The sequence below is a fragment of the Sphingomonas sp. M1A8_2b genome (assembly GCF_053345535.1).
Map to the genome: position 1 here is coordinate 276456 of NZ_JBKFAH010000001.1, position 56052 is coordinate 332507.

The 56052-nt window shown below is 66.9% G+C and carries 57 protein-coding genes (1 of these 57 cut by a window edge); 25 read left to right on the top strand and 32 right to left on the bottom strand.

Translation table 11 applies throughout. The features are described 5' to 3' along the window. Together ACLBWL_RS01450 and hemC are read right to left on the bottom strand one after the other, a co-directional pair. A protein-coding gene (locus tag ACLBWL_RS01450) for a uroporphyrinogen-III synthase (protein WP_447789585.1) crosses the window boundary here: on the bottom strand, window positions 1–1226 show its 5' portion. Its footprint begins 445 nt before the window's first position; only the first 1226 of its 1671 coding nucleotides appear in the window; its start codon is at window positions 1224–1226; its stop codon lies beyond the left edge, outside the window. After that, the gene (gene hemC / locus ACLBWL_RS01455) at window positions 1223–2128 is read right to left on the bottom strand and encodes a hydroxymethylbilane synthase (protein WP_447789587.1); all 906 of its coding nucleotides are present in this window, start codon (window positions 2126–2128) and stop codon (window positions 1223–1225) included. The genes ACLBWL_RS01450 and hemC overlap by 4 nt, the downstream gene beginning before the upstream one ends. A 61-nt stretch (window positions 2129–2189) precedes the next feature. Here hemC and tsaD point away from each other — a divergent pair, with 61 nt between their 5' ends. Then, complete coding sequence (gene tsaD, locus ACLBWL_RS01460; protein ID WP_447789589.1) at window positions 2190–3218, top strand: tRNA (adenosine(37)-N6)-threonylcarbamoyltransferase complex transferase subunit TsaD; 1029 nt, start codon at window positions 2190–2192, stop codon at window positions 3216–3218. Continuing rightward, window positions 3215–4192, top strand: a complete 978-nt coding sequence (locus ACLBWL_RS01465) for an NAD(P)H-dependent glycerol-3-phosphate dehydrogenase (RefSeq protein ID WP_447789591.1) — start codon at window positions 3215–3217, stop codon at window positions 4190–4192. Before tsaD ends, ACLBWL_RS01465 begins: the two co-directional genes overlap by 4 nt. A gap of 218 nt (window positions 4193–4410) precedes the next feature. On the opposite strand, the gene ACLBWL_RS01470 is transcribed toward ACLBWL_RS01465, so the two are convergent. Further along, complete coding sequence (locus ACLBWL_RS01470; RefSeq protein WP_447789593.1) at window positions 4411–6267, bottom strand: AsmA family protein; 1857 nt, start codon at window positions 6265–6267, stop codon at window positions 4411–4413. Between the two features lie 225 nt (window positions 6268–6492). Continuing rightward, the gene (locus ACLBWL_RS01475) at window positions 6493–6651 is read right to left on the bottom strand and encodes a DUF1674 domain-containing protein (protein ID WP_107963485.1); all 159 of its coding nucleotides are present in this window, start codon (window positions 6649–6651) and stop codon (window positions 6493–6495) included. A gap of 106 nt (window positions 6652–6757) precedes the next feature. On the opposite strand from ACLBWL_RS01475, the gene ACLBWL_RS01480 reads away from it, so the two are divergent. From ACLBWL_RS01480 to ACLBWL_RS01505, 6 genes are all read left to right on the top strand, one after another. Further along, window positions 6758–8035, top strand: coding sequence for an RsmB/NOP family class I SAM-dependent RNA methyltransferase (locus tag ACLBWL_RS01480; protein WP_447789595.1), 1278 nt, complete (start codon window positions 6758–6760; stop codon window positions 8033–8035). 172 nt (window positions 8036–8207) lie between these two features. Next, window positions 8208–8864: a ribulose-phosphate 3-epimerase gene (rpe, locus tag ACLBWL_RS01485; protein WP_447789597.1), complete on the top strand. Its 657-nt coding sequence runs from the start codon at window positions 8208–8210 to the stop codon at window positions 8862–8864. Next, window positions 8861–10597 (top strand): heparinase II/III family protein, encoded by a 1737-nt coding sequence (locus tag ACLBWL_RS01490; RefSeq protein ID WP_447789598.1) that lies wholly within the window; start codon window positions 8861–8863, stop codon window positions 10595–10597. The genes rpe and ACLBWL_RS01490 overlap by 4 nt, the downstream gene beginning before the upstream one ends. Before the next feature lie 231 nt (window positions 10598–10828). Further along, a complete protein-coding gene (gene purH, locus ACLBWL_RS01495; protein ID WP_447789600.1) occupies window positions 10829–12403 on the top strand; it encodes a bifunctional phosphoribosylaminoimidazolecarboxamide formyltransferase/IMP cyclohydrolase in 1575 nt (524 codons plus the stop codon). Between the two features lie 267 nt (window positions 12404–12670). Beyond that, window positions 12671–13009: a P-II family nitrogen regulator gene (locus tag ACLBWL_RS01500; RefSeq protein WP_056053652.1), complete on the top strand. Its 339-nt coding sequence runs from the start codon at window positions 12671–12673 to the stop codon at window positions 13007–13009. An 11-nt stretch (window positions 13010–13020) separates the two neighbouring features. Further along, a complete protein-coding gene (locus tag ACLBWL_RS01505; RefSeq protein ID WP_447789603.1) occupies window positions 13021–14370 on the top strand; it encodes an ammonium transporter in 1350 nt (449 codons plus the stop codon). Window positions 14371–15083: 713 nt separating this feature from the next. Here the strand turns inward: ACLBWL_RS01505 and ACLBWL_RS01510 are convergent. The 3 genes from ACLBWL_RS01510 to recQ are packed head-to-tail and all read right to left on the bottom strand — an operon-like array spanning window position 15084 to window position 17706. Then, on the bottom strand, window positions 15084–15515 hold the full coding sequence (locus ACLBWL_RS01510; RefSeq protein WP_447789605.1) for a hypothetical protein: 432 nt from the start codon (window positions 15513–15515) through the stop codon (window positions 15084–15086). After that, entirely contained in the window at window positions 15512–15940 is a 429-nt protein-coding gene (locus ACLBWL_RS01515; protein WP_447789607.1) for a TIGR01244 family sulfur transferase, read from the bottom strand. The genes ACLBWL_RS01510 and ACLBWL_RS01515 overlap by 4 nt, the downstream gene beginning before the upstream one ends. Beyond that, window positions 15937–17706 (bottom strand): DNA helicase RecQ, encoded by a 1770-nt coding sequence (gene recQ / locus ACLBWL_RS01520; protein WP_447789609.1) that lies wholly within the window; start codon window positions 17704–17706, stop codon window positions 15937–15939. Before recQ ends, ACLBWL_RS01515 begins: the two co-directional genes overlap by 4 nt. 257 nt (window positions 17707–17963) lie before the next feature. On the opposite strand from recQ, the gene ACLBWL_RS01525 reads away from it, so the two are divergent. The 3 genes from ACLBWL_RS01525 (at window position 17964) to ACLBWL_RS01535 (ending at window position 20070) form a co-directional block, all read left to right on the top strand. Next, window positions 17964–18266 carry a metalloregulator ArsR/SmtB family transcription factor gene (locus ACLBWL_RS01525; RefSeq protein ID WP_447789611.1) on the top strand — a complete coding sequence of 101 codons (303 nt, stop codon included), beginning with the start codon at window positions 17964–17966 and terminating at the stop codon, window positions 18264–18266. Then, window positions 18248–18907, top strand: a complete 660-nt coding sequence (locus tag ACLBWL_RS01530) for an SdpI family protein (protein ID WP_447789613.1) — start codon at window positions 18248–18250, stop codon at window positions 18905–18907. Before ACLBWL_RS01525 ends, ACLBWL_RS01530 begins: the two co-directional genes overlap by 19 nt. Window positions 18908–18996: 89 nt before the next feature. Beyond that, on the top strand, window positions 18997–20070 hold the full coding sequence (locus ACLBWL_RS01535) for a type I restriction endonuclease (RefSeq protein ID WP_447789615.1): 1074 nt from the start codon (window positions 18997–18999) through the stop codon (window positions 20068–20070). Window positions 20071–20573: 503 nt separating this feature from the next. Here ACLBWL_RS01535 and ACLBWL_RS01540 read toward each other — a convergent pair. Further along, window positions 20574–22403 carry an ABCB family ABC transporter ATP-binding protein/permease gene (locus ACLBWL_RS01540; protein ID WP_447789617.1) on the bottom strand — a complete coding sequence of 610 codons (1830 nt, stop codon included), beginning with the start codon at window positions 22401–22403 and terminating at the stop codon, window positions 20574–20576. A 122-nt stretch (window positions 22404–22525) separates the two neighbouring features. Here ACLBWL_RS01540 and ACLBWL_RS01545 point away from each other — a divergent pair, with 122 nt between their 5' ends. Continuing rightward, the gene (locus ACLBWL_RS01545; protein WP_447789618.1) at window positions 22526–22756 is read left to right on the top strand and encodes a hypothetical protein; all 231 of its coding nucleotides are present in this window, start codon (window positions 22526–22528) and stop codon (window positions 22754–22756) included. A gap of 73 nt (window positions 22757–22829) precedes the next feature. On the opposite strand, the gene ACLBWL_RS01550 is transcribed toward ACLBWL_RS01545, so the two are convergent. The 4 genes from ACLBWL_RS01550 to crtY all read right to left on the bottom strand — a co-directional run bounded on the left by ACLBWL_RS01550 (window position 22830) and on the right by crtY (window position 27394). Further along, a complete protein-coding gene (locus ACLBWL_RS01550; RefSeq protein ID WP_447789620.1) occupies window positions 22830–23777 on the bottom strand; it encodes a phytoene/squalene synthase family protein in 948 nt (315 codons plus the stop codon). 184 nt (window positions 23778–23961) lie between these two features. Next, window positions 23962–24543: an LOG family protein gene (locus ACLBWL_RS01555; protein WP_447789621.1), complete on the bottom strand. Its 582-nt coding sequence runs from the start codon at window positions 24541–24543 to the stop codon at window positions 23962–23964. A 197-nt stretch (window positions 24544–24740) separates the two neighbouring features. Further along, window positions 24741–26231, bottom strand: coding sequence for a phytoene desaturase (locus ACLBWL_RS01560; RefSeq protein WP_447789623.1), 1491 nt, complete (start codon window positions 26229–26231; stop codon window positions 24741–24743). Next, the gene (crtY, locus tag ACLBWL_RS01565) at window positions 26228–27394 is read right to left on the bottom strand and encodes a lycopene beta-cyclase CrtY (RefSeq protein ID WP_447789625.1); all 1167 of its coding nucleotides are present in this window, start codon (window positions 27392–27394) and stop codon (window positions 26228–26230) included. Before crtY ends, ACLBWL_RS01560 begins: the two co-directional genes overlap by 4 nt. A gap of 564 nt (window positions 27395–27958) precedes the next feature. On the opposite strand from crtY, the gene ACLBWL_RS01570 reads away from it, so the two are divergent. Continuing rightward, window positions 27959–28543: a GNAT family N-acetyltransferase gene (locus tag ACLBWL_RS01570; RefSeq protein ID WP_447789627.1), complete on the top strand. Its 585-nt coding sequence runs from the start codon at window positions 27959–27961 to the stop codon at window positions 28541–28543. Here the strand turns inward: ACLBWL_RS01570 and ACLBWL_RS01575 are convergent. Next, window positions 28527–28703, bottom strand: coding sequence for a hypothetical protein (locus ACLBWL_RS01575; RefSeq protein WP_447789629.1), 177 nt, complete (start codon window positions 28701–28703; stop codon window positions 28527–28529). The genes ACLBWL_RS01570 and ACLBWL_RS01575 overlap by 17 nt on opposite strands. Window positions 28704–29128: 425 nt before the next feature. Between ACLBWL_RS01575 and ACLBWL_RS01580 the strand changes: the two genes are divergently transcribed. The 5 genes from ACLBWL_RS01580 (at window position 29129) to thiC (ending at window position 35145) form a co-directional block, all read left to right on the top strand. Further along, window positions 29129–29674, top strand: coding sequence for a DUF2141 domain-containing protein (locus ACLBWL_RS01580; RefSeq protein WP_447789631.1), 546 nt, complete (start codon window positions 29129–29131; stop codon window positions 29672–29674). A 69-nt stretch (window positions 29675–29743) separates the two neighbouring features. Beyond that, window positions 29744–30607 (top strand): MipA/OmpV family protein, encoded by an 864-nt coding sequence (locus tag ACLBWL_RS01585; protein WP_447789633.1) that lies wholly within the window; start codon window positions 29744–29746, stop codon window positions 30605–30607. Window positions 30608–30815: 208 nt separating this feature from the next. After that, complete coding sequence (locus ACLBWL_RS01590; RefSeq protein WP_447789635.1) at window positions 30816–31835, top strand: ferritin-like domain-containing protein; 1020 nt, start codon at window positions 30816–30818, stop codon at window positions 31833–31835. A gap of 51 nt (window positions 31836–31886) precedes the next feature. Continuing rightward, the gene (locus ACLBWL_RS01595; protein WP_447789637.1) at window positions 31887–32960 is read left to right on the top strand and encodes a ferritin-like domain-containing protein; all 1074 of its coding nucleotides are present in this window, start codon (window positions 31887–31889) and stop codon (window positions 32958–32960) included. A gap of 271 nt (window positions 32961–33231) precedes the next feature. Then, a complete protein-coding gene (gene thiC, locus ACLBWL_RS01600) occupies window positions 33232–35145 on the top strand; it encodes a phosphomethylpyrimidine synthase ThiC (protein ID WP_447789639.1) in 1914 nt (637 codons plus the stop codon). A gap of 34 nt (window positions 35146–35179) precedes the next feature. Here the strand turns inward: thiC and ACLBWL_RS01605 are convergent, their stop codons facing one another. The 4 genes from ACLBWL_RS01605 to ung all read right to left on the bottom strand — a co-directional run bounded on the left by ACLBWL_RS01605 (window position 35180) and on the right by ung (window position 37828). Next, window positions 35180–35506 (bottom strand): hypothetical protein, encoded by a 327-nt coding sequence (locus ACLBWL_RS01605; RefSeq protein ID WP_447789641.1) that lies wholly within the window; start codon window positions 35504–35506, stop codon window positions 35180–35182. Window positions 35507–35522: 16 nt separating this feature from the next. Next, entirely contained in the window at window positions 35523–36410 is an 888-nt protein-coding gene (locus ACLBWL_RS01610; RefSeq protein WP_447789643.1) for a hypothetical protein, read from the bottom strand. 426 nt (window positions 36411–36836) lie between these two features. After that, on the bottom strand, window positions 36837–37136 hold the full coding sequence (locus tag ACLBWL_RS01615; RefSeq protein ID WP_447789645.1) for an alkylphosphonate utilization protein: 300 nt from the start codon (window positions 37134–37136) through the stop codon (window positions 36837–36839). After that, on the bottom strand, window positions 37133–37828 hold the full coding sequence (ung, locus tag ACLBWL_RS01620; RefSeq protein WP_447789647.1) for a uracil-DNA glycosylase: 696 nt from the start codon (window positions 37826–37828) through the stop codon (window positions 37133–37135). Before ung ends, ACLBWL_RS01615 begins: the two co-directional genes overlap by 4 nt. A 175-nt stretch (window positions 37829–38003) precedes the next feature. Between ung and aguB the strand changes: the two genes are divergently transcribed. The 5 genes from aguB (at window position 38004) to ACLBWL_RS01645 (ending at window position 41641) form a co-directional block, all read left to right on the top strand. Next, the gene (aguB, locus tag ACLBWL_RS01625; RefSeq protein ID WP_447789649.1) at window positions 38004–38864 is read left to right on the top strand and encodes an N-carbamoylputrescine amidase; all 861 of its coding nucleotides are present in this window, start codon (window positions 38004–38006) and stop codon (window positions 38862–38864) included. A 93-nt stretch (window positions 38865–38957) separates the two neighbouring features. Beyond that, window positions 38958–40097, top strand: coding sequence for a homoserine O-acetyltransferase MetX (gene metX, locus ACLBWL_RS01630; RefSeq protein ID WP_447789651.1), 1140 nt, complete (start codon window positions 38958–38960; stop codon window positions 40095–40097). Further along, entirely contained in the window at window positions 40094–40528 is a 435-nt protein-coding gene (locus tag ACLBWL_RS01635; protein ID WP_447789653.1) for a GNAT family N-acetyltransferase, read from the top strand. The genes metX and ACLBWL_RS01635 overlap by 4 nt, the downstream gene beginning before the upstream one ends. After that, window positions 40525–41124, top strand: a complete 600-nt coding sequence (metW, locus tag ACLBWL_RS01640) for a methionine biosynthesis protein MetW (RefSeq protein ID WP_447789655.1) — start codon at window positions 40525–40527, stop codon at window positions 41122–41124. The genes ACLBWL_RS01635 and metW overlap by 4 nt, the downstream gene beginning before the upstream one ends. A gap of 112 nt (window positions 41125–41236) precedes the next feature. Then, window positions 41237–41641 (top strand): response regulator, encoded by a 405-nt coding sequence (locus ACLBWL_RS01645; protein ID WP_447789657.1) that lies wholly within the window; start codon window positions 41237–41239, stop codon window positions 41639–41641. On the opposite strand, the gene ACLBWL_RS01650 is transcribed toward ACLBWL_RS01645, so the two are convergent. The 6 genes from ACLBWL_RS01650 to ACLBWL_RS01675 form a co-directional block, all read right to left on the bottom strand. Further along, window positions 41628–43160 carry a sensor histidine kinase gene (locus tag ACLBWL_RS01650; protein ID WP_447789659.1) on the bottom strand — a complete coding sequence of 511 codons (1533 nt, stop codon included), beginning with the start codon at window positions 43158–43160 and terminating at the stop codon, window positions 41628–41630. The genes ACLBWL_RS01645 and ACLBWL_RS01650 overlap by 14 nt on opposite strands. Window positions 43161–43164: 4 nt before the next feature. Next, window positions 43165–43758: a single-stranded DNA-binding protein gene (gene ssb / locus ACLBWL_RS01655; RefSeq protein WP_120300786.1), complete on the bottom strand. Its 594-nt coding sequence runs from the start codon at window positions 43756–43758 to the stop codon at window positions 43165–43167. 8 nt (window positions 43759–43766) lie between these two features. Beyond that, window positions 43767–45641: a ferrous iron transporter B gene (gene feoB / locus ACLBWL_RS01660; RefSeq protein WP_447789661.1), complete on the bottom strand. Its 1875-nt coding sequence runs from the start codon at window positions 45639–45641 to the stop codon at window positions 43767–43769. A gap of 9 nt (window positions 45642–45650) precedes the next feature. Next, the gene (locus tag ACLBWL_RS01665) at window positions 45651–45926 is read right to left on the bottom strand and encodes a FeoA family protein (RefSeq protein WP_055874807.1); all 276 of its coding nucleotides are present in this window, start codon (window positions 45924–45926) and stop codon (window positions 45651–45653) included. A gap of 187 nt (window positions 45927–46113) precedes the next feature. Next, the gene (locus ACLBWL_RS01670; protein WP_447789663.1) at window positions 46114–46767 is read right to left on the bottom strand and encodes a COQ9 family protein; all 654 of its coding nucleotides are present in this window, start codon (window positions 46765–46767) and stop codon (window positions 46114–46116) included. Next, window positions 46764–47765 carry a DMT family transporter gene (locus tag ACLBWL_RS01675; RefSeq protein WP_447789665.1) on the bottom strand — a complete coding sequence of 334 codons (1002 nt, stop codon included), beginning with the start codon at window positions 47763–47765 and terminating at the stop codon, window positions 46764–46766. Before ACLBWL_RS01675 ends, ACLBWL_RS01670 begins: the two co-directional genes overlap by 4 nt. A gap of 50 nt (window positions 47766–47815) precedes the next feature. On the opposite strand from ACLBWL_RS01675, the gene ACLBWL_RS01680 reads away from it, so the two are divergent. Beyond that, the gene (locus ACLBWL_RS01680; protein WP_447789667.1) at window positions 47816–48904 is read left to right on the top strand and encodes an alkene reductase; all 1089 of its coding nucleotides are present in this window, start codon (window positions 47816–47818) and stop codon (window positions 48902–48904) included. A gap of 229 nt (window positions 48905–49133) precedes the next feature. Beyond that, window positions 49134–49628: a hypothetical protein gene (locus tag ACLBWL_RS01685; protein ID WP_447789669.1), complete on the top strand. Its 495-nt coding sequence runs from the start codon at window positions 49134–49136 to the stop codon at window positions 49626–49628. A gap of 6 nt (window positions 49629–49634) precedes the next feature. Here the strand turns inward: ACLBWL_RS01685 and ACLBWL_RS01690 are convergent, their stop codons facing one another. The 9 genes from ACLBWL_RS01690 to ACLBWL_RS01730 form a co-directional block, all read right to left on the bottom strand. Then, window positions 49635–50030 (bottom strand): hypothetical protein, encoded by a 396-nt coding sequence (locus ACLBWL_RS01690; protein WP_447789671.1) that lies wholly within the window; start codon window positions 50028–50030, stop codon window positions 49635–49637. A gap of 15 nt (window positions 50031–50045) precedes the next feature. After that, the gene (locus ACLBWL_RS01695; RefSeq protein WP_447789673.1) at window positions 50046–50861 is read right to left on the bottom strand and encodes a DUF1206 domain-containing protein; all 816 of its coding nucleotides are present in this window, start codon (window positions 50859–50861) and stop codon (window positions 50046–50048) included. Window positions 50862–51364: 503 nt separating this feature from the next. Then, on the bottom strand, window positions 51365–51565 hold the full coding sequence (locus ACLBWL_RS01700; RefSeq protein ID WP_447789675.1) for a DUF4169 family protein: 201 nt from the start codon (window positions 51563–51565) through the stop codon (window positions 51365–51367). Between the two features lie 9 nt (window positions 51566–51574). Then, a complete protein-coding gene (gene ribH, locus ACLBWL_RS01705; RefSeq protein WP_447789677.1) occupies window positions 51575–51997 on the bottom strand; it encodes a 6,7-dimethyl-8-ribityllumazine synthase in 423 nt (140 codons plus the stop codon). After that, on the bottom strand, window positions 51997–53157 hold the full coding sequence (ribB, locus tag ACLBWL_RS01710; RefSeq protein ID WP_447791941.1) for a 3,4-dihydroxy-2-butanone-4-phosphate synthase: 1161 nt from the start codon (window positions 53155–53157) through the stop codon (window positions 51997–51999). The genes ribH and ribB overlap by 1 nt, the downstream gene beginning before the upstream one ends. Continuing rightward, a complete protein-coding gene (locus ACLBWL_RS01715) occupies window positions 53147–53758 on the bottom strand; it encodes a riboflavin synthase (RefSeq protein ID WP_447789679.1) in 612 nt (203 codons plus the stop codon). The genes ribB and ACLBWL_RS01715 overlap by 11 nt, the downstream gene beginning before the upstream one ends. Continuing rightward, window positions 53758–54717, bottom strand: a complete 960-nt coding sequence (ribD, locus tag ACLBWL_RS01720; RefSeq protein ID WP_447791943.1) for a bifunctional diaminohydroxyphosphoribosylaminopyrimidine deaminase/5-amino-6-(5-phosphoribosylamino)uracil reductase RibD — start codon at window positions 54715–54717, stop codon at window positions 53758–53760. The genes ACLBWL_RS01715 and ribD overlap by 1 nt, the downstream gene beginning before the upstream one ends. Window positions 54718–54770: 53 nt before the next feature. Then, complete coding sequence (locus ACLBWL_RS01725; RefSeq protein ID WP_447789681.1) at window positions 54771–55118, bottom strand: hypothetical protein; 348 nt, start codon at window positions 55116–55118, stop codon at window positions 54771–54773. A 69-nt stretch (window positions 55119–55187) separates the two neighbouring features. Next, window positions 55188–55853: a TonB family protein gene (locus ACLBWL_RS01730; protein ID WP_447789683.1), complete on the bottom strand. Its 666-nt coding sequence runs from the start codon at window positions 55851–55853 to the stop codon at window positions 55188–55190. Window positions 55854–56052 lie beyond the last annotated feature (199 nt).

Sequence of the window (56052 nt, forward strand, 5' to 3'; positions counted from 1 at the left end):
GGCTGGCGCGCCGCCTGGATCAGCAGGGTCGTCGCGCGGGGCTGCGCCTGACCGAACCGCAACCGCAGCTGCTCCTCCAGATAGCCGAGCGTCACGCCGCGATCGAGCGCACGCCGCGCGGCGAATGCGACCAGCAGGCCCTCCGCGCGCGTCGCCTGCCCGGCGGCGGCGGCGGCGTCGGTGGTGATCGTCGCGGTGCGGGCCTCCAGCGCCGACAATTGCCCCGCTAGCGTCGCCTCGCGCGTCGCCAACACGGTGGTATCGACCGGCGCCGCGGCCTGCGGCTCGCCGTTCGGGCCGAGCGGTTGCGACGGGATATAGCCCGAATTGCCCGCCGCCGCCTTTTGCGCGGCGGTCGATCCGGCCGTCGTCACATGCGCGCCGAACCACGGCAGCCTCTTCGCGGCATAGCCCATCAGCGCGATCCCGGCGACGAACGCCAGGCCGACAAGGGCGATGATCACACCCATTTTGGGTCCGCGTGCCCGGGGGCGATCGGTCGGCACGTAGTCGCTCATGGCGTGCTTATCCCCGCCGCGCGCGCGCTGGTCAATCGCGCGTGTGGTCGCGTGCTCGGCGGCGAGCGCGACGACCGCCGCATCGGTCGGTTCGGACGCGATCGCGACGTCCGCCCAGCCGACGCCGATCGCGTCGCCGACCGCGCGGCTGATCGCGACGATCGCGATCCTCGCGCGCGCCGTCCCCGCCGCATCGACGAGCGCGGCCAGTCGTTCCGCGGCGCGAACGGAATGGACCAGCACGATCGCATCTTCGAACGATCCTGCAGCATCGTCGTCGAGCGGCACGGCGTCGCTGGCATAGACGGTGATCGCTTCCACCCCGTCGCCCGTCTCGCTGCGGTCGCGCCCGCCGAGATGGAGCAGCCGCGCAAAGCCGCGGTCGCGCGCGTCCGCCACGACGGCCCGTGCGTCGTCCGCACCGGTGACCGCGACTGCGAACCCGGCCTTCGTCGCCGCCGCTGCGGTGGCCGCGCCGACCGCGACGACGGGCAGGCGCTTGAACGCGTCCAGTCCCGCGCCGCCATGCCGCACCGCGTTGGCGCTGGTCAGCAACAGCCCGTCGAATCCCGTCGGGCTGGGCGGCGTCCAGTAAACCGGGACGACCGCGAACAACGGCACCTGCCGCGCCTCCAGCCCAAGCGCGCGCAAGGCGGTCGCGGTGCGCGTGTTGCCGGGTTCCGGCCGCAGCACCACGATCGTCTTCATGCTGCGAACAACCGCCGGACGCTGGCGGGCGCGCGCGCGAGCAGATCCTCCGCCAACGCCGTGCCGAGATCATCCTCGACCGTCCCCTCGATCGACCCCGCCACGTCGCACGCGCCGTCCTCGGCGATCAGCTCGGCGCGCAACGTCAGCGTTTCGCCCGCCAGCGACGCCAGCGCCGCGACCGGCGAATGGCAATCCGCCCCCAGCCGCGCGAGCAATGCCCGCTCGGTCAGCACGCACAGGCTCGTATCGGTATGATCGATCGCCGCGACGATCGCCCCGGCCAGTCCCGCGCCCAGCACCTCGACCCCGACCGCGCCTTGGGCGGGCGCCGGCAGCATCACATCGGTCGGGATCGCATGACCGTCGTCGCGCCCGAGCCGGTCGAGCCCCGCCGCCGCCAGCAACGTCGCGTCCATCTCGCCGCTCGCCACCCGTCCGAGCCGCGTGTCGACGTTGCCGCGGATCAGCACGATCTCCAGGTCGGGCCGCAGTCGCAGCATCTGCGCGCGCCGCCGCGGCGAACTCGTCCCGACGACCGCATGCGGGCGCAGATCGGCGAGCGTCTCCGCGCCGATCAGCCGGTCGCGGACGTCGGCACGCGGCAGCATCGCCGCGATCCGGATCGTCGCGGGCCGGATCGTCTCGACATCCTTCATCGAATGCACCGCGCAATCGATATCGCCGTCGTGCAGCGCGCGATCGAGCTCCTTGGTCCACAACGCCTTGCCGCCGATCTCGGCGAGCGCGCGATCCTGCACGCGGTCGCCCGTCGTGCGGATCACGACGATCTCGACCGCGTCGTCGGCCCAGCCATGCGCCGCGCACAGTGCATCGCGCACCATGCCCGCCTGGGTGAGCGCCAGCGGCGAACCGCGCGTACCGAGCCGAAAACGAGTCATCCCCCGCGCCATGCAGAAAGGGCAGGGCTTCGACAAGCTTCGCGCACCCATATACAGACGCGTGATGATCATCCTCGGCATCGAATCCTCCTGCGACGAAACCGCCGCCGCGCTGGTGACGGGCGACCGCCAGGTCCTCGCGCACCGGCTGTTGGGACAGGAAGCCGCGCACGCCCCGTTCGGCGGCGTCGTCCCCGAAATCGCCGCGCGCGCGCATGTCGAGGCACTTGAGCCGCTGATCGTCGCAGCCCTGGGCGATGCGGGGCTCAAGCTGGCCGATGTCGATGCGATCGCCGCGACCGCCGGGCCGGGGCTGATCGGCGGCGTCATGGTCGGGCTCGTCACTGGCAAGGCGCTCGCCCACGCGGCCGGCAAGCCGCTGATCGCGGTCAACCATCTCGAAGGCCACGCGCTCTCGCCGCGGCTGTCCGACCCCGATCTCGAATTTCCGTACCTGCTGCTGCTCGTGTCCGGCGGCCATTGCCAGTTGCTGCTGGTCGAGGGCGTCGGCGCGTATCGCCGGCTCGCGACCACGATCGACGACGCGGCAGGCGAAGCCTTCGACAAGACCGCCAAGCTGCTCGGTCTCGGCTTCCCCGGCGGCCCCGCGGTCGAACGCGCCGCCGCGCTCGGCAACCCGAAGGCGGTCCCCCTCCCACGCCCGCTCAAAGGCTCGGCCGAACCGCATTTCTCGTTCGCCGGCCTGAAGAGCGCGGTCGCGCGCGTCGTCGGCCAATATTCACCCGAGGACCTTGCCGCCTCGTTCCAGGCCGCGGTCGTCGACTGCCTGATCGACCGCACGACCAAGGCACTCCGCACCTCGCACGGCGCCACCGCGCTGGTCGTCGCGGGCGGAGTCGCCGCGAATAGCGCGGTCCGTGGCGCGTTGCAGACGCTCGCCAGCGCCCACAGCCTCCGCTTCGTCGCACCGCCGCTGTGGCTCTGCACCGACAACGCCGCGATGATCGGCTGGGCGGGCGCAGAGCGCTTCGCCGCCGGCCTCACCGACCCGCTCGACGTCGCCGCGCGTCCGCGCTGGCCGCTCGATCCGAACGCCGAAGCGGTGCGTGGCGCAGGAGTAAAGGCATGAAAATCGGCGTCATCGGCGGCGGAGCCTGGGGCACCGCACTCGCACAGGTCGCCGCACACGAAGGCCGCGACGTCATCCTCTGGGCGCGCGAAACCGCGGTCGTCGAGTCGATCAACGCTCACCACGAGAACATCCTTTTCCTCGCCGGCGTCGCGCTCTCCCCGACGATCCGCGCCACGGATGATCTCGCCGCACTAGCCGACATGGACGCGATCCTCGTCGTCGCCCCCGCGCAGCACGTCGGCAGCGTCCTAGCTGCCGCCCCGGTCGGCCGCATCCCGCTCGTCCTCTGCGCCAAGGGCATCGAGGCGGGCAGCAAGCGTCTGGTCGGCGAAGTTGCGCGCGCCGTTCACCCCAACGCACCGATCGCCGTCCTCTCCGGGCCCACCTTCGCGCACGAAGTCGCCGCCGGCCTCCCCACCGCCGTGACGCTCGCCTGCGAAGATGCCGACCTCGGCGAACGCCTCGCCGCACGTCTGGCAGCGCGCCATTTCCGGACCTACGCCTCGACCGACGTCGCCGGTGCGGAGATCGGCGGCGCGGTGAAGAACGTCCTCGCGATCGGCTGCGGCGTGGTCGAGGGGGCAGGGCTCGGCCAGAACGCGCGCGCTGCGCTGATCGCGCGCGGATTCGCCGAGATGACTCGCTTCGGCCTCGCCCGAGGCGCGCGCGCGGAAACGCTCGCCGGGCTATCGGGACTGGGCGATCTCGTCCTAACCTGCTCCTCGACCAGCTCCCGCAATTTCTCGCTCGGCGTCGGTTTGGGGAGAGGCGACTCCGCCGCCACCCTCCTGTCCGACCGCCGCACGGTTGCAGAGGGCGCCTTCACCGCTCCCGTCCTCCGCGAAGCCGCCCGCGACGCGCGCGTCGACATGCCGATCACCGAAGCCGTCTGCCGCCTTCTGGAAGGTGCCCCGGTCAGTGATGTCATCGGCGATCTGCTCGCGCGGCCATTAAAGGGCGAGGCGGGCTGAACTCCAAGACTGTTTCACCGCGAAGGCGGGGAAACGGACTGGGCTCCCGCCTGCGGGGGAGAACAAGGGAAGGGGACTGACCGCTCGATCCTCCCCCGCCAGGGGGAGGTGGCACCGAAGGTGACGGAGGGGGAGGAAACGGAACAGACGTTTCCCTTACCGCCCCCTCCGACTGGCAAGCGCCAGCCACCTCCCCCTGGCGGGGGAGGATCAAGAGGTCACCGCAACACCCGCGCCGCCAGCCCCGAACAATCCGCATCTCCCGCCACCGGCCCCTGCTTCCCCGTGATCGCGCGGCCGATCGCCTTGAAGATATTCCCCACCGACTTCACCTCCGGAGGGATCGTCACATCAGGTCGCTCGATCGTCCCGGTCATGTACGCCGACCCCGGCAGCCGCAGCAGCGCATGCTGTTTCGGCGTGCCCGTCAGGCGGATGTCCAGCGTCTCCCCTGGGAACACCACGCTCCCCTGGCCGCGCAACTGGCTCGCAGTCGTATCGACGATCATCGGATCGACCCGCCCGCGCCCGTCCGTCACGTCCAGCTTCAGCACGACGCAGCGCAGCCCCGCCCGCTCGCCATCCTTCGCCAACAGCGCCCGCGCCGCATCGAAGCCCAAGGCCGCGGCGATCCCCTGCGGCAACTGCCCGTCGCGCGCGACGAACCCGATCGTCCCGTTCGATCGCCCGACCGCCGCGCGGACCGTCTCGCCTGGTCCCTTCAGCCGCACGCGCGCGCTCACGTTCCCGCTGAAATCGCCACCACCACCCGCCAGCGCCTGCACGCTGCTCCCTCGCAGCCGCAGGTCGATATCGACGATCGGCACCTTCCGGTCACCGCGCTGGTCGACGGTCACCGTGCCCGTGACATTGCCATGCGACAGCTGCGCGACCAGCTCGGTCAGCGTCAGCAACTGGTGATCGATCGCCAGCACGCCGTTCGCGGCCAAAATCGGCGACGCACCCTTTGCGCTCACGATATGGCCGATCCGAAACCCCATCCGCGCGTCGGTTCTGTCGATCTTGCCGATATCGATCCGCGTGTTGGGCACCAGCCGCGGCCCGATCCTGCGTTCGAGCGCGGCGCCGTCGGCCTTGCCCTCGTCCGACGCCAGATCGCCGAAATCGAACTGCCGCGAGACGATGTCGCCATCGACCTTGCTGCGCCCCGCCTGCTTGTCGACGGTCACGTGCCCCGCAAAATCCGATCGCCCGACCACACCCTTCAGCTGCGTGATCGTCCATTTCGGCTGATCGTGACGCACATGCGCGCTGAACGACACCGGCTGCGTCCGGAACAGCCCCGCCTCGATCACCGCGTCGATCAGCTTGAGGTCGGTCGCGCGCGCCGTCACGTCTAGGCTCATCGCGTCGGTATCGAGCGGCTTGTCCATCAGGCCCTTGGCGCAAATCGAAAGAGCATCGCCATCGATCGACGCAGTGAATGGCCACGGCTTGCCCTGGAATTTCTCCACCGAAGGCCCGGCGACTGCGATCCGCACCGGCGCACCCCGGATCGTGCCCGATCCGTTGGCGCGGATACCGTGGGCCGGATCCGACACGAACCGCGCGGTGACGAAGCGGTCCTGCTTGTCGTCGCGATACTCGATCACGCTGTCGCTGATCGTCAGCCCGTCGAGATCGGTCGAACTGTTGTTGCCCTTGGGCTTGCCCGGCCGCTCCCAGTTGGTCCGGCCATGCTTGTCGCGTACCATCACCAGATGCAGCCCGCGCGCCTTCACGTCGCGCGGCCCGAACGCACCCTTTAATAGAGCGAGCCCGGAAAACGTCGCCTCGGCCTCGCGCAGATCGACGAAATCGCCCTTACCCGCCCAGTCGGCCTGCGGAATGCGCACGTCGGTGATCCGGATCGTCGGATTGAATCCGAACGCATCGACTCGCTCGATCCCGCCGATCGTCACTGGCCGCCCGAACCGCGCGGTGAGTTGCCGCTCGATCACGCCCTTGAGCGATCCCCACGGAAACGCGGCAAGCCCCACCAGCCCCAGCACGAGCACGCTCGCGACGACGATGCCGGTGATTTTCACCCAGCGTTTTGCGAAGAATCCCCTCATCTTACCGCGACGCGCCGCGCAGGCATTCGTTCCGCCTGCGTCAGGACCCCTGACTGAGATTTGCGTACGCCGCTCGCAACGGCGAGACACCACCCCGGCGAAGGCCGGGGCCCAATTGGGAAACGTCGCTAACGAAGGGCGGCGCTACGTTACGACCACCTTTCCAATTGGGCCCCTGCCTCCGCCGGGGTGGAAGTAAGGCAAGGCGAGCCTCAGAAATCGGCCTCAGAAATCGATCGCCATGCCCTTCAGCTCCCAATCGCCATAGCGCGTCGGATCGCGCGGCTCGGGGTCCTTGTCGGGCACGATGGCCTCGGGCTTCGGCACCGGCGTATTCTTCGCGAGATATTCGGGTGGCTTCACATGATCGGGGCGCTGGCCCATCGCGGCTCTCCGGATTTGCGTGTTGGCGTCGTAACCGCCACATGGGCGCTGTCGCGCGATTTTGCCATAACAGCCGCGCGGCAAACCGAACGCGAAGGACCTTCATATGCCCGACTACACCCACGCCCCCGAGCCGCTCGGCGTCCCGACCCGACGCGCAGCGCTCCGCCTTCTCGACGCCGTCCTGCGTCGCGGCGAGTCGCTCGAATCCGCATTACCGGCCGCAACCCGCGCGATCCACGGCCCAGACCGCGGCCTCGCGCATGCGATCGCCGCCGAGACGCTGCGTCGCCTCCCCGATCTCGACGCGATGATCGATTCGGTCACCAAGACCAACCTCCCCGACGATGCGAAGGCGCGGATGGCGCTGCGGATCGCGCTGGTCCAGGTGCTGATCCTCGGCACTCCCTCGCACGCCGCGATCTCGACGGTGTTGCCACTCGTCGATGGCGGCCCGCGCAAACTCGTCCACGGCGTGTTCGGCACGCTGTTCCGCGCCAACATGCTTCTCCCCGAAGTGCCGACGCTGCCGGCCCCCGTCGAACTGCGCTGGGAAGCCGCGTGGGGCGAGGAGATGGTCGACGCCGCCGGCCGCGCGATCGCGCAGGTGCCGCCGCTCGACCTGACGATCGCCGACCCGTCCGAAACCGAAGGCTGGCGCGAGAAACTCGGCGGCGAGAGTTTCATGCCCGGGCATCTTCGCCTCGGCGATCATGATTCGGTCCCCGACATGGCCGGCTTCGGCGACGGCGCGTGGTGGGTGCAGGACATCGCCGCCTCGCTTCCCGCGCGGCTGCTAGGGAAGGGGGAGGGCCACGTCCTCGATCTCTGCGCAGCGCCCGGCGGCAAGACGCTGCAGCTCGCGAGCGCCGGCTGGACCGTCACCTCCGTCGACAATTCGCAAAGCCGCATCAAGCGCCTGCGTGAGAACCTCTACCGCACGCACCTGAAGGCCGAGGTCGTCAACGCCGACATCCTCGAATGGGCGCCCGCCGAGCCCGCCGATGCGATCCTGATCGACGCACCGTGCAGCGCCACGGGTATCTTCCGCCGCCACCCCGATGTCCTCCACCGCGTCCGCCCCTCGATCATCGCCGAGACCGCGGCATTGCAGGCGCGGATCTTCGCGCGGGCGGCGGACTGGGTGAAGCCTGGCGGCACCTTGGTGTACGCGACCTGCTCGCTCGAACCGTTGGAAGGCGAAGCGCAGCTCGACGCGTTCCTTGCGGCTCGCAGCGACTACACGATCGCCCCGGTCGACCAGTCCGAACTCCCTGCCGGCATCACGCCGACGGAAGCGGGCACCATCCGCACACTCCCCGGCATGCTCGCCGACCAGGGCGGTTGCGACGGCTTCTTCATCGCAAGATTGAAGCGCAGCTAACTGATCCTCCCCCGCCAGGGGGAGGTGGCTGGCACTCGCCAGACGGAGGGGGAGGAAAGGGATAACCGACGTTCCGTGTCCTCCCCCTCCGTCACCTGCGGTGCCACCTCCCCCTGGCGGGGGGAGGATTGAAAGACTTCGCACCAGCTGAATCCCGCGCTAGGACACATTTATGCAACCCGTCCGCATCGCCCCCTCGATCCTTTCCGCCGACTTCGCCAAGCTCGGCGAGGAAGTGCGCGCCATCGACGCGGCCGGCGCCGACTGGATCCATATCGACGTGATGGACGGGCATTTCGTCCCCAACATCTCGTTCGGCCCCGCGGTGATGAAGTCGGTCCGCGGCGTCACGACCAAGCCGTTCGACGTCCATTTGATGATCTCCCCCGTCGACGCCTATCTCGACGCGTTCGCGGAGGCCGGCGCCGACTGCATCACCGTGCATTACGAAGCCGGCCCGCACATCCACCGCTCGCTCCAGCATATCAAGGGCCTCGGCAAGCGCGCGGGCGTCGTCATCTGCCCCGGCACGCCGGCGAAGATGCTCGACTACCTCATGGACATGGTCGACCTCGTCCTTGTGATGAGCGTCAACCCCGGCTTCGGCGGCCAGAGCTTCATCCCCAGCCAGCTCAAGAAGATCTCGGCGATCCGCACGATGATCGAAAAGAGCGGCCGCGCGATCGACCTCGAAGTCGATGGCGGCGTCGACGCCGAATGGGCGAAACGCTGCATCGACGCTGGCGCCGACGCACTGGTCGCGGGCACCTCGGTCTTCCGTGGCGGACCATCGCAATACGCCGCCAACATCGCCGCGTTGCGGGGGTGAACGAAGCCCCCGATCTTGTAACCGATCCCGCCCCCGACGGGATCGACGAAGGCCGCCGCCTGATCCGTCTCGGCGGCGACAAGGGGCTGTCGCTCGCCGATCGGCTGGCCGAGCGCTTCCACCGCCTGACGTGGCGCACCCCGCTCCACACGCTGCGCCTCAAGGGCCGCTACCCGCTGAAGCTGATCGCGGTCCCCGACGATCCCATCCTCGGCGACATTGCGCGCGGCACGATGCTGCTGGAAGGCGTCCTCTCGTTCCGCGGCGAAGCGCGCGATATCGAGACGCTCGATCTTTCGAAGCCGCTGCCAAAACCCTTCGCCGAATATCTCCACAGTTTCGCATGGCTGCGCGACCTGTCGACCGTCGCGACCCGCGCGCGGGGCGCCCCGATCGCCGAATACCTCATGGGGCTATGGCTGACCGCGCACGCCGACACCCAAGGCGGGATCGCGTGGCGCCCCGACATGTGGGGCCGCCGTATCCTCGCCTGGACCGCACATGCGCCGCTGATCCTGTCCTCCTCCGACCAGATCTACCGCTCGAAGGTGCTCAACGCGCTCGCAAAGGGCGCGCTCCACCTCGATCGCACCGCCGACAAGGCCCCGGCGGGTGCCCCGCGCATCGCCGCGTGGTGCGGAGTCGTCGCGGCCGGACTCCTGATCCCCGGCGGAGAACCGAGGCAGGCGTTCGGAGAGGCGGGCCTTCTCCGCGCGCTCGGCACCGGCCTGTTCGACGACGGTGGCTCGGTCTCGCGCAGCCCGGCGATGCTGCTCGATTCGATCCAGCTGCTCACCCTGCTCCAGGAAAGCTACGCCGCGCGCAGCGCCGAACTCCCCGAGACGGTGGCGGTAACGCTTTCCAGAATGGTCGCGGCGTTGCTCGGCGTAGCGCACGCCGATCGTGGCCTGTCGAGCTGGCAGGGCGGCGGCCCGGCCAGCGAAACGCAGGTCGCCGCGGTCATCGAAGCCAGCGGCGTCCGCACCCGCCCGCTCCGCCAGGCGCGCGACTGGGGCTATCAACGCCTCGCCGCCGGCACTGCGGTGCTGATCGTCGACGCCGCCCCACCGCCGATCGCCCGCCTCGTCGAAGGCGGCTGCGCCTCGACGCTGGCGTTCGAGTTCTCCGATGGCCCCGCGCGGATCGTCGTCAATTGCGGCGGCGCCCGCGCGGGCATCGCGCAACTACCGCCCGCAATGGTCGAAGGCCTGCGCTCCACCGCGGCGCATTCGACGCTGACGATCGCCGACAGCAACTCGACCGCGATCCTCACCGACGGCACGCTCGGCCGCGGCGTCGGCGAAGTCGAGCTCAGCCGCCAGGAATCGGATGCCGCCAGCCGGATCGAGGCGAGCCACGACGGCTATGTCCGCCGCTGGGGTTTCCTCCACCGCCGCCAGCTGATGCTCACCGGCGACGGCCGCGAACTCCGCGGCGAGGACGCGCTGTTGCCGCAAGGCCGCAAGCGCCGCGCCGGATTGTCGCTGTTCGCGATCCGCTTCCATTTGGGCGCTGGCGTCCAGGTCTCCCCCACCGCCGACGGCCTAGGCGCGATCCTCCGCCTGCCCGGTGGTCCGCTCTGGCAATTCCGCTGCCGCGGCGGCGCGCTGGTGGTCGAGGACAGCGTCTGGATCGACGCCGACGGCCGCCCGGTCGCGACGCAGCAGCTGATGATCACGGGTGAAGCGGCGGCCGGCGGCGCGAGCATAAGCTGGGCACTGAAGAAGGCCTGACCCAACGTCTGCCCGGACGCAGCGCGAAGAACCACGCCAACCAACCCACTTCCGTCATCCTGACGAAAGTCAGGACCCAGGATACCAAACGACCACCTTCGTGGCTCTGGATCCTGACTTTCGTCAGGATGACGGAAATCGTGGATGGGAGTCACCCGCACGCCCCCCTGTTCCCCAACGTCAACCAACGCTAAGGCACCGCCGCACGGCGACCCCCGACGAAAGACCCTCATGACCAGCATCCCGAACACCCTCCCCATTCGGCGCGCGCTCCTGTCCGTCTCCGACAAGACCGGGATCGTCGATCTCGGCAAGGCGCTCGCGAGCCACGGCGTCGAACTCGTCTCCACCGGCGGCACCGCCACAGCCCTCCGCGCCGCCGGCCTGGAAGTCCGCGACGTCAGCGAACTCACCGGCTTCCCCGAAATGATGGACGGCCGCGTGAAGACGCTCCACCCGATGGTCCATGGCGGGCTGCTCGCGGTTCGCGACGACGCCGGCCACGCCGCCTCGATGGCCGAGCACAAGATCGGTGCGATCGACCTTGTGATCGTCAATCTCTACCCGTTCGAGGCGACTGTCGCGAAGGGCGCCGACCGCGACACCGTGATCGAGAACATCGACATCGGCGGCCCGAGCATGGTGCGCTCGGCCGCCAAGAACCACGCCTATGTCGCGATCGTCACCGACCCCGCCGACTATGCGCTCGTCTCCGGCGGCACGACGACGCTCGAAGACCGCAAGAAACTCGCAGCAAAGGCGTTCGCCACCACCGCCGCCTATGACTCGGCGATCGCGACCTGGTTCGGCACCGTCGATCAGGCCGAGGAATTCCCCGCCACGCTGCCGATCACGCTCAAGCGCGGTGACACGCTCCGCTACGGCGAGAACCCCCACCAGTCCGCCGCCTTCTACACCGCGACAGGCACGGTCCGCGGCATCGGCCAGGCCCGCCAGCTCCAGGGCAAGGCGCTCAGCTACAACAACCTCAACGACGCCGACGCCGCGCTCGAACTGATCGCAGAATTCCGCGACGCCGCGCCCTCCGTCGTGATCGTCAAGCATGCCAACCCCTGCGGCGTCGCCACCGGCGCCACGCTCGCCGAAGCGTACGCCGCGGCGTTCGCCTGCGACACGGTCTCCGCATTCGGCGGCATCATCGCCGTCAACCGCACGCTCGACGCCGAGACCGCGCGCCAGATAACCGGCATCTTCACCGAAGTCGTCGTCGCGCCGGATGCCGACGAGGAGGCGATCGCGCTGTTCGCCGCCAAGAAGAACCTTCGCCTGCTCCTCACCGGCGAATTGCCCGACCCCGCCCGCGCTGGTTTGACGGCTAAGTCGATCGCCGGCGGCTGGCTCGTCCAGGGCCGCGACAACGGCATGCCCGGCGAGTTGACCGTCGTCACCAAGCGCCAGCCGACCGAGCAGGAGCTGATCGACTGCCGCTTCGCCTGGACCGTCGCCAAGCACACCAAGTCCAACGCGATCGTCTATGCCAAGGACGGCAGCACCGCTGGCATCGGCGCGGGCCAGATGAACCGCCTCGAATCCGCCCGCATCGCCGCGTGGAAGGCAAAGGATGCCGCGGAAAAGGCAGGCTGGTCCACCCCGCGCACGATCGGCTCGGCGGTCGCCTCCGACGCATTCTTCCCCTTCGCCGACGGGTTGCTGGCGGCGGTAGAGGCGGGTGCGACGGCGGTGATCCAACCCGGCGGCTCGATCCGCGATGCCGATGTCATTGCGGCCGCGGACGAAGCCGGCCTCGCGATGGTCTTCACCGGCATGCGCCACTTCCGCCACTGAGTTCGACAACCGTGACACCTTAACTGTTCCCCCGCGAAAGCGGGGGCCCAGAATCACACACGCTATCGTTCGTAACCCTGGGCTCCCGCTTTCGCGGGAGAACAGCGGGGGGGATGGCCTGCCCATAAAACAGGCACCCACACCGCACTGCACAAGTTTTAACCGCAAACTCGCCTCCGCCCGCTCTCCGAGCACACCTCACCCCTCCACACCGCAACTGGCACGCACATTGCGAGGCATCTCCCGTAACAAGGGGGAAGGGCCGCGATGAAACTCGTCATTGCCATCATCAAGCCGTTCAAGCTCGACGAGGTGCGCGAAGCGCTCACCACGATCGGCGTGGCCGGTATGACGGTCACCGAGGTCAAGGGTTTCGGCCGTCAAAAAGGCCAGACCGAGATCTATCGGGGGGCCGAGTACAGCACCAACATGGTGCCCAAGATTAAGATCGAGGTGGTCTGCGCCGCCAGCCTGTCCGACCGCGTGGTCGAGGCGATCCAGGCTTCGGCGAACACCGGCGCGATCGGCGACGGCAAGATTTTCGTGCTCGACGTCGGCCAGGCGGTGCGCATCCGCACCGGCGAGACCGACGATTCAGCGCTCTGAGGGGGGACGAGATGAAGCATGATTTGAAGAAGGTCGCCGTCGCGGCTCTAGGGTTCGGCGTGACGATGATCGCCGCCGCACCCGCCTGGGCACAGGCTGCAGCCGCACCGGTGGTCGCGCCCGTCGTTGCTACCGTGAACAAGGGCGACACCGCCTGGATGATGACGTCGACGTTGCTGGTGTTGATGATGATCGTCCCCGGTCTCGCGCTGTTCTACGGCGGTCTCACCCGCGCCAAGAACATGCTGTCGACGATGACCCAGATCGGCGCGGTCGCGTGTCTCGCGATGCTGTTGTGGGTGATGTACGGCTACACGATGGCGTTCGGCGACGGCGGCGGCGAGTATATCTCGGGCTTCGGCAAGGCGCTGCTCCGCGGCATCACCCCCGACTCCACCGCGGCCACCTTCACCGCGGGCGTCGCGATCCCCGAATATGTCTTCATCTGCTTCCAGATGACGTTCGCCGCGATCACCGTCGCGCTCGTGCTCGGCTCGGTGGTCGAGCGGATGAAGTTCTCGGCCGTGATGGTGTTCGCCATCGTCTGGCTGACGATCGTGTATTTCCCGGTCGCGCACATGGTGTGGGCATCGGGCGGCAAGTTCTTCAAGATGGGCGCGCTCGATTTCGCCGGCGGCACCGTCGTCCACATCAACGCCGGTGTCTCGGCTTTGGTCGCCGCGCTGATCCTCGGCAAGCGGATCGGCTATCCCACCGATCGCATGGCGCCGCATTCGCTGACGATGACCGGGATCGGCACCGGGCTGCTCTGGGTCGGCTGGTTCGGCTTCAACGCCGGCTCCGCACTCGAGGCGAACGGCTCGGCCGGGCTCGCGATGATCAACACCTTCGTCGCCACCGCCTCGGCGGGCCTCGCCTGGATGCTGGTCGAGCGCGTCAACGGCCACAAGGGGTCGGCGCTCGGCTTCTGCTCGGGGATCATCGCCGGCCTCGTCGCGGTCACGCCGGCGGCCGGCAACTCGGGCCCGTTCGGCGCGATCATCCTCGGCGCGGTCGCCTCGGTGGTCTGCTACTACGCGGTGACGGTCTTGAAGCCGAAGCTCGGCTATGACGATGCGCTCGACGCGTTCGGCATCCACGGCATTGGCGGCATGATCGGCGCGATCGGCACCGGCATCGTCTACTCGCCCGCGTTCGGCGGCCCCGGCAAGCCCGATTTCGACATGGGCCACCAGTTGTTCGTCCAGGTCGCTGCTGTTGCGACCACGATCGTCTGGGCGGCGATCGGCACCGTCATCGCGATCTTCATCGCCAAGGCGCTGACCGGGTTGCGGGTCTCCGAGGAAGTCGAGCGCGAAGGCCTCGATCTCGGCGAACACGGCGAACGCGCCTACGACTAGTTCGGTAGCGGGCCACCCGAGCCCGCACCCACGACGTTCCTCCTGCGGACAACCTTGGCTCGGTGTGGCAACACACCGAGCCATTTTTTATATCGATCGAAGTGGTACTTCGATCGAGTTCGTGGCGAGCGAGCGCTTAAGCGCCTTGTTCTCCCGCGCAGGCGGGAGCCCAGGACCCAGCAAAGCGACGCGGGTTAAATCCCCCTCCCGCTTGCGGGAGGGGTTAGGGGAGGGGCCGACGTACGTACTAGCGTCCGGTCCATGGGGCCAACCCCTCCCCCGACCCCTCCCGCAAGCGGAAGGGGAGCAGAAGAGTGCCGTCTCCCCGCATCGGTCGGCACTTAAGTCCTATGCCAGCACCCCCCCGGCGGAGGCCGGGGTCCAATTGGCAAGGTCGATGTAACGAGGGACAGTCCTTCGTCATCACCGTCCCGCGATTGGGCCCCGGCTTTCGCCGGGGTGGTGGGGAGCCCCGATACGACCCGCGCAAACACCCCCAACCCGTTCGTGCCGAGTAGCGACCGAGTAGCTCCGCCAGGAGCGTATCGAGGGCGCGTATCGAAGCATGGGTTCCGTGTGCCAACCCGTCCTTCGATACGCGGCTTCGACAAGCTCAGCAGCTACTCAGGACGAACGGGGAGGGGGAGCGGGGAGGGGGAGCGGGGCGAAAGACGGGGGAGCGCATAAGCGGCGACCCCAGCAAAAGCCCGCGCCTAAACCCGCACGCCCTTCGGCGCCAACCGCCGGATATCGAGCACATCGACCCGCGACAGCATCACCGCGCCGAGCACCTTGTCACCGGTCTCGACCAGGATTCCCTCATGCGTCGCGCGCACCGTCCGCCACGCGACCTCGCGCACCGCGAGCCGCTTGCCGACCCGCTTCACCGCCGCAACGCGCCCGTCGTCCGCCACCGCCAGCGCTCCCTGGCCATCCGCGCCGACCACGGCTCCCGCCACCGCGAACCCGTGCAAATGCGCCTGTGCCGCGTCCGCCGCCTCTTCCGGCGTCTCGATCTTGACCACCCGCCGCGCCCGAACGATCGCCCAGGCAACGACGAGACCAACGATCACCAGCACGGCGACGACCGAGCCGCCGATCGCATAGGGCCCGACCAGATAGGGCCCGATCGCAACCGGGCTCATCGCGGGCCTGCGAGCGCGTCCAGCATCGGGCGGATACCGCGCAGGTCGTACCCGGCGTCTTCGGCCTGCGCGAGCAGCAGGTTAGGGTTGCGCCCGGCCTTCGCCGCCGCCAGTGCCCACAAATTGCAGCTCCGCGTTCCCGATCGGCAATACGCCAGCACAGGCCCGTCCGAATCCGTCAGCGCCTGCGTCATCGCGTCGATCTGCGGATGCGAGAACCCTGCATGCGTCACCGGGATCGAGACGTACTTCAGCCCAGCCGCTTCCGCCGCCGTGCGGATCGCGTCGCCCGAAGGCTGTCCCGCATCCTCGTCGTCGGGGCGGTTGTTGACGATCGTCGTATAGCCCGCCGCGGCGATCTCCGCGACCTGATCGACCGCGATCTGCGGCGCGACCGAAATACTTTCGTTGATTTGCCGTATCATGCGGACTCGCGGACAACCTGGAGGAAGGCATCCCCATAGGCGTCGAGTTTCCGCGCGCCAATGCCTGAAAGCAGGCTTAGCTCGGCGCGCGACGCCGGCCGCTGCCGCGCAATGTCACGCAACACCGAATCGTGGAAGATCACATACGGTGGAACGCCCGCTTCCTTCGCCAGATCGCGCCGGCGCACGCGCAACGCCTCGAACAGCGGATCGTCGACCGGGTTCGGTATCGCGCCCGGCGCAGCCTTGCGCCGCCGCTCGCGCTTCGGCGGCACGACGATCGACACCGCCGCCTCGCCCTTGAGGATCGCCTTCGCCGCCGGCCCGAACTCGAGCCCACCATGCGGATTGGTGCGCAGCGCATCCTTCAGCATCAGCGCGCGCGACACTGGTTTGAGCAACGCGACCTCGTCGCCATCGACGATCCCGTACACCGACAGCGCCTCGTGCCCGTTCATCAGGCTCCGCTCCGACGACACCCCCGTCAGGATGCCCTCGATATACCCCACGCCAAACATCTGCCCGGTCCGAAACACCGCCGACAGGAATTTCCGCGCCGTCTCGGTCGCGTCCACCGCATCGACGTTGCCGAGGCAATTATCGCAATTCCCGCAATCCTCGAGCCGCTCCTCGCCGAAATGCTTGAGCAGGATCCGCCGCCGACACCCGGCCGTCTCGACCAGCCCGCCCATCGCGGTCAGCCGCTGGCGTTCGCCCGCCTGCCGCTCGGGCTCGACCTCGCCGATCCGCTGCCGCGCGCGCGCGAAATCCTCCGCGCCCCAGAACAGGTGCGCGATCGCCGGGTCGCCATCACGCCCCGCGCGCCCCGTCTCCTGATAATAGGCCTCGATCGATTTCGGCAGCCCGGCATGGCACACGAACCGCACGTCGGGCTTGTCGATCCCCATCCCGAACGCAACCGTGGCGCAGATCACCATGTCCTCGCTCGCGACGAAATCCGCCTGGTTCTTCGCGCGCACCTGCGGGTCGAGCCCGGCATGATACGCCCGCGTCGGCCGCCCGCTCCGCCCCAGCGCTTCGGCCAGCTTCTCGGTCGCCGCGCGCGTCTGCGCGTACACAATGCCCGGCCCCGGGATCTTCTCGAGGATATCCGCGATCTGCCGATTGACGTTGTCGCGCCCCGAAATCGCATAGCGGATGTTCGGCCGGTCGAACCCCGACACGATCAGCCCCTCCTGCGAGATCCCCAGCTGCTCGAGGATATCCGCGCGCGTATGCGCGTCAGCCGTCGCCGTCAGCGCCAGCCGCGGCACATCCGGAAAACTGTCGAGCAAAGGCCGCAACAGCCGGTAATCCGGCCGGAAATCATGCCCCCACTCGCTGACGCAATGCGCCTCGTCGATCGCGAACAGGCTGATCCGCGCTTGGCTCAGGAGGTTCCGAAAACTCTCGTTAGAAGCGCGTTCGGGCGCCACATACAGCAGGTCGAGGTCGCCCGCCCGGAACCGCGCGATCGTCTCCTCGCGGTTGGTATCGACCGACGTCAGCGTCGCCGCCTTGATCCCGACCGCGGTGGCGGCCCGCAACTGGTCATGCATCAACGCGATCAGCGGCGACACGACCACGCACGTCCCCTCCAGCATCGTCGCCGGCAACTGGTAACACAGCGACTTGCCCGCACCCGTCGGCATGACGGCGAGCGTCCGCTGCCCCGCGAGCACCCGATCGACGACATCGCGCTGCACGCCGCGAAAATCAGGAAAGCCGAAGATGCGCTGGAGATCGGGAAGGGGGTCGAGTGCCATTGCCGACTAGGTAGCGATCCGCAGGGCGATGTCGAGGATAGTGGGGGTCATATCGCGATGGGGTACCAAGTTCGCGCTCCGTACTGTCCAAAGACTACCACCCCGGCGAAGGCCGGGGCCCAGTTGGAAAGGTCGTAGTAACGACGCGCTGTCCTTGGCCAGCCACGTTTCCCAACTGGACCCCGGCCTCCGCCGGGGAGGTACCTGTAGTATTTAGCCATATTGCTAATTAGTCTAATTGCGAATAATAGGCGCCAATGGATTCGGTCTTCGACGCCCTCGCGCACCCGACGCGCCGCCGCATCCTCGAACTGCTCAAAGGCGGCGCGATGACCGCCGGCGCGCTTGCCGACGCGTTCGCGGTGTCGAAGCCGACCATGTCGAACCACTTCGCCAAGCTGAAGGCCGCCGGCCTCATCCAGGCCGAGAACCGCGGCACGTCGATCGTCTACACGCTCGACCTGTCGGTGATGGAGGAGGTGGTGATGGGCTTCATGGGCAGGCTGCGCCTCGGCGATGCACACGAAAAGGGGAGCGAGACATGCGTTACCGGGACCTGATGATCGCGTCGGCGCTGACTGCCGCAACGCTGGCGATCGTCGCCGCGATCGCGCTCGGCCGCTTCCCCGCGGGCACGCAACTGCCGACCCACTGGGGCGGCAACGGCCTGCCCGATCGCTTCGCCAGCGTGAGCAGGGCGCTGTTCACGCCAGTCGCGCTGACGGTCGGCCTATCGCTGTTCATGGCGGCACTGCCGTCACTCGAACCGTTGCAGGACAAGCTCGAACAGTCCGCGCCGCTTTATCGCACAGCATGGGCCGGAATGCTCGGAATGATGGCCCTGTCCGAAGCGGTGGTCGCCGCCCCGGCGTTCGGTTTCGCGTTTCCTCCGACGACGATGCTCGCGGGCCTGGGCGCGTTCCTTATCGCGATCGGCAACGTCCTGCCCAAGTCGCGCCCCGGCTTCTTCGTCGGCATCCGCACCCCCTGGGCGATCGTCGATCCCGACAACTGGATCGCCACGCATCGCTATGCCAGCCGCATCATGATGGCCGCGGGGCTCGCGATCATCGTCCTCGCTGCGCTGCCGATGCAGGGCGAAACCCGCACCGCCGTCTTCCGCGCGCTGCTGCTGGTGATGGTCGCGACGCCGGTTCTCTATTCCTTCTTCTATTGGCGCCGCACCCGCCGCGCGCAATAGATCGAGATCCGGTCGGGTTGTCGCGGTCCCGTCATGGACCGGCGCAACTTCCCTGCGCATCCTCCCTCGTTCAATCCGGGGGGACGCGCATGGAACTGAACATCAGGCTGGCCGAGCTGCAGAAGCGCACGATCGAACACCGCGAAGTCCTGCTGACCGAGGAGGCGGCGAAGACCGCGCTCGTCATGCCGTTCCTCCAGTCGCTCGGCTACGACGTCTTCAACCCGTCCGAAGTCGTCCCTGAGTTCACCGCGGACGTTGGCACCAAGAAGGGCGAGAAGGTCGACTACGCGATCTGCGCGGGCGGGAAAGTGTCGATCCTGATCGAGTGCAAGCCGTCCTCGGTCCAGCTCAACGTCAACCACGCTGGCCAGCTGTTCCGCTATTTCAGCGTCACCGACGCGCGGCTCGCGGTGCTCACCAACGGCGTCGTCTACCAGTTCTATTCGGACATCGAGCGCCCGAACAAGATGGACGACAAGCCGTTCTTCACCTTCACGATGGACGCGATCAAGCCCGGCGACATCCGCACGCTAGAGAAGTTCACCAAGGCCGCGTTCGACATTGACAAGATCGTCCAGGAGGCCGGCAACCTCAAGACGCAGTCGCTGATCCGCCTCGAACTGGAGAAGGAGTTCGCCGAGCCCTCCGACGAGTTCGTCCGGATGATGGCGCAGCGCGTCCATGGCGGACGCCTGACGCCCGCGATCAAGGACGGATTCGCCAAGCTGCTCGCCCCCGCGATCGCCGCGCTGATCCGCGATTTCGTCAACGAACGGCTGTCATCAGCGCTGAAGGCGTCGAGCCCGGTCGAGGACCTGCCGCCGGGTGCGTCCGACGACCCGTCCGATGGCGACGGCATCGTCACCACGCAGGAGGAGATTTCGGGCTTCCACATCATCCAGGCGATCGCCTCACGGCTGGTCGACCCCAAACGCGTGATCGTCCGCGACGCGAAGTCGTATTGCGCGATCCTGCTGGACGACAACAACCGGAAAACGGTCGCGCGGATGCACTTCAACGGCATCACGACCAAGTATCTCGGGATGTTCGCCGGCAAGGACGAGACGCGGCATCTGCTGTCAGACCTGACGCACATCTATCAATATTCGGCAGCGATCGAGGCAAGGTTGCGCGAACTGGATCCCTCGATCCCGGCATGATCGCTGCCTAGCCCCGGCTCCGCCCCTGTTCCCTCGCGAACGCGGGGGCCCAGGACCAAGGAGCGCCATCGCTCGTGATTCCTGGCCCCCCGCGTTCGCGAGGGAACAGGGGGGCGTCGCGCTGTCTGCCTCTGGTGTTCTACCCAGCACCCAAACCACAACCACCCCGGCGAAGGCCGGGGCCCAAGTGGAAAGGTGGCAATAACGACGCGGTGCCCTCCGTTAGCAACGTCCCCCAATTGGGCCCCGCCTCCGCCGGGGTGGGAGTCAGATGGGGGAACGCACAAGTTCCGAGAAGCTGCCGCAAGCTTGTTTCCCCGCGAAGGCGGGGATCCAGACTGGGCTCCCGCCTTCGCGGGAGAACAAGGAAGGGGAAGCTACCGTTCGAAAGCGGCTGCCGTACTTGCTTTACGCTATGAGCACAGAACACGTCCGACGCTGCGGGAGCGGCGGCGTGGGCGTGGGGAGCGGTGAGAACCGATGGCTACACACGGCTGCCCAACCTACTCCGCCGCCAGCGCCCCATCATCATCCCCAGCGCGCTCCTGCGCCTGCCGGTTCCACATCTCCGCATACACGCCACCCTGCCGCAGCAGCTCGGCATGCGTCCCCTTCTCGACGATCCGCCCCGCCTCGAGCACGACGATCTCGTCCGCATGCACCACCGTGGACAATCGGTGCGCGATCACGATCGTCGTCCGCCCGCGCTCGATCGCCTCCAGCGTATCGAGAATCTCCGCCTCGGTCCGGCTGTCGAGCGCACTCGTCGCCTCGTCCAGGATCAGGATCGGCGGGTTCTTGAGCAACGTCCGCGCGATCGCCACGCGCTGCTTCTCGCCGCCCGACAGCTTCAGCCCGCGCTCGCCGACACGCGTCTCATAGCCCAGAGGCTGGCGCTCGATGAACCCGGCAATCGCCGCGCCCTTCGCCGCCATCTCGACCTCGGGCATCTCGGCCCCCTCGCGACCATAGGCGATATTGTACCCGATCGTATCGTTGAACAGCACCGTATCCTGCGGCACGATCCCGATCGCGGCGCGCAACGAAGCCTGCCGCACCTGCGCAATATCCTGCCCATCGACGGTAATCCGCCCGCCCGTCAAATCGTAGAACCGGTACAGCAACCGCGCGAGCGTCGACTTCCCCGCCCCCGACGGCCCGACCACCGCCAGCGTCGATCCCGCCGGCACATCCAGCTCCAGATCGCGTAGGATCGGCCGCCCCGCATCATACCCGAACGACACCCCCTCGAACCGCACATGCCCCGCGCTCACCGCCAGCGCGGGCGCCCCCGGCGCGTCCACCACGGTCGCGGGCGTATCGATCAAATCGAACATCGCCGCCATGTCGAGCGCCCCCTGCCGGATCGTCCGATACACCATCCCCAGCAGATCGAGCGGCCGGAACAGTTGCGCCAGCAGCGTCGACACGAACACCACGTCGCCCGCCGACGCCTCGCCGCGGCTCCACCGCCACACGACGAACCCCATGCCGCCCGCCAGCATCACGTTGGTGATCAGCGCCTGGCCGAGGTTCAGCCACGCGAGCGAATTCTCGCTCTTCACCGCTGCCTCGGAATACGCCGTGATCGCGCTGTCGTAGCGCCGCGCCTCACGCTCCTCCGCGCCGAAATACTTCACCGTCTCGAAGTTCAGCAGCGAATCCACCGCATGCGCGACGGCGCCGGTATCGAGGTCGTTCATCCGTGCGCGCAGCGCATTGCGCCAGTCGGTCACCATCCGCGTGAAAAGAATATAGCCGACCACCATCACCACGGTCGCGACGACCAGCGGCCAGCCGAACTTGGTCCAGAACAGCCCGAGCACCAGCACCAGCTCGAACACGGTGGGCGCGATGTTGAACAGCAGGAAATACAGCATCGTGTCGATGCTCTTGGTGCCGCGCTCGACCACTTTTGTAACCGCACCCGTCCGCCTGGACAGATGGAAATCGAGGCTCAGCGCATGCAGATGGCGAAACACCTGCGCCGCCAGTCGCCGCGACGCATCCTGCCCGACGCGCTCGAACACCGCGTTGCGCAGATTGTCGAACAACGTCGTCCCGAACCGCGACGCCGCATATCCGACCACCAGCAGCACGACGAGCGTCAGCGCGGTACGATCGTTCCCCGCCATCGCGTCGACCGCGTATTTCAGCGTGAACGCGGCGCCGAAGACCTGGATCAGCTTCGACGCGATCACGAGCAGCATCGCAACGACGATCCGCGCCTTCAGCTTGGGCTGCCCCGCGGGCCACAGGAACGGCAGGAAGCGGCGGAGCGTCGGCAGCAACGGCTGGTCCGCGCGGGTGGAGGTGTAGCTGTCAGGGGGCATGGATCGAAGCGATGTAGGCGCAGTCAAGCCCCGGCGAAAGCGGTTGGGGGAACAATCCTGCCGCTTCGTCGCTTTTATCGGTACGTCCTGCCGCAACGGCACGCCCGCAACCGGAGAGTGAAATGGAACCGCTGTTCTACGTCATGGCGATCATGGGTTGCGGCGACGGCAACGTGAACTGCACCGAGGCGCGCGTGATCCCGGCACGCTACGAGACGATGGCGCAGTGCCGCGCCGCGCTCCCCGACCAGTTGGCGCAGAACACCGACGTTCCGTATCCGATGATCGGCGCGAATTGCCGTGCGCAGGGCCAGTTGATGGCGAAGACCGGCAGGGCCAAGCCACAGGGCTAAACTGTTTCCCCGCGAAGGCGGGGACCCAGACTGGACTCCCGCCTTCGCGGTAGAACAAGCTAGACGCAGGTAATCAGCGAGGACGCGTCCACAACCGGTCGTCCCTCACAGTTCGCGGATACAGTTTCTCCCGCCGAGCCGCCTCCCGCGCTGCCGTCACGATAAACCCCAGCTTCTGCAGCCCCGACGTCGTCACCCGGTGATCCCACGCGTGCTCCCCGCGAGCCGCCACAGTCCGCCCGATCGCCCCGTAAATTCCCGCCGCCGACAACACCGCCCAGGCCGAGCGGAACGACAACGCCGGGGTCCCCTCCCGCGCACTCGCCTCGAACGCCGCCGCGCGATCCGCCATCCGCTTCGTCAACACCGCGAGGCGCGACCGGAACGGCGGCTTCATGTGCTGCCCCGGTGGAAAGTCCATCTCGACCAGCCAGTCCTCGGGCAGATAGCATCGCTCGACCCGGTCATCCTCCTCGACATCGCGCGCGATATTGGCGAGCTGGAACGCCATCCCCAGGTCGCACGCACGATCGAGCGTATCCTCGTCGTCGGGATCGACGCCCATCGCGATCGCCATCATGCACCCGACGACGCCCGCGACATGGTAGCAATATTTGTAGAGATCGTTCTCCGACCGCGGCCGCCACTCGCGCGCATCCAGCGCGAACCCCTCGACCAGATCGCGCGCAAACCGCTTCGGGAGCCGGGTCTCGGCCGCGAATATGCGCAGGGCATCGAACGCCGGCTCGCCGACGACTTCCCCCGCGAGCGCCTGCTCGGTCATGGCCGACAAAGCCACCAACCGTGCCGGCGCATCCTCGACCACGGTCATCCCGTGCCCATGATCCTGCCCATCCGCGATATCGTCGCACCGCCGGCACCACGCATACAACAGCCACGCCCGCTCGCGCGTCGGCTTGTCGAACAAGAGGCTGGCGGCGGCAAAACTCTTCGACCCACGCGCGATCGATTCGTGCGCGGTAGCGACCACCGCCTCGCGGGAGGGGAGGGGGGCGGTCACGAGATTACCCCACACGCCACCACCGTTACATGCACCACCCCGGCGAAGGCCGGGGCCCAGTTGGGGGACATCAATTGGCTGGCGCTGCGCGTCGTTACCTCTACCTTCCCAACTGGGCCCCGGCCTCCGCCGGGGTGGCGGCGAACGTTGGGATGGCGGCAGGTGATGGAGTGAGCCGTCAACCTCACAAATCCGACGCGTTCATCCGCACGATCGGCTGTGTCGGCACGTGGCGCCCCATCCGGTCGAGCAGCACGTCGAGCGTATCCGCCACGATCAGCAGATCCCGGTGTTGTGGACGCAAAAAGCCAACCTCCCCCATCTTCTCCCAGAACGCGATCAGGTGATCGTAATAGCCCGCGGTATTCAGCAACCCGACCGGATCCGCATGATAGCCAAGCTGCGCCCAGCTCAGCGCCTCCCACAGCTCGTCCATCGTCCCCGTCCCACCCGGGATCGTCACGAACCCATCGGAGAGATCGGTGAACATCTGCTTGCGCTGATGCATGCCGCTGACGACGTGCAATTCGGTCAGCCCGCGATGCGCAACCTCGGCATCGACCAGCGCCTGCGGAATAACGCCGATAACCTCGCCGCCGCCCTCCAGCGCGCCATCCGCGATCGCGCCCATCAGCCCGGTCCGCCCGCCGCCATAAACGAGGCCAATCCCTCGCTCGGCGAAGACGCGCCCGAGCGCCCGAGCGCCCTCGATATAGACAGGATCAGCCGGCGTCGCCGACCCGCAATACACAGCAAGTCTCTTCATCCCGCCTCGCTAGGGGATGGCGGCGGGCGGCTGCAAGGGAAGATTTTGTTCGCGCAGAGGCGCAGAGGCGCGGAGATGTAGCGCTTGTCGCGCAGCGACTGCCCAATCACCTTCGACGAACAGATAGTTGTGTCTGCCGACCGAAAAACCGGATGCAACAATCTCCGCGCCTCCGCGCCTCTGCGCGAACAAATTTCCTACTTCTCGCCTTCCAGCATCAACCGAGCCGTCGCCTTTGCACTCCCGACAACCCCAGGAATCCCAGCCCCCGGATGCGTCCCAGCCCCCACGAAGTACAAATTCGGAATATGCTCGTCGCGGTTGTGCACCCGGAAATACGCACTCTGCGTCAACACCGGCTCCAGCGAGAACGCGCTACCCAGATGCGCATTCAGATCCTGCGCGAAATCCTTCGGCGCGTACGAGAACTTCGTTACGATCCGCTCGTGGATATCCGGGATCAACCGCCGCCCGATCTCGTCGAGGATGCGCTTCTCGAGGATCGGCGCGATCTCGTCCCAGTCGACCGGGAATTTCCCCATGTGCGGTACCGGCGCCAACGCATAGAACGTCGAATGCCCCTCCGGCGCCAGCGAAGGATCGGTCACGGTCGGATGATGCAGGTACAACGAGAAGTCCTCGCTCAGCACGCCGTGGTCGTAAATGTCCTCGAGCAGCCCCTTATAGCGCGGCCCGAACAGGATCATGTGGTGCGGGATGCCCGGCCACGTACCCTTGATCCCGAAATGCACCACGAACAGCGACGGCGAGTATTTCTTCCGCTCGAGCGACCCGGTTTTCCGCTTGGCACTCCGCGACGTCGCCAGCAGGTCGCGATACGTGTGCATGATGTCGCTGTTCGCCGCCACCGCATCGGCCTGACCAGACCAGCCGCTCGCGGTCGTCACGCCAGTCGCGCGATCGCCCAGCGTTTCGATCGACGTCACCGGATCGTCGAGCCGCAACACGCCGCCCAGCCGCTCGAACTGCGTCACCAGCGCCGCCACCAGACGGTTGGTCCCGCCACGCGCGAACCACACCCCGCCGTCACGCTCGAGCTTGTGGATCAGCGCATAGATCGCACTCGTCGTCATCGGGTTGCCGCCGACCAGCAGCGTATGGAAGCTCAACGCCTCGCGCAGTTTCTCCGACTTCACGAAGCTCGACACGATCGAATAGACCGAGCGCCACGCCTGGTATTTCGCCAGCGCGGGCGCCGCCTTGATCATCGACCCGAAGTCGAGAAACGCGACATGGCCGAGCTTTTCGTAACCTTCGTGGAACACACCTGCCGAATATTGCAGGAACTTCTCGTACCCCGCCCAGTCGCCCGGATGCAGCTTCTCGATCTCGGCGCGCATCTGCACGTCGTCGTTGGTGTAGTCGAAATTTGTCCCATCGGGCCAGTTCAGGCGGTAGAACGGCAGGACCGGATCGAGCGTCACGTCCGCGCTCATGTCGCGCCCGGTCAGCGCCCACAATTCGCGCAGGCAATCCGGATCGGTGATGACGGTCGGCCCCGCATCGAAGGTGAAAGTGCCTTCGTCGGTGGCGCGCTCCCAATAATAGCCACGCCCGCCCGGCTTATCGCGCGATTCGACGATCGTCGTCTGCACGCCCGCGGATTGCAGCCGGATCGCGAGCGCCAGCCCGCCAAATCCTGCGCCGATGACGATTGCGGTCTTCATGGTCTCATACTGCCTGCGATGGCGCGCACGGCGCGCGCGATGGGGACGGGGGGCTTGCCGGTCAGAACGCGCGCCTTGTCGGTCAGCGTCGAGCGTCCGGCATAGAAGCGACCGATCAGGGCCGGCGACAGGCGATAGAAGCGTTCGAGGATGCGATAGCGTTCCTCGGGCTCCGACGCGCGGAACAACATCGTGTCGAGCATCCGGTAGAAGCCGCGGCTTTTCCACGTCGCTCGCGCCATCGCCTGCGTCGCGTCATGAAGGGTCGTGCCGGAGAAATCGCTGAGACGCGCCAGCATCGACGCCGTCCGCACCGCGTCGGGCAGCGAATACCCCGTGGTCGGATGAAACATCCCGGCGCGCATCCCGGCCTTGGCGACATGCGCCCCGCCCGAGCGCCAATACGCCTCGAAATCGCCGCCCATCGCGACCGGCAGCACGCCCGATTCCACGCGCGCCGCCTGCGCCACCGCCCAGCCGCGCGCCTCGGCATAATCATGGACGCGGGTCGTGAGCGTCTCGACATCGAGGTCGGGGGTGTCGCTGTAATAGGTGTCCTCGACGAACATCCGGTCGTCGGCCAGCGGCAGGCAATAGACGAAGCGATAGCCGTCGATCTGCGGCACGGTCGCGTCCATCACGATCGGCGTGGGGCTGCCGTGCGGCGCCTTCAGCACCAGTTCGCGCCCGACGAACTTCTGCCACGCCAGGTCGAGCAGCGACAGGTCGCCCGGACCCCGCGCGTCGATCACGCCGTTGGCCTCGATCCGGTCGCCGTTCGCCAGCACCACCGCGGTCGGGCTCGCGCCCGACACTTTCCGCCCGAGCATCAGCGCATCCGCCGGCAGCACACGGCGCACCTCGCGGTCGAGCCGTTCGCTCTCGATCGAATAATAGGTCGCATCGATCGTCCGCGCATGCGCCGGAAACCGCACGTCGTACCCGTTCCACGCATGCACCACGAGCGGCGCGACGATCCAGCGATCGCTTTCCGCCACGTCGCTGCCGAAGAACGACCAGAGATGATTGCCGCCGACCGTGGGCGCGGCGTCGATCAGCCGCACGTCGAGCGCGGGATGCTTCGCTTTGAGCGCCAGCGCGATCATCCCGCCGGCCAGGCCCGCGCCAACGATCGCGACGTCGCAGGAGATCGTCGATGCCATCCCGCCGGACTAGCGCAAACCGGCGCCCTCGAAAACAACCTTTCCCCGGCAATTGGATGCGAAGACAACCTGCATTGTCGGAGGGGACCGGAAGCCAACACGACCACGCTCCCCCTTTCCTGGAGGGTAGGGGGCCTAACTCCCATAAACGTATCACCCCGGCGAAGGCCGGGGCCCAAATGGGAGGGGCATGTGACGACGGGCAGCGCGCCGTTATCGCCACCTCTCCAATTGGGCGCCGGCCTCCGCCGGTGTGGTACGTCCGTCGGGGTGAACATTGCCCCCGACGGCCTGACTATCCCTCCCTTCCAGAGGGGGGAGCCCAATTCCAAAAACAGATGGACGATATACCCGTACCACCCCGGCGAAGGCCGGGGTCCAGATGGGGGACGACCGTGACCACGGGCAGCGCGCCGTTATTGCCACCCCTCCAATTGGCCTCGGCCTCCGCCGGGGTGGTACGTGCTTCGGAGAGGGTCTTTGCCCAACCTTGATACTCATCTCCAGCAGGGGGCGCGCCCGCCAAAGGTACACCCGCCGCCAAATCCGCCCTACACTCCCCCGATGTCCGCCCCCACGCTCACCACCGCCCGCCTGACGCTGACCGGCCACGCCGCCACCGACCTCGACGACTGCGCCGCGATGTGGACCGACCCGCGCGTCTACGCGATGATCGGCGGCCAGCCGCGGTCGCGCGAGGACGTGTGGATCCGCCTGCTCCGCTCGATCGGCCAGTGGACGGTGTTCGGCTACGGCAGCTGGATCGCGCGCGATACCGCGACCGGCCGCCTGATCGGCGAACTCGGCCTCATCGAAGCCCGCCGCGCGATCGCGCCCTCAATCGACGCGACGCCCGAAGTCGGCTGGACCCTGACCGGGGAGGCACAAGGCCAGGGCTATGCGTCGGAAGCGCTCGCCGCGATCCTGCAATGGACCGACGCGCGGATCCCCGCGACGACCTGCATCATCGACCCCGACAACGCCCCCTCGATCCGCCTCGCCGAGCGGCTCGGCTACCGCCTGCGCACGACCGGCACTTACCGCGACGCCCCGATCCTGATCTTCGACCGTGCGGCGCCCGAGATCACTGCCGAGGGGCCCGCCGCGATCTCCGCCGCGATCCCCGCTGCGATCAACGCTGCGCAGTAACGACCGGCTTCTGTGCCGATGCGAGCGGCACCGGATCGCCGTCCCGGTCGTAGAACGCCATCAACAAGATCCCCACCGCCAGGATCCCGCCGGTGATCGCGTAGATCAGCCCCTTATGATCGCGGGTAGCGCCAGGTGCGACGTCGCTATGGTTTGCCATGCATCACTCTCCGATTGGCAGGTCGTCCTGCTCTATCGAAGAAGCTATCAGGTTTCTTCGCACTGCCTAGAGCCTATGTGCGACCCCGGAGACCGCGCTTACTTGCGGTCGCGAAGACTTCGCCACCGTCGCGCCGAAACCCGGATCCGTCACCCGGCGAACGCCGCGTATCCGACGATCGCACGCCGCCGCCGCCACCAGGATCAGCCGCCCCAAGGACCGCCACAGACCCCCGCTGTGATAATTCCGCTACTGGTCCCCGCGATTCCGATCCCTGTCGTCGCACCCGGTTTGGTGATGGCGCTTGCGACGGCTAAGGGGTGGGGCAATCACAGGGCATGCGGTGCGGGAGGTTTTCCCGCGGTTCATGTGGTGGAGAGCAGGGGAGGCATGGCCGATAACGGTCGGTCGCCACCGGCGACATCATGAACGATACGGGTACGAACATGGCCAATATTTCCGAACCTGCGATCGGCGCCGCACCACCCACGAGTGGCGTGGCAAGCGCGCTCGCTACCCCCTCGGCGCATCCGACAGCCCGGCGGCTCTGCGGCGCGGCCGGCATCGGGGCGGTGTGGATGATGCTGGCGGCGACCGCGCCGGTCACCCGGCTCGACGTCGAAGTCGACAACCTGCGCTCGTCGAAGGGGACGATACGGATCTGTCTCACCGCCGACCCCAAGAACTTCCCCGCCTGCGTCGACGACGCCGATGCGCTCACCCGGTCGATCCCCGCCAGCGTCCGCACCACCAGTTTCCCCGGCCTGCCGCAGCGCGCCTACGCGCTCGCGATCATCCACGACGAGAACAACAACGCCAAGCTCGACACCATCGCCGGCATTCCGCGCGAAGGCTATGGCTTCTCGCGCAACGCCGCCGTGCGGTTCGGTCCGCCGCGCTTTTCGGCGGCGCAGTTCACGCTGGCCGGTGATGCCGATATGCAACAGGTGAAAATGCGTTACATCTTCTGACCGATCGTGACGGACCGAATCTGAGTTCCCGGCGTTCCGCCGTGGAACCTTTTTGTCCGGAGCACGTCCTTGCGCGCATTCACCCTGTTTCTGTCTGCCGCAGCCGCGGTACTCGCGACCGCCACCCCAGCGTTGGCCCAGACCGATCCCAATCCGTCGCCGCCGATCACCAATCCTGCCGACAACAATCGCGTCACGGTCGCCGTCGGCGTCGCGTCGCTCCCCGATTACCAGGGTGCCGACAAGAACGTCTTCACGCCTGCCGGTGCGATCGTCGGCACGGTCCGCGGCCATGATTTCTTCACCCGCGGCACGCAGCTCTACGTCAACCTGATCCCGAACACGGGCGAGGTCGGCATCAACTACGAAGTCGGCGTCATCGGCGCGATTCGTACCGATCGTACCGGCAAGGTCGACAACCGTCAGGTCCGCGCGCTCGGCAAGATCGACACCGCCTACGAAATCGGCGGTTTCGTCGGCGTCGGCAAGACCGGCGTCATCACCAGCGACTATGACACGCTCACCGCGCGCGTCGCCTATGTCCACGACGTGTCGGGCACCTATGACAGCTATGTCGTCACGCCGCAGGTGAACTATACCACACCGCTGTCGGTCCGCACGCTGGTCGCGATCGGCATGTCGGCGGATTATGCCGGCAAGGGCTTTGGCCGTACCTATGCGTCGGTAACGCCGATCGGCACGCTCGCCAGCGGCCTGCGCACCTATGACGTGAACGACAGCGGTTTCCGTCAGGTCAACGCATCGGCGTTCGTCGTGCAGAGCCTGTCGGGCGACCTGCGTCACGGTCTCGGCGTCGGCGCGGGTGTGGTCTACGGTCGCATGCTCGGCAAGTACAAGGACAGCCCGATCGTCGCCGATGTCGGATCGGCGGATCAGTGGATCGGCGCGGTTGGTCTGACCTACACCTTCTAAGCGCGATACGGCCGCTCGCCTGTATTGGCAGGGGCGCCAAATTTTCCGAATAAATCACCCGCCCGGCGCATCCGGGCGGGTTTTTCGTGCGTATCTGGGCCCGGATCACCTCTTGTAACGATGTTTTTAAAACGGTAGCACATTGCAATTAGGTGAATAAAAACAATACGATACGCGACTGTATCAACCAAAAGGGGAGGACCCTGCCATGACCGAGAGCGTGCACCTGATCGAAGCCCTCGACGCCCGCGCGGAACGCCGCAGCGAGCGACGGGATTTTTTCAAGAACGCGCTCGGCGCGGCTGCGATCACCGCCGCCGGCGCGACCGCGCTGTCCTTCTCGAGCTCGGCGTCGGCGCAGACGATCACCGATGCGGATGTCCTGAACTTCGCGCTGAACCTCGAATATCTCGAGGCGCAATTCTACTCCTACGCCGCCTACGGCACCGGTCTCGACAACAGCCTGTTGTCGGGCACGGGTACGCAGGGCGCGGTGCGCGGCGGTCGTCAGGTCACCTTCACCGATCCGATCGTCCAGCAATATGCGCGTGAGATCGCGCAGGACGAGATCGCGCACGTCAAGTTCCTCCGCACCGCGCTTGGCAACGCCGCCGTCGCGCAGCCCGCGATCGACGTCAGCGTCTCGCCGACCAGCGCCTTCTCCACCGCCGCGCAGGCCGCCGGGCTCGTCCCCGCCGGCACCGCGTTCGATCCCTATGCCTCGGACGAGGCGTTCCTGCTCGGCGCGTTCATCTTCGAGGACGTCGGCGTGACCGCGTACAAGGGCGCCGCCCCGCTGCTCACCAGCAAGGCGTATCTCGAGGCCGCCGCCGGTCTGCTCGCGGTCGAGGCGTATCACGCCGCGATCGTCCGCACGACGCTGTACGGCAAGGGTATCGCGACGCCGTCGTTGCGCACCTCGGCCGATGCGATCTCGAAGGCGCGCGACAGCCTCGACGGCGGTGGCGCGAACACGGTGATGTTCGGCGCCGGCGATCTCGACCAGGGCATCTCGCCCTACAGCCAGACGCCCGCCAACCTCGCATCGGCGCAGGTCGCGGTCACCACGTCGAACATCGTGCCGCTCGACATCAACGGCATCGCCTACAGCCGCTCGGCCAGCCAGGTGCTCAACATCGTGTACCTCAACAGTGGTGCGGCGTCGGCGGGCGGGTTCTACCCGTCGGGCATGAACGGCAACATCAAGACGAGCATCGCAGCCAGCTGATCCGCTCAGCTTAGCTCTTTTGCCTTCTTCGCTATTCAGGGGATGAACCCAATGACCGACATCAAGACCAATCTCGCGATCTTCGACGCGATCGAGACCCGCCGTAACGAGCGCCGCAGCTTCCTCCGGTTCGCCGGCGGCAGTGCGGTCGCGATCGGCGGCGCCTCGCTGCTTGCCGCCTGTGGTGGCGACGACAACAACAGCGTGACGCCGACGCCCGCGCCGACTCCCACCCCGTCGTCCAGCGTCACCGACGTCGACGTCTTGAACTTCGCGCTGAACCTCGAATACCTCGAGGCGCAGTTCTACGCCTATGCCGCGTTCGGCGTCGGCCTCAGCCCCACCCTGCTGACCGGCACCGGCACGCAGGGCACGGTCGGCCTCGGCACTGGCGGTGTCGGCTTCCCGCGCCAGGTCGCGTTCCAGGATACGGTCGTCCGCGAATATGCGCGTGAAATCGCGATCGACGAAGTCGCGCACGTCGCCTTCCTGCGCAGCGCGCTCGGGTCCTCGGCGGTCGCGCAGCCGACGCTCGACATCTCGGGCGGCACCGCGGCGGCACCCGGCGCCTTCAGCCTCGCGGCCCGCGCAGCCGGCGTCGTCGATGCGAACACCGGCGTGTTCGACCCCTATGCCGACGACAACAGCTTCCTGCTCGGCGCGTATATCTTCGAGGACGTCGGCGTCTCGGCCTACAAGGGCGCGGCCCCGCTGATCAGCAACAAGACCTATCTCGAGGCGGCCGCCGGCATCCTCGCCGCCGAGGCCTATCATGCCGGCCTGATCCGCACGATCCTGTACCGCAAGGGTCTGCAGACGCCGAACCCGATCCCGGCGCTGATCACCGCCGCCAACAAGATCAGCGACGCACGCGACAGCCTCGACGGCACCGTCACCAACGCGACGACTGGCGTGATCGGCGACGACGACCAGGGCATCACCGGGTCGGATCCTACGGTGTCGAACATCGTGCCCACCGACGCCAACGGCCTGGCCTATAGCCGGTCGGTCGCGCAGGTGCACAACATCGCCTACCTGACCAACACCGCGAAGATCGGCGGCGGCTTCTTCCCCAACGGGACCAACAACCGCACCGATGCGCTCCGGAGCAGCGGCGCGTTCTGATCGGGCCTCGCGCCGACTGAAAAGGGGCCGTGCGGGCGACCGCGCGGCCCTTTTTCGTTTGCGCCGCCCTTCAAGCCCCGTATGCTCGCGTCACCCCGGGGGAGCGCTGCCGGGTTCCCATCAAGCTATACTTCGGTGGGACCCTATCCGCGCTTGAGAGGAAGGCAGGAGCCTTCGACCCGCTGAACCTGATCCGGTTGATACCGGCGGAGGGAGGGAGCGGTCGCCACAGAACCGCAATCCTTGCTCCGACACCCGTAGGAGCAAGCGCATGGCCATCGAGACGCAACCCACTACCGACATCGGCGTAACTACAGGCCCGATCCGAGGCTCGCGCAAAATCCACGTCGCGGTCCCGACCAGCCCCGACGTCCGCGTCGCCATGCGCGAAATCGTCCTCGACTCAAGCTGCTCCGAACCTCCGTTACGCGTCTACGACACCAGCGGCCCCTACACCGACCCACGCGCGCAAATCGACATCAACGCCGGCCTCCCCCAGCTCCGCCGAGCCTGGATCGAAGCCCGAGGCGACGTGGAATCCTACGAAGCCCGCGAACTCCGCCCCGAAGACAACGGCCAGCTCGGCCCCGACCGTTCCGGCGGCGTCCCCCAGTTCCCCGGCAGCATCAAGCGGCCCTTGCGTGCGAAGGCGGGCCAGAACGTCAGCCAGATGCACTACGCCCGCCGCGGCATCATCACCCCCGAAATGGAATACGTCGCCACCCGAGAAAACCTCGGCCGCGCCATGCTGAAAGACTACGTTCGAGACGGCGAAAGCTTCGGCGCGCAGATCCCCGACTTCGTAACCCCCGAATTCGTCCGCGACGAGATCGCCCGCGGCCGCGCGATCATCCCCAACAACATCAACCACCCCGAATCCGAACCGATGGCGATCGGCCGCAACTTCCTCGTCAAGATCAACGCCAACATCGGCAACAGCGCGGTCGCCAGCAACGTCGCCGCCGAAGTCGACAAGCTCGTCTGGTCGATCCGCTGGGGCGCCGACACGGTGATGGACCTCAGCACCGGCCGGAACATCCACGACACCCGCGAATGGATCCTCCGCAACTCGCCGGTCCCGATCGGCACCGTCCCGATCTACCAGGCGCTCGAAAAGGTCGGCGGCGTCGCCGAGGACCTCACCTGGGAGATCTTCCGCGACACGCTGATCGAGCAGGCCGAACAGGGCGTCGACTACTTCACGATCCACGCCGGCGTGCGCCTCGCCTACATCCCGATGACCGCGAAACGCGTCACCGGCATCGTCTCGCGCGGCGGCTCGATCATGGCGAAATGGTGCCTCAGCCACCACAAGGAGAGCTTCCTCTACGAGCGCTTCGACGAGATCACCGAGATCATGAAGGCGTACGACATCGCCTACAGCCTCGGCGACGGCCTGCGCCCCGGCAGCATCGCCGACGCCAACGACGAAGCGCAGTTCAGCGAACTCTACACGCTAGGCGAACTCACCCGCCGCGCGTGGAAGAGCGACGTCCAGGTCATGATCGAAGGCCCCGGCCACGTGCCGATGCACAAGATCAAGGAGAACATGGACAAGCAGCTCGAAGTCTGCGGCGAAGCCCCCTTCTACACGTTAGGGCCGCTGACGACGGACATAGCCCCCGGCTACGACCACATCACCAGCGGCATCGGCGCCGCGATGATCGGCTGGTACGGCACCGCGATGCTCTGCTACGTCACGCCGAAGGAGCATCTAGGCCTCCCCGACCGCGACGACGTAAAGGTGGGCGTCGTAACCTACAAACTCGCCGCCCACGCCGCCGACTTGGCAAAGGGACACCCCGCCGCCCAGATGCGCGACGACGCGCTGTCCCGCGCGCGCTTCGAGTTCCGCTGGAGAGACCAGTTCAACCTCTCCCTCGACCCGGAGACGGCGGAATCCTACCATGACCAGACGCTCCCCGCCGAAGGCGCCAAGACCGCCCATTTCTGCTCGATGTGCGGGCCGAAATTCTGCTCGATGAAGATCACGCAGGAGGTGCGGGACTTTGCCGCCAAGCAGAACGCGCCGGCGGATACGTTCCTCGCGGCGGACGTCGATCAAACCGACACGAGCCGAGCGATATTCGCCCAGGGCTCTCACGCCGACGTCGAAAAGGGCATGGCTGACATGAGTGAGCGCTTTCGCGAGAAAGGCGGCGAAATCTACCTGCCGGCGGAATAAGGCGGAGCCTGCGGGGCCATGGTATTCCCCGCGCTCACGCGCCGTCGAGCAAGATGCGCTCGACGACTGCTCGCACGTCGTGCCACGCATCCGGCAGATGCGCCACCAGAAGCCGTTCGACCTCGAACGTCGGATCGCGCAAGGTCGCACCGTTCGTGTCGATAAGGCCGCGATAGGCCCGGCCCGCGTGTGTTTCGGAATGAAAGACGAAACCACGATAGCCGAGATCCGGTAGATCGACGGCACGTCGCGCTTGCTCGCTGAGCGAAGCCAATCGCGTCACCAAGGTCCGAATACCCTGCACGTCGAGCTCCCAGACCGGGTTTGGCCGGCCGCTGAAGATGTCGAGCTCGACGCGCATGGTGGGCGATATAGGGTTAGTTGATGACGACCGACTTGCCGGCATAGAAGTAACTGCAGAAATTTGTGTACGGGCCGCGCGCGCAGGTTTCCGGATTGGTGATCACGACGCCGTTGCTGTCGAAGTTGCGCGCTGCGGTGCCGCCCGGCTTGTGACCCCAGAAACCCTCGCGCTGATGCCGGTACCAGTGGTAATCCCAGCCTGGCGCGATCACCAGCGCCATCAGACGACGCGGAAACTGGCTGGCCGGCAAGCATTCGCAGCGATGCCTCAGACCGTCGGCCATCGCGGCGGTGGTGACGGTGTTGCACGCCATCGTCGAGGTCATCGCACCATGCGCCCGCCCCGGCTGCGCGAACGTGTTGGTGCGCCAGTTCCGCGCGTAATTGTAGCAATTGTTGTGGGGCTGGGTCGCGCTGGTGTTCCAGAATGCGGGATTGAACTTGCTGACCTCATATTCGCATTTGTCGCATTTCGGATCGTGGATCGTGCTGATCAACGGGTTCGATCCGGGCTTGGGCGGCGCGGGCGGCGGCGGCGCGGGCGATGGCGACGGCTTCGGCATGCGCGCGGTCAACTCCATCCATTCGAGCGCGACGTCGCGCAGCTTGGCATCGAGCGGGGTGAGCGCATGTTCGAGCAGGCGGACCTCGGAGCGGATCGGCATCGTCTCGATCAGCTTTCGCGCGATCTCGCCACTGACCTTGGAGTCGCTCGCGCCCGACGATCCGAGCGCGAACGGGGTCGCGAGCCCACGGACGGCGGCGGCGTCGTCCATGATCGTCGCGATGCGGACTTCGCGGAACCCCAGTCCGGTATAGCCTTCGCCGGGTTTCGCGACTGCACCCCGCGCTTCACCGGCCAGGCCAAGCACCCGTTTCACGTCCTCGTCTTCTGTGATCATCCAAACCGGGTTTGGCCGGCCGGAAAACATGTCGATTTCTATACGCAGCATGACGATCTTGCTCCCTCTCCAAAACGCCGTGCGATGTTATCCGGCTGGATCTCTCGACACCGGATATTGCGCGGCTTCCCATGCGGGCGTGTCTGGATAAGAACTCTAGGATCCTGCACCGCAGATCTATTAGGCGCCTGATACCTCTGCAATGGCAAGGCAATGCAGTGGAGAGATTGGTCCGATTCGGTATTGAAATATGATAGTGTACTGCTTGGTGTAGGCTACTACTGCGGCATCATGCTGACTAATCCGCGCAGTGCTTAGAGCGAATTGAACCAAGTCTTGGCATTTATGATCGCTCGTCAAATACGAATCGCGAATACGACAGATCGTATCATCATCATTGTCATGATGTCCGTGATGGACTCTGTCTCACCGCTTCCGGACGAACTCCGCGCGCAGCACCAACCCCTTGATGCCCTCGTAGCGGCAGTCGATCTCCTGCGCGTCGCCGGTCAATCGGATCGACTTGATTAGCGTCCCGCGCTTGAGGGTCTGCCCCGCGCCCTTCACGGTCAGGTCCTTGATGAGCGTCACCTGGTCGCCGTCCGCCAGCACGTTGCCGACCGAGTCCCGCACCACGACCGCGCCGTCATCCGCCGCCACAGTCGTCGCCGCACCGCCCGCAACCCACTCCCCGGTCGCCTCGTCATAGACATAGTCGTCGCTCATCGGTCGGTCTCCGGCAACGCCCAGTCGATCGGCGCGCGCCCATGGGTTTCGAGAAAGGCATTGGCCCGGCTGAACGGCCGCGATCCGAAGAACCCGGTTCGTGCCGCCAGTGGCGACGGGTGCGCCGACTGGATTACGAGGTGCTTCCCGCCGGCCGTCACGTCATCGACTAACGCCGCCTTCTTCTGCGCATACGCCCCCCACAGCAGGAACACGACCGGTTTGTCCTGCGCGTTCACCGCAGCTATGACGGCGTCGGTAAACCGCTCCCACCCGCGCTTCTGGTGCGACGCGGCCTCCCCCATCCGAACGCTCAGCACCGCGTTGAGCAACAGCACGCCTTGTGCGGCCCAATGATCGAGCGTGCCATGAGACGCGCGCGGGATGCCAAGATCCGCCTCCAGCTCCTTGTAGATGTTTACCAGGCTCGGCGGCGTCCGCACGCCCTTGCGGACCGAAAAGCTCAGCCCATGCGCCTGCCCCTGGCCATGATACGGATCCTGCCCCAGGATTACGCACCGGACTTGATCGAGCGGCGTCAACTCCAGCGCTCGAAACCTGTCCGCCTCGTCCGGAAAGATTCGCGCCCCCGAAGCTCGCTCGGTTTCCAGAAAAGCATCGAGCGCCCGCATGTACGGCGCCTCGAACTCGGCTTGGAGCCGCTGCCAGCTTGCGGGGAGGGTCGGGGTCATTATCCCCGCCGCATGTCGGACAGGGCAGGGGAGTGTCAATCGCCCCCCTCGTTCCCCCGCGAAGGCGGGGGCCCGGGATCACAGACGATACCGCCCGCAACCCCGGACCCCCGCCTCCGCGGGGGAACAGCAAGAAGGCTCGCACTCCATGGCGCGTCGCCGTATATGCGCCGTCATGACCGCAATCACCGTCGCCGCGCTGCAACTGGGCTTCACACCCAACATCGACCGCAACATCGCCAACGTATCGCGCCTGGTCCACGAGGCCGCCGCGAAGGGCGCGCAGGTGATCCTGCCGCCCGAGCTGTTCGAAGGCGAGTATTTCTGCCGCGTCGAGGACGAAGCCCTCTTCGCCAACGCCGCTCCCGTCGGCGAACACAAGGCAGTGCTCGCGATGCAGGCGCTCGCCGAGGCGCTCAAGGTCACCATCCCGACCAGCTTCTTCGAGGCGGACGGCCCGCACCATTACAACAGCCTCGCGATGATCGGCCCCGACGGCAACGTGCAGGGCGTCTACCGCAAGAGCCACATCCCCGACGGCCCCGGCTATGAAGAGAAGTTCTACTTCCGTCCCGGCAACACCGGCTTTAAGGTCTGGCCGCACGCCGCCGAGTCTAGGGCGGTCAAGCTTGGCGTCGGCGTCTGCTGGGACCAATGGTACCCGGAGACGGCGCGCGCGATGATGCTGATGGGCGCGGAGATATTGTTCTACCCCACCGCGATCGGCAGCGAGCCGCACGACACCTCGCTCGACACCGCGCGGCTGTGGCGCCGCGCGATGGTCGGCCACGCGGTCAGCAACGTCGTGCCTATCGTGGCCGCCAACCGCGTCGGCGTCGAGCACGGCCAGACCTTTTACGGCACCAGCTTCATCGCCGACGAGCGCGGGGACATTTTGGCGGAACTCGGCCGCGAGGACGAAGGCGTGATCACCGCGACGATCGACCTCGACATCGTCAAGCGCCACCGCGCCGCGTTCGGCTTCTTCCGCGATCGCCGTCCCGACCTGTACGGCCGGCTGGTCCAGGACGTTTAAAAGCGTCTGATCCCCCCTCCTGGCGGGGGAGGATCGAGAATGCAGCGCACCACTGCGCTGGCATGACTGCCGAAGCTTATGGTAGCGCGCGGCATGCTCGACACGCCTGCCATCGACCATACGACCGACAGCCGCTTCGGCCTCGCGCGGCGCGTTACATTGCCGGGGCCGTTGCTGCTCGACGGCGGCGTGCTGTTGTCGCCCGTGGACATCGCCTACGAGACCTATGGCACGCTCAACGCCGACGCGTCGAATGCCATCCTGATCTGCCATGCGCTGACCGGCGACCAGCATGTCGCGTCGCACCACCCGCGCACCGGCAAGCCCGGCTGGTGGACGCGGATGGTCGGCGCGGGGAAGCCGATCGATCCTGCGCGGCACTTCGTCGTGTGCGCGAACGTGCTGGGCAGTTGCATGGGCTCGTCGGGGCCCGCGACGATCAACCCGGCGACCGGGCGGCCCTGGGCGATGGGCTTTCCGGTCATCACGATCCGCGACATGGTGCGCGCGCAGGCGATGCTGCTCGATCATCTCGGCGTGGGCGTGCTGCACGCGGTGGTCGGCGGATCGATGGGGGGCATGCAGGCGCTGAGTTGGCCCGCGACCTTTCCCGACCGCGTGAAGGCGTGCGTCGTGATCGCCTCGACCGCGCGGCACACCGCGCAGAACATCGCGTTCCACGAGGTCGGGCGGCAGGCGGTGATGGCCGATCCGAACTGGCGAGGGGGTGAGTATCACGATGACAACGCACCGACCGCCGGGCTCGCGGTCGCGCGGATGGCGGCGCACATCACGTATCTGTCGGAAGCCGGGCTGACCGAGAAATTCGGGCGGCGGCTGCAGGCGCGCGACGCGAAGTCGTTCGGGTTCGACGCGGATTTTCAGGTCGAGAGCTATCTGCGGCACCAGGGACTGGCGTTCACCGACCGGTTCGATGCGAACTCGTATCTCTACATCACGCGGGCGATGGATTATTTCGATCTGGCGGAGGAGCATGGCGGGCTGCTCGCCAACGCGTTCCGCGCGACCAAGGCGCGGTTCTGCCTCGTCAGCTTCGACACCGACTGGCTGTACCCGACCGCCGAGTCGCGCGCGATCGTCCAGGCCTTGAACGCGGCCGGCGCACCGGTCAGTTTCGTCGAGCTGTCGAGCCCGTACGGCCATGACGCGTTCCTGTTGGAGGCGCCCGATCTCAACCGGGTGGTCGACGGCTTCCTAAGGGCGGGGCGATGACGATCCTCCTTTCGGATGACGCGGACCGGTTGCAGGTCGACCGCATCCACGCCTGGCTGGCGAGCAGCTATTGGTCGCCGGGCATCGAGCGCTCGCTGGTCGAACGCGCGATCGCCGGGTCGCATTGTCTCGGAGCGTATCAGGACGACGCTCAGGTCGGGTTCGCGCGGATGATCACCGATCATGCGACCTTTGCATGGCTCGCGGACGTCTGGGTCGAGGAGTCGGTGCGGGGGCAGGGGCTGGGGCGCCGGATGGTAAGCTGGTTCCTGGAGCACCGGTCGTTCGCAGGGCTGCGGCGGATCGGCCTCGTCACCGCCGACGCACACGGCGTCTATGCGGATCTCGGCTTCCATCCGCTGGTGCGGGCCGATCGCTACATGGAGCGGCTCGCACCGGGCCTCGCCGAGCAATTACGGACCGCGCCATGACGCCCCCCGAAACATTGCGAACCGACCTCGCGGTGATCGCCGAGAACGTCGCGCAAGGCAGCCGGGTGCTCGATATCGGCTGTGGCGATGGCGCGCTGATGGCGGCCTTGCGCGATACCCGCGACGTCGACGCGCGCGGGCTGGAGATCGACGCGCACAACGTCGCCTCGGCGGTCGCGCGCGGTCTGTCGGTGATTCAGGGCGATGCGGACATCGACCTTGCCGGCTATCCCGACGCCAGCTTCGACTACGCGATCCTGAGCCAGACGCTGCAGACCGCGCGCGCGCCCGATCTCGTGCTCGATCACCTGCTGCGGATCGGTCGTCGCGCGTTCGTCAGCTTCCCCAATTTCGCGCACTGGCGCGTGCGGCTGTCGCTGCTGTGGGGCGGGCGGATGCCGGTGACGCGGCAACTGCCCGAGAGCTGGTACGACACGCCCAACATCCACCACGTCACGATCGACGATTTCCGCAGCTTCGTGAAAGCGCGCGGCATCATTGTCGAGGATGCATGGTTCCTGTCGGGCGAAAAGCGCACCGGCGCGGCGGCGGCGAACCTGCTCGCCGAGCATGCGGTTTTCCTGCTGCGCCGATGAGAACCCACTGTGCCGGTAGGCCCACGTGACAATCGTGCCACATTGGGGCGATGTATTGATGTCGATCATGTAAATTTCGGAACCGATCGTCACACGACTGGTTACTTTCCCGATGACCAAGACCGCCCTGATTGTCGAAGACGAGATATTCGTCGCGCTCGACCTTGAGAGAATTCTCACGGACGCAGGCTACGGCGTGGCGGGGATCGCCGCAGATCGCGAGAGCGCTATCGCAGCAGCACCCGGGTGCAACTTCGCGTTCGTCGACATCAACCTCCGCGACGGAGCGACCGGCCCCGATATCGCCAAGAAGATGGCCGAGGAATTCGGCGTCAAGGTCGTATTCGTCACCGCCAACCCGGCGCAAATCGGCGATGCCGAATGCCTGGGCTATATTCGCAAGCCGTTCAGCGACGCAGCAATTCTGGCCGCCGCCGCGATGGCCTGCGAAGGCGATCCCGCGGGCCAACGATGCGCCGCGCACGACGACGTGATCCGGATCGTCAACTCCTGCTGAACGCCGCGGCCGGGATCGCGAGTTCGATGATCAGGCCATCCGGGCGCCAATCCCTTGCGATCGTCCCGCCGAGCTGCCGAACCGCGCTCATTTCGATCAACTGACTGCCGAACCCGCCCGGCTCGACCGGCTCGACGACCTGCGGACCGCCGGTTTCCTTCCACGTCAGCACGATAGCGGTGCCGAGCGTCGCAACGGCCACATTTACCGTCCCGAGTTCGGTAGACAACGCGCCATATTTGGTCGCATTGGTCGCAAGCTCATGGAACATCAGCGCAATCGGCGTGGCGGAGCGATCGTCGATCGTCACGTCGTCGCCGGTCACGGTCAGGCGTGCACCGTCAGCGCGCTGATACGGCTCGAACAGCTCGTGCAACAGGCCGTGCAGGCTGTTCTGTGCAGCAGACGGACGCGAATTGGGGCTGTGCGGACGGACGAAGTCATGCGCGCGACCGAGTGCGGTAATGCGGTGGCGCAGGTCGGTGGCGATGCCCGCGAACTCGGGTTTGCCGCGCGCCGCGAACGCGATCAGTCCGGCGATCACCGCGAAGATGTTCTTGATGCGGTGGCTCAGCTCCTGGCTGATGACCTCGCGCTCTTCATACGCCAGCTTCTGTTCGTGAATGTCGGTGCACGTTCCGAACCAGCGCTGTATTGCACCGCTTTCGTCGTGCACCGGCAGCGCGCGGCCGAGCACCCAGCGATAGGTGCCGTCGAAATGGCGTAGCCTGTATTCGATATTATACGGCTCCCCGGTTTCGAGCGAGTGCCGCCAGACGGACCAGGCGCGATCCTGATCCTCGGGATGAAACATGTCGTTCCAGCCTTGGCCGTCGGTCGTCCCCGGGGGCGTGCCCGTAAATTCGTACCAGCGCGCGTTGAAATAATCGTGGAAGCCGTCGGGCAGCGTCGACCACACCATCTGCGGCATCGTGTCCGCCAGCGTACGGAAGCGTAGATCGCTTGCTTCGAGCGTGCGTCGCGCCTCGGCCTCGGCAAACGCCTGCTCGCGCGCAGCCCGGCGATCGTCGAGGCGACCCATCGCCGCCTTCGCCAGCAACGTCAGGCCGTCGCGCTGGAATCGCGACAGGCCCTCGCGCGGTTCGGGCGCCAGTACACAGAGTGCACCGAGCGGTACGCCCTCACTCGAAACCAGCGGCGCACCCGCATAGAACCGCACATGGGGCTCGCCGGTCACCAGAGGATTGTCGGCGAAACGCACATCGTCCTGCGCGTCCGGCACTTCCATCACCTCGTGATGGTGCATCGCGTGTGCGCAGAAGGACATGCTGCGCGGCGTCTGTTCCAGATCGAATCCGGTGCGCGCGAGGAAGCGCTGATACTCCTCCTCGACGAGACTCAACAAAGCGACCGGCGCATCGCAGAGTTCGGCCGCGAACGACACGATGTCGTCCAACTGGCCTTTCGCACGCGCGCCAGCGACGTCGTACGAGGCGATCACGCGCGCCCGCGTGGCCTCGTCGAACGATCTTGCCGGAATTGAGTACAGCGTCGTCACGAGATCAGAACGGCACGTCGTCGTCGAGATCGTCCGAAAACCCGCCGGTCTGGCCGAAGCTGCCGCCGCGGGCGCCACCGCCACCCGAGGGTGCGCTGCCGCCACGACCGCCACCGCCGCCGCCGTAACCACCGCCGCCGCCGGACGAACCGCCGCCGAAGTCGTTGCCGCCACCGCCGCCGGCCCAGTCGTCGCCGCCACCACGGCTACCACCGCCGCCGCCTGCACCACCGCCTGCGCCGCCGTTCGGGCCGTCGAGCATCGTCAGCACGCTGTTGAAGCCCTGCAGCACGATCTCGGTCGAATATTTGTCCTGGCCCTGCGCATCCTGCCACTTCCGGGTCTGGAGCGCGCCCTCGATATAGACCTTCGAGCCCTTGCGCAGATACTTCTCGGCGACGTTCGCGAGACCTTCGTTGAAGATCGCGACCGAATGCCATTCCGTCTTTTCCTTGCGCTCGCCCGACATCTTGTCCTTCCAGGACTCGGATGTCGCGATGCGCAGGTTGACGACCTTGCCGCCGTTCTGGAACGCCTTGCTCTCCGGGTCGCGACCCAGATTGCCGACGATGATGACCTTGTTGACGCTGCCTGCCATGATGCCCCTCAGAGGCCGGCGAACACCGCCAGCCAGTATGTAATGCCAGCCATGATGTAGGCGGCGGCGAACAAATAGCCAACCATGAAGGCGGGCCATTTCCACCCATTGGTCTCGCGACGGGTGACGGCGATGGTCGAGATGCACTGCGGCGCGAACACGAACCACATCAGGAAGGCGAGCGCGGTCGGCAGGCTCCAGCGACCGCGGAGGTTCTCGACCATCGCCTTTCCGCCCTGGTTGCTGTCGGGATCGTCGATCGCGTAGACCGTGCCGATCGCCGCGACCGCGACTTCACGCGCGGCCATCGCCGGGATCAGCGCGAGGACGATGTCGCGATTGAAGCCGATCGGCGCGAACACCGGCGCGATGCCGTTGGCGATGCGGCCGGCGATCGAATAATCGACCGCCGAGATCTTCGGCGCGCCAGCGGGCTGCTCGGGCGGCTTGGGGAAGCTCAGCAGCACCCACAGGATGATCGTCGAGGTCAGGATGATCCCGCCGGCGCGCTTCAGGAAGATCTGCGCGCGGCTCCACAGGCCGATGCCGACGTCGCGCCACTGCGGCCACTGGTATTTCGGCATCTCCATCATAAAGCCCGACGACACGCCCTTGGTCACCGTCCGGCGCAGCACCAGCGCAGCGACGAACGCGCCGACGATGCCCATCACGTACAGCCCGAGCATGACGATGCCCTGGAGCCCCACGAACGGCAGGATCTTCGTGTTGGGAATGAACGCGCCGATGATCAGCGTGTAGACCGGCAGGCGCGCGGAGCACGTCATCAGCGGCGCGATCAGGATCGTCGTCAGCCGGTCCTTCTCGTCGTCGATCGTCCGCGTCGCCATGATGCCTGGGATGGCGCAGGCGAAACTCGACAGCAAAGGAATGAACGCGCGGCCCGACAGCCCGACGCTCGCCATCACGCGGTCCATCAGGAACGCCGCGCGGACCATGTAGCCGCTGGCCTCGAGGACGAGGATGAAGAGGAACAGGATCAGGATCTGCGGCAGGAACACGATCACCGCGCCGACGCCCGCGATCACGCCGTCGACCAGCAGCGAGCGGAGCAGCGACGGGGCGAGTTCGGCGGTGAGGAAAGCCTGCAACGCGGTGAAGCCCGCGTCGATCGCGTCCATGAACGGCTGTGCCCAGTTGAACACCGCCTGGAACATCAGGAACATGATCGCGAGCAACAGGATCGGGCCGGCGACCGGGTGCAGTGCAACCGCGTCGAGCATGTGCGTCCAGCGGCGGACGGTCGTCTCGGATACGGTCGCCGCCGTGGCGATCGCGCGCGCGCGGCGCTGGAGCGTGACGATATCGTCCTGGACGCTGCCGTCCGATTTGCGCAGGCGCATCGGGCCGTTGACGACGATGCTGGATAGAGCGGCCTTGAGTTCGTCGAGCCCCCGCTTGCGGACCGCGACGGTCGGGATCACCGGCACGCCGAGTTCGCGTTCGAGAACCTTGGGGTCCAGCTTCAGCCCGTCGCGCTCCGCCAGATCGACCATGTTGAGCGCGACCACGACCGGCAGGCCGAGGGCGATCAGCTGGAGCGTGAAGCGGAGGTGGTTGTCGAGATTGGCGGCATCGACGACGACGACCAGCGCATCGGGCAGGCGCTCGCCGTCCTGCGTACCGGTGACGACATCGCGCGTGACTCGTTCGTCCGGGGAGGAGGGCTCGAGGCTGTACGCACCGGGCAGGTCGACCAGCTCGACCGGACGCCCGTCGTCGAGCATCAGCCGACCGACCTTCCGCTCGACTGTGACGCCGGGATAATTGCCGACCTTCTGCCGCGCACCGGTGAGCGCATTGAATAGCGCGCTCTTGCCGGCATTTGGATTGCCGACCAGCGCAACCAGCGGTGCTGCGTTCATTCTAAAGGATTATTCGGCCGCGGCAGGCATCGGAGAAACCTGGATCGCGCCGGCGACGGCACGACGCAGCGCGACGGTCATGCGGCCGATCCGGCAGGCGATCGGGCCCTGGCCGAGCGTCGCACGGTGTAGCACCTCGACATCGACACCCTCGTCGAAGCCCAGTTCGCGTAGGCGACGCGCTTCCGGTCCCGCGAGCCGCGCCCACTCGATTGCCGCAACAATAGCGTGCTGCTTGCGCGGCAGTGTTTCGAGGCTGACGGAACGATCGGGGCGAGTGTCCATGATGCGACTGATTATCAGTAACGCCCGGGGAAGGGAAGCCCTAACCGCCGCTGGATACCACCGCCTCAACGCCGCGTCATCCTGACGAAAGTCAGGATCCAGAGCCACATAGCGCGTCGGTCCTGGCTCTGGATCCTGGGTCGAGCCCAGGATGACGGATCTTTGGCGGTTGCCCGCGCTGAATCCCTCAAGTGGTCGGATAGCGCAGACGGCCGACGAATCGCGACAGGCTGAAACCGTGTTCGGTGCGCTTGAGGAAACCGGCCTTGGCCTTTTCGAACTGCATGATCCCGTTGATCCGGCGACCGAGGAACGCACGTGTCTCCGCGAGGCCTTCGCTCTCGTCGTCGAGGAAGACCGTGATCGTCGAGGCATAGACGCCGAGCAGGATGGTCCGCTTGGTGTAGTAATTATAGTCGGTTGCGACATCGCCGGCCGCGCGCCAGATCGTATCGACCGTCCGCCAGCCGAGCCGCGTCGCCTTTGCGAGGTTCTGCGGGAGCGCGAGAATCGCCAGCGCGCGGCGGAGCGATTCGCGGTCGATCGACGTCGCATCGAGCCTTGCCTCGACCAGCGCGGTGATCTTCTCGCGGATTTTCATCAGCGCGAGTCGTTCGGGCGGGACTGCGGCGAGCATGACGCCATCGATGTGCGCAAACCACGCGTCGATCATCTCGACCGCGCCGTGCTTGAACGCGAGCGCGGCGACGTCCCTGTCGATACCCGCCGCTTCAGCGGCCATGTCGCGCGCGGCGTCGGTCCAGCCGTCGAACGCCGCATTGGCAGCGACACCGGGGGCAAGCTTTGCGCGGATTTCGTCGAGCGTAAGGTCCTGGGTCATACCGTCTCCTGCCGTCCAAAATCAGGTGTATCAAGCGCCTCTTCAAGAGGAGGTGCCCGGCGCACCAGCACAAGCGCGACGGCGACCATCGCCACGCCGACCAGATCGGCCGCGCCGAGCCGTTCGCCGTACACGAACCAGCCGACGATCCCCGCCACCACCGGCTGGATCAGCAGCGCGATCCCGATCACCAGCGGCGAGAAGCGGCCGAGCGCATAGATCATCAGGCCCTGGCCGAGCACCTGGCTGCATAAGGCGAGCCCGATCAGCGGCCCCCAGTGCGTCGGCAGCACCCGCTCGCCCATCGCCAGCGCGAACACGAGCAGCGGCAGGATCCCGGCCAGCGTCGATAGAGTCAGCGCGGAAATCGGGGCGAGAGTCGCCCGGGCCCGCGCGATCAGGATGAAATAGACCGTGTAGAGCAGCCCGGCGAGCAGGCAGAACAGATCGCCCGCTAGGTTCTTCGCATCGAGCTGGTACGATCGCCCGAGCAGCAACGCGCCACCCGCTGCCGCCAGCGCCAGCGCCCAGCCTTGCGTCCGCGTCGGCCAACGGCGCGCGATCAGGAAGCCGTAGATCGGAAAGATCAGCGTCGCGACGTTGCCGAACAGCGTCGCATTGGCGAGCGTCGTCCGCAGGATGCCGAGGTGCCATGTGCCGAGATCGGCCGCAAAGCACACGCCGCCCGCGAGCAGCCCGGCGCATAATTTCCACCCGAGCCGCCTTGGCCGCGCGCCCTGCTGGACCGCGAGCGCAACCAGGAACGGTACCGCCAGCGTCAGCCGCCAGAACCCGGCGGCGACCGGCCCGACCTCGGTCGCGCGAACGAACCACGGCCCGAACGCCAGCGCGACGTTGGCGAGGACCAGCGCCGCGAACGCGATCAGCCCCGGTGCGACCGGAGAAATCGGTGCGGCATGAGGAGTCGATGCGGCCGGCGAAATCCTATTCGCCGTATCGGGCACGCTAGATAATCTTTGCGGGTCGGGGCGGTGCATGCGGCCGTGTAGCCTCCTATCTTCCGCCCGTCAGGCATTAAGGAGTTTTCATGCCAAGCCTTTTCGATCCCGTAACGATCGGCGCCGTCGACGCGCCCAACCGCATCCTCATGGCGCCGCTCACCCGCGGGCGTGCCGACAAGGAGGCCGTGCCGTCCGACCTGATGGTCGACTATTACACGCAACGCGCGAGCGCCGGGCTGATCATCTCCGAAGCCACCGGCATCAGCCGCGAAGGCCTGGGCTGGCCGTTCGCGCCGGGTCTGTGGACCGACGCGCAGGTCGAGGCGTGGAAGCCCGTCACCGCCTCCGTGCACGCCGCCGGCGGCCGGATCGTCGCGCAGTTGTGGCACATGGGTCGTCAGGTCCATTCGTCGGTGATCGGCGGCCAGCCGGTTTCGTCGTCGGCGACCAAGACCGAGGGCCAGGCACACACGTTCGAGGGCAAGCAGGACTTCGAGGTCGCGCGGCCGCTCGAACTGAGCGAGATCCCGCGTCTGCTGAACGATTACGAACTGGCGACCAAGAACGCGCTCGCCGCCGGGTTCGACGGCGTCCAGATCCATGCCGCGAACGGCTATCTGATCGACCAGTTCCTGCGCGACAACGCGAACCTGCGTACGGACGAGTATGGCGGCTCGATCGAAAACCGCATCCGCCTGCTGCGCGAAGTCGCCGAGCGCGTGATCTCGGTCGCGGGTGCCGATCGCACGAGCGTCCGCCTGTCGCCCAACGGCGACTCGCAGGGCGTCGACGACAGCAACCCCGAGCCGTTGTTCACCGCCGCCGCCAAGGCGTTGTCGGATCTCGGCATCGCGTTCCTCGAACTGCGCGAGCCCGGCCCCGACGGCACCTTCGGCCGCACCGACGTGCCGAAGCTCAGCCCGGCGATTCGGAAAGTGTTCAAGGGCGTGCTGGTCGTGAACTCCGACTATGACACGCTCGAGAAGGCGCAGGCCGAACTCGACACGGGCAATGCCGACGCGATCAGCTTCGGTCGTCCGTTCATCGCGAACCCGGACCTGCCGGAGCGCCTGCGCACCGGTGCGCCGCTCGCGAAGGACGATGCGAAGACGTGGTACAGCCGTGGTCCCGAGGGCTATGTCGACTACCTCGCGCTCGAGACTGCCAACGCGTGACGACTGGCGACGCTCGATCCTCCCCGCAAGGGGGAGGTGGCAGGCGCCAGCCTGACGGAGGGGGAGGTACGCGCTCACCGCTGTTTCGTCCTCCCCCTCCGTCACCTTCGGCGACACCTCCCCCTCGCGGGGGAGGATCAAGGAGGGTTGCCCCTATTCACCGGAGTCGCCATCGCCTAGCAGCACGCTTCCGCGCCGCGGCGGCGCATCGGTGACGACAGGATTTGCAATGACCGACGGCTGGCCGAGCGGCGGCAGGGGAACCGGACCGCTCATGCCGGGCACCGCCGACCGCGCCGCAAAGCGGGCGGAGGAGCGGGCCAACGGCCGCGAACAACGCGCCAAGGAGCGTCTCGCCGCCGCCGAACACCGATCCGAGTCGCGCGTCGCCGAGCGTGACCGCCAGTCCCAGGACCGCGAGCGCGCCCGTGAAAGCCGGCGTATCGAGGAGGATCAGCGGATCAAGGCACGGCTCGATGCACCGCCGACCAACGACGTCGAGGCGCTGAAGATCTCCAAGCGCCGCCGTTCGGGCGCGCTTGCCCGCAGCGGCGAGGAGTCGAAGACCGATCGCGACACGCGCCGCTACAAGACGATCGTCGATACCGCCCGCATCCGCACGCTCGCCGATCGTGGCGCGTCCTTGGCGGGGCTCGCCGGCGCGTTCGGCATCACGGTCGAAGAGGTCGAGGCTGCGTTGGCGGAAACCGCACCGCGGGACTGAATCCCGTCAGGCGGGATGGCCGTCGCCCGCAAGCCACCGCCTCGCCTCGTCGATATCGAGAAACGTCCGGCAATTCTCGGCCTTGAGATAGCGCTCGGTCTGGAGCTTCGCCAGATGCGAGGCGACCACCGCCGCGATCGGCGCGGACGTCACCTTGAGCGCTTTCGGCATCATCGCTTCGAGCGCATCGACCACCTTCAACGGCTGGATCGCTGCCTTGCGCAGATCCGCGAGCACCACGAACCGCCCATGATAGAGCCGCGCCGCGGTGCCGCGCGCGAGCAGTTCGGCCGAGAACGCCGCGGTCGTCGCGATCGACCAGAACCCCTCGGTCACGATCGTCAGGGTCTTGGTCGGGACGTCGAAACTGATCGTGTACATGCCGTCCGCTAGCACCGTCATGTTAACGATCCGCTATCAATCGGTGCCGGGCAGGTCGACATGCAGGCGCCGGAAGCGCGCCTCGATCAGGCTGTACGCGCCGAACAGCGCCAGCCCGATGCCGGTCAAGGCGAGCAGCCATTTGCCGCCCGGTTGCGATTGCAGCATTTGCAGCGCGTCGGCGACGCCGCCTGCGTCGCTCGCATGCGCGGTCCACGCCGCCAGCCCGAACAGCCCGGCGACGATCAGGAACACCAGCGCGCGGGCGCCGTAGCCGACCCTGCCCATCGTGCAGACATAGCCGGGGGCGGGCGCATCGCCGCGGAGGTCATGAAAGAAGTCGCCGCGCCATGCCTTTTGGCCCTGCTGGAACGCGGCGACCAGCACGCCGACGGCGACCGTGCCGACCAGAATGCGTCCGGCCGGCTGGTCCAGCAGCAACGCGGTCCAGTCGCGGGCGCTTTCGTCGCCGGGCGAAACCGATGCCTCGCGCGATCCGATTTTCATCGCGAGCTTGGCGGCCGTCCAGGCGAGGACCAGATGCGCGATCCCGCTGACGACATGGCCGACCCGCCTGAGGCTGCCCTTGGCATCGCGACCGATCTGCTCGGGGTTCGCCGCGGCCTCGGTCAACCGCCAGACCGCGTAGCCGAGCAGTCCCGCTGCGATGATCGCCAGCAGCACCGGGCCGAGCGGTCCGCCCGCCATCGACCCGATCGCGCCCTGGTTGTCGGCGATCTCGCCCCCATGCAGCGCCGCATCGACCGCGAACCACCCGACCAGGATGTAGACCACCCCGCGGGCGGCAAAGCCGAGCTTGGCGAGCAGCGTCGCATTCGCATCCGAAATCATGATGGCCCCTTTGTTACGGGGGCATAACGGCGCGGCGGTCGCGACGTTCCTGTGGGGGCCAGCGGAGAGTGTGGTTGTCGGCTGCTCTCCCCTTTCAAGCATGTTAGATTTGTTTCCCCGCGAAGGCAGGGATCCAGACTGGGCTCCCGCCTTCGCGGGAGAACAAGGAAGGGCATGGTGCCGTGGTTATCGAGGGGCGGCGGGGCTTAGGGTTTGAGACGGCTGAGGATTCCTTCCGGCCAGCCAAGCGATAACCGCTCTTGTGCTTCAAGATTCGCAGACCCCGAGTATCCTCCCCCGCCAGGGGGAGGTGGCAGGCGCTTGCCTGACGGAGGGGGAGGTAAGGGTAAACCGCTGTTCCGTGTCCTCCCCCTCCGTCGCCTAAGGCGCCACCTCCCCCTGGCGGGGGAGGATTGCAGGCGCGGCGTTCGCGAAGAGATTTCTGAGGGACAACGCCGAGCACCATGCTCACCACTCGCCGGCCTCCCTGGGAAAGGGTAAGGTTATTCCGCGGGCTTTTCGGGTGTCGGGCTCTCCAGCTTTGCACCATCCAGCGTCCTGTCCACCCGAGCCTTCACAGCCGCTTCCGCCGCCTTCTCCGCCGCCGTCCGCCCGAACACCCGCCGGTTCTGGTCCGCCCGCACCAAAGCCTCGGCCCGAGCCCGCTGCTTTCGCGCGAGCCGCAGGTTGATCACCTCACCCACGCGCGAATTTCACGCGAGGAAGCGGTCCTTAAGCGCCAGCATCGCCAGCGCAGCCTTCGCCGCGCCGCCGCCCTTGTCGCCTTCGGTGGGCTTTGCGCGGGTCAGGGCCTGCGCCTCGTTCTCGGTGGTCAGGATGCCGTTGCCGATCGACAGGCCGTCCATCGTCAGTTGCATGATCCCGCGTGCGCTCTCGCCCGCGACGATCTCGAAATGATAGGTTTCGCCGCGGATCACGACGCCCAGCGCGACATACGCGTCGAACGTCTCGCTCTCGGCCGCCAGCGCGATCGCGCCGGGGACTTCGAGCGCGCCGGGCACGGTGACCGTCTCATGCGTATGGCCCGCAGCTTCGATCGCGGCCTTCGCACCCTCGACGAGCAGGTCGTTGAGGTGATCGTAGAACCGGGCTTCGACGATGAGGAGATGCGCCATCAGTTGCTCTTTTCCGTGTTCAGGGACGCGATCGGGCGCTCGCCGACGATCGACAGGCCGTAGCCGTCGAGGCCGACCAGCGTGTGATGCGTGTTGGTGATCAGCACCATGTCGTGGACGCCGAGCTCGGTAAGGATCATCGCGCCGACGCCGTAGTCGCGCAGTTCCTCCATGTCCGGGGTGATCTCCGCACCCGCCTTCTTCATCACCGCAGAGGTGAAGGTGTTGCTGCGCGGACGGTTGATGACGACGATCACGCCGGCGCCCTCGTCCGCGATCATCTGCATCGAGCGCGCGAGGATCCGGCCGCGATCGCCCGATTCGCCGAAGATATCCGCGAACGGCGACAGCGCGTGCATGCGGACGAGCGTCGGCTTGGCGGGATCGATCCTGCCCTTCACGAGCGCGACCTGCTCGGTGCCGGTCGCCTTGTTCCAGAACGTCAGCGCGGTCCAGTCGCCGCCCCACTCGGACGTGAACTTGGCCTCGGCACGCTTCTCGACGAGGTGATCGTGGCGGCGGCGATACGCGATTAGGTCGCGGATCGTGCCGATCTTGACGTTGTGGAACTGCGCGAAGGTGACGAGATCGTCCATCCGCGCCATCGTGCCGTCCTCGTTCATGATTTCGCAGATCACGCCCGAGGGGTTGAGTCCGGCGAGCCGCGCGACGTCGACCGCCGCCTCGGTATGGCCGGCGCGGATCAGCACGCCGCCGTCGCGCGCGACCAGCGGGAAGACGTGGCCGGGGGTGACGATGTCCGCCTTCTGCTTGGTCGCATCGATCGCCACCGCGATGGTGCGCGCACGATCGGCGGCGGAGATGCCCGTCGTGACGCCTTCGAGGGCCTCGATCGAGACGGTGAACGCGGTCTCGTGGCGAGTCCCGTTGTTGCGGCTCATCAGTTCGAGCCCGAGTTCTTCGGTACGGTCGCGGGTCAGCGCGAGACAGATCAGGCCGCGGCCGTATTTGGCCATGAAGTTGATCTTCTCAGGGGTCGCCATCTGTGCGGGTATGACCAGGTCGCCCTCGTTCTCACGGTCCTCGTCGTCGACCAGGATGAACATCCGGCCGTTGCGCGCTTCGTCGATGATCTCTTCGGGACTGGAGAGATAACCGTGCTTGAGGCGCGACAGTTCGGCGGTGGCGTCAGCGGGCAGAGGCACGGTAATGCTCCATTCTTTGGAGGTAGCGGGCGAGGACGTCGATCTCGATGTTGACCGACTGGCCGGTCTGGACCGTGCCGAGCGTCGTCACGCCCCAGGTATGCGGGATGATGTTGAGGCCGAATTCCACCGCGCCGTCCACATCGCGCACGGTGTTGACGGTCAGCGAGACGCCGTCGACCGTCACCGAACCCTTGGCCGCGATGAACGGCGCGATCTCGGGGCCGGCGCGGACGGTGAGGCGGTGTGAGCCACCCTCTTCTTCGATCGCGACGATCGTGCCGAGCCCGTCGACATGCCCGGTGACGATATGCCCGCCGAGTTCGTCACCGAGCTTCATCGCGCGTTCGAGGTTGAACTTGCGGCCCTCGGTCCACTGGTCCTTGGCGGTGCGGCTGATCGTCTCGCCGGAGACGTCGACCGCGAACCAATTGGGGCCCTTGTCGACGACGGTCAGGCAGACGCCCGAGCAGGAGATCGACGCGCCGAGATCGACGGTCGCGGTGTCGTACGCGGTGCTAACGACGATGCGCGTGTCGCCGGGTGACTCCACGCGCGCGACCGTGCCGATGTCGGTGATGATTCCGGTGAACATTATGCCTCGTTTCGTTCGCGCTCGTAGACCTCGAGCCGGTCCATGCCAAGTTGTCGTGCGTCGACCATCGCCCAGCGACCATGCGCCGCGCTCAGGTCGGTAAGGCCGATATCGCCCAGCGCAGGCTTGCCGCCGCCGATCAGAATCGGGGCGCGGTAGAGAAGGAGTCGGTCGACCAGATCGGCGGCCAGGAACGCGGACGCTACGGCCGCGCCGCCTTCGACGAGGATGTGGTCGACGCCCAGAAGCCTGGCGATGTCGTGCGGGGCGGCGATGACGGTCCAACTGGGCACGTCTTGGACGGTCGAAGATAAAAGCACGCGCCTTGGTCCGCGTTCTTCCAAACCCGGCAACCGCACATCGAGTCGCGGCGCATCGGCGTCATACGTGCCGCGACCGACGAGAATCGCTTCGTGCCTGCTGCGCTCCAGATGCGCGTGCATCCGTGCTTGCGGACCGGTGATCCAGCGACTCGATCCGTCCGCCATCGCGATGCAACCGTCGAGCGATGTCGCGAGCTTCAAAGTAACGTGCGGGCGGCCGAGCGCCTGCCGCGTGAGAAAGCCCGCCATCGAACGGCGAGCCTCTTCCGAGCGAACGCCGCGCGTCACCGCGATGCCAGCGGCCTCCAGCCGGGTAAAACCCTGGCCTGCCGTTCGTGCGTCGGGATCTTCGAGGGCGACGAAAACACGTGCAACGCCTGCCTGGATCAGCAAGTCGCTGCATGCAGGTCCGCGCGGGGACTGATGCGCGCAGGGCTCAAGCGTCAAGTAGGCAATGGCCCCTCGCGCGTTCGCACCGGCCTCAGCCAGCGCCATCGCTTCCGCATGCGGACGTCCGCCCGTCTGCGTCCAGCCGCGCCCGACCACGCGACCTTCGCGCACGATCACGCAACCGACGTTGGGGTTGGGCGCGGTCCGTCCGCGTCCCCGCTCGGCCAGCGCCAGCGCGGCGCCCATCCAGCGGGCATCGTACGCTTGGGTCAAATCTCCCCCAGTCAGATCCCCCCTGGTCAGATCCCCATCGCCTTCAACTTGTCGTCCAGCCGCTTGAACGCGGCGCGCTGTGCGTCCTCGCGCGCCTTCTGCTCGGCGAGCGCCTTGGCCTTGATCGGCGCATCGATCTTCTGCTGTGCGATGATCTGCGCGTCGGTGCGATCTGCGGGCCATTGCTCGACGTAGATGATCTTGGGGCGGTATTCCTGCTCGACGTACGAATCCTTCATGAACGCGAAGATCAGAAAGCTCGTCACGCCGAGTGCCGCGATGAGAAAGATCAGCTCGTACGGCTGGCGCTGGCTCAGGAAGAGCCGCAGGTCGCGATAGGCGACGATCGGTGAGAAGCGACTGAAAAGGCCCATGCGACGCAAGATAGGAGAGCGGGGCCGGCTAGGCCAGCCCCGCAGCCCCCGTGTTCGGCTTCTGAGGCTTCAGTTCTGCAAGACAAACGTCAGCGACATCGATCGCCACGCCTCGACCGGAACGCCGTCGCGCGTCGCCGGCTTGAACCGCCACTTCGCCAGCGCACGGTCGAGCGTCGCGCGGTAGAAGGTGTCGGTGGTCGCGCTGACCCGCTCGACTTGCTTCACCCGGCCATCGACCCCGACCAGTACACGGACGACGACCTTGCCCTCGCGTTCGGCGCGGCGCTCCTCGGCTGGATAGCTCGGCTGGAAATCGGCGGCGTAGCGCGGGTCGACGCCCGGCTGCACGAACACCGGCGCAGGCGTTGGCGGATCGACCGCGACGGTCCCGGTTCCAGCGCCTTCGACACCGATCGGCGGCGTGTAGGGGAGGGGATCGGGGGTGACCGCGAAGCCGGTGTCCGTCTGCGTTGGTACCTGCGGGATCGGTGCATCGGGACGCGGGGCAGGTCGCGGTTGCTGGCGGACCAGAGGATTTGCAGGCGGCGTTGGCTCGGGCGGCGGTGGCTGGGTGTACGGCACATAGGTTATGAGCGGCTTGTCGGGTACGAACGGCAGCACGTTCGGCGCCGCGAAGAACAAGGCTCCGATCACCGCGCTATTGATCGCCAGCGCGACGCCGAGGCTCCCGGGATTGAATCCGCCGGTCCGGTTCAGTCGATCCGCGTACATGGTCCGTCTCCCGCATCTCCTCGAGGATGGCGGCGAGATAGGTACCGCCGGTTGGAATGGTACATCATTACATTGTGCGGGCAAGGGGTTTGGAGGAGGGGTGCTGGCGCGAGGTGAGTTGACCTCGTTTGGTCGCTCTTGGGCGATGTCTACCGGTCGGCACCAATTGGCTCGGCTAACCTACCGTACTGCGCTGGCG

Bases quoted from the DNA above. Each gene is read 5' to 3' on its own strand.
- hemC (WP_447789587.1), bottom strand. From the start codon at position 2,128: ATGACTCGTTTTCGGCTCGGTACGCGCGGTTCGCCGCTGGCGCTCACC.
- ACLBWL_RS01465 (WP_447789591.1), top strand. From the start codon at position 3,215: ATGAAAATCGGCGTCATCGGCGGCGGAGCCTGGGGCACCGCACTCGCA.
- ACLBWL_RS01470 (WP_447789593.1), bottom strand. From the start codon at position 6,267: ATGAGGGGATTCTTCGCAAAACGCTGGGTGAAAATCACCGGCATCGTC.
- ACLBWL_RS01475 (WP_107963485.1), bottom strand. From the start codon at position 6,651: ATGGGCCAGCGCCCCGATCATGTGAAGCCACCCGAATATCTCGCGAAG.
- ACLBWL_RS01480 (WP_447789595.1), top strand. From the start codon at position 6,758: ATGCCCGACTACACCCACGCCCCCGAGCCGCTCGGCGTCCCGACCCGA.
- rpe (WP_447789597.1), top strand. From the start codon at position 8,208: ATGCAACCCGTCCGCATCGCCCCCTCGATCCTTTCCGCCGACTTCGCC.
- purH (WP_447789600.1), top strand. From the start codon at position 10,829: ATGACCAGCATCCCGAACACCCTCCCCATTCGGCGCGCGCTCCTGTCC.
- ACLBWL_RS01500 (WP_056053652.1), top strand. From the start codon at position 12,671: ATGAAACTCGTCATTGCCATCATCAAGCCGTTCAAGCTCGACGAGGTG.
- ACLBWL_RS01505 (WP_447789603.1), top strand. From the start codon at position 13,021: ATGAAGCATGATTTGAAGAAGGTCGCCGTCGCGGCTCTAGGGTTCGGC.
- ACLBWL_RS01510 (WP_447789605.1), bottom strand. From the start codon at position 15,515: ATGAGCCCGGTTGCGATCGGGCCCTATCTGGTCGGGCCCTATGCGATC.
- ACLBWL_RS01515 (WP_447789607.1), bottom strand. From the start codon at position 15,940: ATGATACGGCAAATCAACGAAAGTATTTCGGTCGCGCCGCAGATCGCG.
- recQ (WP_447789609.1), bottom strand. From the start codon at position 17,706: ATGGCACTCGACCCCCTTCCCGATCTCCAGCGCATCTTCGGCTTTCCT.
- ACLBWL_RS01525 (WP_447789611.1), top strand. From the start codon at position 17,964: ATGGATTCGGTCTTCGACGCCCTCGCGCACCCGACGCGCCGCCGCATC.
- ACLBWL_RS01530 (WP_447789613.1), top strand. From the start codon at position 18,248: ATGCGTTACCGGGACCTGATGATCGCGTCGGCGCTGACTGCCGCAACG.
- ACLBWL_RS01535 (WP_447789615.1), top strand. From the start codon at position 18,997: ATGGAACTGAACATCAGGCTGGCCGAGCTGCAGAAGCGCACGATCGAA.
- ACLBWL_RS01540 (WP_447789617.1), bottom strand. From the start codon at position 22,403: ATGCCCCCTGACAGCTACACCTCCACCCGCGCGGACCAGCCGTTGCTG.
- ACLBWL_RS01545 (WP_447789618.1), top strand. From the start codon at position 22,526: ATGGAACCGCTGTTCTACGTCATGGCGATCATGGGTTGCGGCGACGGC.
- ACLBWL_RS01555 (WP_447789621.1), bottom strand. From the start codon at position 24,543: ATGAAGAGACTTGCTGTGTATTGCGGGTCGGCGACGCCGGCTGATCCT.
- ACLBWL_RS01560 (WP_447789623.1), bottom strand. From the start codon at position 26,231: ATGAAGACCGCAATCGTCATCGGCGCAGGATTTGGCGGGCTGGCGCTC.
- crtY (WP_447789625.1), bottom strand. From the start codon at position 27,394: ATGGCATCGACGATCTCCTGCGACGTCGCGATCGTTGGCGCGGGCCTG.
- ACLBWL_RS01570 (WP_447789627.1), top strand. From the start codon at position 27,959: ATGTCCGCCCCCACGCTCACCACCGCCCGCCTGACGCTGACCGGCCAC.
- ACLBWL_RS01575 (WP_447789629.1), bottom strand. From the start codon at position 28,703: ATGGCAAACCATAGCGACGTCGCACCTGGCGCTACCCGCGATCATAAG.
- ACLBWL_RS01580 (WP_447789631.1), top strand. From the start codon at position 29,129: ATGAACGATACGGGTACGAACATGGCCAATATTTCCGAACCTGCGATC.
- ACLBWL_RS01590 (WP_447789635.1), top strand. From the start codon at position 30,816: ATGACCGAGAGCGTGCACCTGATCGAAGCCCTCGACGCCCGCGCGGAA.
- ACLBWL_RS01595 (WP_447789637.1), top strand. From the start codon at position 31,887: ATGACCGACATCAAGACCAATCTCGCGATCTTCGACGCGATCGAGACC.
- thiC (WP_447789639.1), top strand. From the start codon at position 33,232: ATGGCCATCGAGACGCAACCCACTACCGACATCGGCGTAACTACAGGC.
- ACLBWL_RS01605 (WP_447789641.1), bottom strand. From the start codon at position 35,506: ATGCGCGTCGAGCTCGACATCTTCAGCGGCCGGCCAAACCCGGTCTGG.
- ACLBWL_RS01610 (WP_447789643.1), bottom strand. From the start codon at position 36,410: ATGATCACAGAAGACGAGGACGTGAAACGGGTGCTTGGCCTGGCCGGT.
- ACLBWL_RS01615 (WP_447789645.1), bottom strand. From the start codon at position 37,136: ATGAGCGACGACTATGTCTATGACGAGGCGACCGGGGAGTGGGTTGCG.
- ung (WP_447789647.1), bottom strand. From the start codon at position 37,828: ATGACCCCGACCCTCCCCGCAAGCTGGCAGCGGCTCCAAGCCGAGTTC.
- aguB (WP_447789649.1), top strand. From the start codon at position 38,004: ATGACCGCAATCACCGTCGCCGCGCTGCAACTGGGCTTCACACCCAAC.
- metX (WP_447789651.1), top strand. From the start codon at position 38,958: ATGCTCGACACGCCTGCCATCGACCATACGACCGACAGCCGCTTCGGC.
- ACLBWL_RS01635 (WP_447789653.1), top strand. From the start codon at position 40,094: ATGACGATCCTCCTTTCGGATGACGCGGACCGGTTGCAGGTCGACCGC.
- metW (WP_447789655.1), top strand. From the start codon at position 40,525: ATGACGCCCCCCGAAACATTGCGAACCGACCTCGCGGTGATCGCCGAG.
- ACLBWL_RS01645 (WP_447789657.1), top strand. From the start codon at position 41,237: ATGACCAAGACCGCCCTGATTGTCGAAGACGAGATATTCGTCGCGCTC.
- ssb (WP_120300786.1), bottom strand. From the start codon at position 43,758: ATGGCAGGCAGCGTCAACAAGGTCATCATCGTCGGCAATCTGGGTCGC.
- feoB (WP_447789661.1), bottom strand. From the start codon at position 45,641: ATGAACGCAGCACCGCTGGTTGCGCTGGTCGGCAATCCAAATGCCGGC.
- ACLBWL_RS01665 (WP_055874807.1), bottom strand. From the start codon at position 45,926: ATGGACACTCGCCCCGATCGTTCCGTCAGCCTCGAAACACTGCCGCGC.
- ACLBWL_RS01670 (WP_447789663.1), bottom strand. From the start codon at position 46,767: ATGACCCAGGACCTTACGCTCGACGAAATCCGCGCAAAGCTTGCCCCC.
- ACLBWL_RS01675 (WP_447789665.1), bottom strand. From the start codon at position 47,765: ATGCACCGCCCCGACCCGCAAAGATTATCTAGCGTGCCCGATACGGCG.
- ACLBWL_RS01680 (WP_447789667.1), top strand. From the start codon at position 47,816: ATGCCAAGCCTTTTCGATCCCGTAACGATCGGCGCCGTCGACGCGCCC.
- ACLBWL_RS01685 (WP_447789669.1), top strand. From the start codon at position 49,134: ATGACCGACGGCTGGCCGAGCGGCGGCAGGGGAACCGGACCGCTCATG.
- ACLBWL_RS01690 (WP_447789671.1), bottom strand. From the start codon at position 50,030: ATGACGGTGCTAGCGGACGGCATGTACACGATCAGTTTCGACGTCCCG.
- ACLBWL_RS01695 (WP_447789673.1), bottom strand. From the start codon at position 50,861: ATGATTTCGGATGCGAATGCGACGCTGCTCGCCAAGCTCGGCTTTGCC.
- ribH (WP_447789677.1), bottom strand. From the start codon at position 51,997: ATGGCGCATCTCCTCATCGTCGAAGCCCGGTTCTACGATCACCTCAAC.
- ACLBWL_RS01715 (WP_447789679.1), bottom strand. From the start codon at position 53,758: ATGTTCACCGGAATCATCACCGACATCGGCACGGTCGCGCGCGTGGAG.
- ribD (WP_447791943.1), bottom strand. From the start codon at position 54,717: ATGGGCGCCGCGCTGGCGCTGGCCGAGCGGGGACGCGGACGGACCGCG.
- ACLBWL_RS01725 (WP_447789681.1), bottom strand. From the start codon at position 55,118: ATGGGCCTTTTCAGTCGCTTCTCACCGATCGTCGCCTATCGCGACCTG.
- ACLBWL_RS01730 (WP_447789683.1), bottom strand. From the start codon at position 55,853: ATGTACGCGGATCGACTGAACCGGACCGGCGGATTCAATCCCGGGAGC.